This is a genomic window from Streptomyces sedi (assembly GCF_006335015.1).
Classification (GTDB): Bacteria; Actinomycetota; Actinomycetes; order Streptomycetales; family Streptomycetaceae; genus Streptomyces; species Streptomyces sedi.
Genome location: NZ_VDGT01000015.1, coordinates 113266 through 162998, shown reverse-complemented (window position 1 = coordinate 162998; position 49733 = coordinate 113266). Strand labels below are relative to the sequence as shown.

51 protein-coding genes and 1 pseudogene are annotated in these 49733 nt (G+C 73.5%); 15 read left to right on the top strand and 37 right to left on the bottom strand.

All coding sequences use genetic code 11. The features are described 5' to 3' along the window. Positions 1–97: pseudogene (locus FH715_RS19770) on the top strand (ABC transporter ATP-binding protein); the annotation flags it as partial. Then, positions 94–2646, top strand: a complete 2553-nt coding sequence (locus FH715_RS19765) for an ABC transporter permease (RefSeq protein ID WP_139647169.1) — start codon at positions 94–96, stop codon at positions 2644–2646. The pseudogene FH715_RS19770 and the gene FH715_RS19765, both read left to right, overlap by 4 nt. Before the next feature lie 364 nt (positions 2647–3010). Here FH715_RS19765 and proC read toward each other — a convergent pair whose 3' ends face one another. The 6 genes from proC to FH715_RS19740 form a co-directional block, all read right to left on the bottom strand. Next, positions 3011–3817 carry a pyrroline-5-carboxylate reductase gene (proC, locus tag FH715_RS19760; protein WP_139647166.1) on the bottom strand — a complete coding sequence of 269 codons (807 nt, stop codon included), beginning with the start codon at positions 3815–3817 and terminating at the stop codon, positions 3011–3013. A gap of 162 nt (positions 3818–3979) precedes the next feature. After that, entirely contained in the window at positions 3980–4756 is a 777-nt protein-coding gene (locus tag FH715_RS19755; protein ID WP_139647164.1) for a class I SAM-dependent methyltransferase, read from the bottom strand. A 5-nt stretch (positions 4757–4761) separates the two neighbouring features. Further along, entirely contained in the window at positions 4762–4914 is a 153-nt protein-coding gene (locus FH715_RS28320; RefSeq protein ID WP_170184773.1) for a hypothetical protein, read from the bottom strand. A 191-nt stretch (positions 4915–5105) separates the two neighbouring features. Further along, positions 5106–5396, bottom strand: coding sequence for a hypothetical protein (locus FH715_RS19750; protein WP_211367716.1), 291 nt, complete (start codon positions 5394–5396; stop codon positions 5106–5108). Next, complete coding sequence (locus tag FH715_RS19745) at positions 5393–5740, bottom strand: ArsR/SmtB family transcription factor (protein WP_139647162.1); 348 nt, start codon at positions 5738–5740, stop codon at positions 5393–5395. Before FH715_RS19745 ends, FH715_RS19750 begins: the two co-directional genes overlap by 4 nt. Before the next feature lie 224 nt (positions 5741–5964). After that, positions 5965–6492 (bottom strand): hypothetical protein, encoded by a 528-nt coding sequence (locus tag FH715_RS19740; RefSeq protein WP_139647159.1) that lies wholly within the window; start codon positions 6490–6492, stop codon positions 5965–5967. 130 nt (positions 6493–6622) lie between these two features. Here FH715_RS19740 and FH715_RS19735 point away from each other — a divergent pair, with 130 nt between their 5' ends. Then, positions 6623–8860: a protein kinase domain-containing protein gene (locus tag FH715_RS19735; protein ID WP_170184772.1), complete on the top strand. Its 2238-nt coding sequence runs from the start codon at positions 6623–6625 to the stop codon at positions 8858–8860. Positions 8861–9118: 258 nt separating this feature from the next. Here the strand turns inward: FH715_RS19735 and ilvD are convergent, their stop codons facing one another. Both ilvD and FH715_RS19725 read right to left on the bottom strand, forming a co-directional pair. Continuing rightward, positions 9119–10963: a dihydroxy-acid dehydratase gene (gene ilvD, locus FH715_RS19730; RefSeq protein ID WP_139647155.1), complete on the bottom strand. Its 1845-nt coding sequence runs from the start codon at positions 10961–10963 to the stop codon at positions 9119–9121. 178 nt (positions 10964–11141) lie between these two features. Next, positions 11142–12059: a DUF3109 family protein gene (locus FH715_RS19725; protein WP_425472753.1), complete on the bottom strand. Its 918-nt coding sequence runs from the start codon at positions 12057–12059 to the stop codon at positions 11142–11144. 37 nt (positions 12060–12096) lie between these two features. Here FH715_RS19725 and FH715_RS19720 point away from each other — a divergent pair, with 37 nt between their 5' ends. After that, positions 12097–13029, top strand: coding sequence for a Ppx/GppA phosphatase family protein (locus tag FH715_RS19720; RefSeq protein ID WP_139647153.1), 933 nt, complete (start codon positions 12097–12099; stop codon positions 13027–13029). Positions 13030–13200: 171 nt separating this feature from the next. Here FH715_RS19720 and FH715_RS19715 read toward each other — a convergent pair whose 3' ends face one another. Together FH715_RS19715 and FH715_RS19710 are read right to left on the bottom strand one after the other, a co-directional pair. Beyond that, positions 13201–13944: an ABC transporter permease gene (locus FH715_RS19715; protein ID WP_139647151.1), complete on the bottom strand. Its 744-nt coding sequence runs from the start codon at positions 13942–13944 to the stop codon at positions 13201–13203. Continuing rightward, positions 13941–14771, bottom strand: a complete 831-nt coding sequence (locus tag FH715_RS19710) for an ABC transporter ATP-binding protein (RefSeq protein WP_139647150.1) — start codon at positions 14769–14771, stop codon at positions 13941–13943. Before FH715_RS19710 ends, FH715_RS19715 begins: the two co-directional genes overlap by 4 nt. Positions 14772–14833: 62 nt before the next feature. Here FH715_RS19710 and FH715_RS19705 point away from each other — a divergent pair, with 62 nt between their 5' ends. Together FH715_RS19705 and FH715_RS19700 are read left to right on the top strand one after the other, a co-directional pair. Then, positions 14834–15691: a sugar phosphate isomerase/epimerase family protein gene (locus FH715_RS19705; protein ID WP_425472755.1), complete on the top strand. Its 858-nt coding sequence runs from the start codon at positions 14834–14836 to the stop codon at positions 15689–15691. Further along, on the top strand, positions 15688–16317 hold the full coding sequence (locus tag FH715_RS19700) for a TetR/AcrR family transcriptional regulator (protein WP_139647146.1): 630 nt from the start codon (positions 15688–15690) through the stop codon (positions 16315–16317). Before FH715_RS19705 ends, FH715_RS19700 begins: the two co-directional genes overlap by 4 nt. A 95-nt stretch (positions 16318–16412) precedes the next feature. Here FH715_RS19700 and FH715_RS19695 read toward each other — a convergent pair whose 3' ends face one another. Beyond that, positions 16413–18011 (bottom strand): BACON domain-containing protein, encoded by a 1599-nt coding sequence (locus FH715_RS19695; protein ID WP_139647145.1) that lies wholly within the window; start codon positions 18009–18011, stop codon positions 16413–16415. Between the two features lie 220 nt (positions 18012–18231). On the opposite strand from FH715_RS19695, the gene radA reads away from it, so the two are divergent. Together radA and disA are read left to right on the top strand one after the other, a co-directional pair. Further along, positions 18232–19629, top strand: coding sequence for a DNA repair protein RadA (gene radA / locus FH715_RS19690; protein WP_139647143.1), 1398 nt, complete (start codon positions 18232–18234; stop codon positions 19627–19629). Between the two features lie 42 nt (positions 19630–19671). Continuing rightward, positions 19672–20796, top strand: coding sequence for a DNA integrity scanning diadenylate cyclase DisA (gene disA / locus FH715_RS19685; RefSeq protein ID WP_139647141.1), 1125 nt, complete (start codon positions 19672–19674; stop codon positions 20794–20796). Between the two features lie 197 nt (positions 20797–20993). Here the strand turns inward: disA and FH715_RS19680 are convergent, their stop codons facing one another. After that, entirely contained in the window at positions 20994–21809 is an 816-nt protein-coding gene (locus FH715_RS19680) for a hypothetical protein (protein WP_139647139.1), read from the bottom strand. Between the two features lie 134 nt (positions 21810–21943). On the opposite strand from FH715_RS19680, the gene FH715_RS19675 reads away from it, so the two are divergent. After that, on the top strand, positions 21944–22876 hold the full coding sequence (locus tag FH715_RS19675) for an HhH-GPD family protein (RefSeq protein WP_139647137.1): 933 nt from the start codon (positions 21944–21946) through the stop codon (positions 22874–22876). Positions 22877–22947: 71 nt separating this feature from the next. On the opposite strand, the gene FH715_RS19670 is transcribed toward FH715_RS19675, so the two are convergent. From FH715_RS19670 to FH715_RS19595, 16 genes are all read right to left on the bottom strand, one after another. Next, positions 22948–23400 (bottom strand): GNAT family N-acetyltransferase, encoded by a 453-nt coding sequence (locus FH715_RS19670; RefSeq protein ID WP_139647135.1) that lies wholly within the window; start codon positions 23398–23400, stop codon positions 22948–22950. A 52-nt stretch (positions 23401–23452) separates the two neighbouring features. Continuing rightward, positions 23453–24037 carry a DNA-3-methyladenine glycosylase I gene (locus tag FH715_RS19665; RefSeq protein ID WP_139647133.1) on the bottom strand — a complete coding sequence of 195 codons (585 nt, stop codon included), beginning with the start codon at positions 24035–24037 and terminating at the stop codon, positions 23453–23455. A gap of 81 nt (positions 24038–24118) precedes the next feature. Continuing rightward, on the bottom strand, positions 24119–24358 hold the full coding sequence (locus FH715_RS19660; protein WP_139647131.1) for a hypothetical protein: 240 nt from the start codon (positions 24356–24358) through the stop codon (positions 24119–24121). Positions 24359–24560: 202 nt separating this feature from the next. Next, complete coding sequence (locus tag FH715_RS19655) at positions 24561–27083, bottom strand: ATP-dependent Clp protease ATP-binding subunit (protein WP_139647129.1); 2523 nt, start codon at positions 27081–27083, stop codon at positions 24561–24563. A 543-nt stretch (positions 27084–27626) separates the two neighbouring features. Further along, on the bottom strand, positions 27627–27977 hold the full coding sequence (locus FH715_RS19650) for a histone-like nucleoid-structuring protein Lsr2 (protein WP_097231575.1): 351 nt from the start codon (positions 27975–27977) through the stop codon (positions 27627–27629). Between the two features lie 159 nt (positions 27978–28136). After that, positions 28137–28655 (bottom strand): amino-acid N-acetyltransferase, encoded by a 519-nt coding sequence (locus tag FH715_RS19645; RefSeq protein ID WP_097231576.1) that lies wholly within the window; start codon positions 28653–28655, stop codon positions 28137–28139. Between the two features lie 10 nt (positions 28656–28665). Beyond that, on the bottom strand, positions 28666–29076 hold the full coding sequence (locus tag FH715_RS19640) for a BlaI/MecI/CopY family transcriptional regulator (protein ID WP_139647127.1): 411 nt from the start codon (positions 29074–29076) through the stop codon (positions 28666–28668). 70 nt (positions 29077–29146) lie between these two features. Next, positions 29147–29341 (bottom strand): hypothetical protein, encoded by a 195-nt coding sequence (locus FH715_RS19635; RefSeq protein ID WP_139647125.1) that lies wholly within the window; start codon positions 29339–29341, stop codon positions 29147–29149. Between the two features lie 67 nt (positions 29342–29408). Next, the gene (locus FH715_RS28620) at positions 29409–29633 is read right to left on the bottom strand and encodes a hypothetical protein (RefSeq protein ID WP_139647123.1); all 225 of its coding nucleotides are present in this window, start codon (positions 29631–29633) and stop codon (positions 29409–29411) included. Between the two features lie 126 nt (positions 29634–29759). After that, positions 29760–30557 carry a type III pantothenate kinase gene (locus FH715_RS19625; RefSeq protein WP_097231580.1) on the bottom strand — a complete coding sequence of 266 codons (798 nt, stop codon included), beginning with the start codon at positions 30555–30557 and terminating at the stop codon, positions 29760–29762. A gap of 2 nt (positions 30558–30559) precedes the next feature. After that, a complete protein-coding gene (gene nadC, locus FH715_RS19620) occupies positions 30560–31633 on the bottom strand; it encodes a carboxylating nicotinate-nucleotide diphosphorylase (RefSeq protein ID WP_425472751.1) in 1074 nt (357 codons plus the stop codon). 13 nt (positions 31634–31646) lie between these two features. Continuing rightward, positions 31647–33341 (bottom strand): L-aspartate oxidase, encoded by a 1695-nt coding sequence (locus FH715_RS19615; protein WP_170184771.1) that lies wholly within the window; start codon positions 33339–33341, stop codon positions 31647–31649. Then, the gene (gene panC, locus FH715_RS19610) at positions 33338–34201 is read right to left on the bottom strand and encodes a pantoate--beta-alanine ligase (RefSeq protein ID WP_139647121.1); all 864 of its coding nucleotides are present in this window, start codon (positions 34199–34201) and stop codon (positions 33338–33340) included. The genes FH715_RS19615 and panC overlap by 4 nt, the downstream gene beginning before the upstream one ends. After that, positions 34198–35157 (bottom strand): Rossmann-like and DUF2520 domain-containing protein, encoded by a 960-nt coding sequence (locus FH715_RS19605; RefSeq protein ID WP_139647119.1) that lies wholly within the window; start codon positions 35155–35157, stop codon positions 34198–34200. Before FH715_RS19605 ends, panC begins: the two co-directional genes overlap by 4 nt. 96 nt (positions 35158–35253) lie before the next feature. Next, the gene (locus tag FH715_RS19600) at positions 35254–35931 is read right to left on the bottom strand and encodes a response regulator (RefSeq protein ID WP_139647117.1); all 678 of its coding nucleotides are present in this window, start codon (positions 35929–35931) and stop codon (positions 35254–35256) included. A gap of 70 nt (positions 35932–36001) precedes the next feature. Then, positions 36002–37213: a sensor histidine kinase gene (locus tag FH715_RS19595; RefSeq protein ID WP_139647115.1), complete on the bottom strand. Its 1212-nt coding sequence runs from the start codon at positions 37211–37213 to the stop codon at positions 36002–36004. 97 nt (positions 37214–37310) lie between these two features. On the opposite strand from FH715_RS19595, the gene FH715_RS19590 reads away from it, so the two are divergent. Beyond that, positions 37311–38312, top strand: a complete 1002-nt coding sequence (locus tag FH715_RS19590) for an SAM-dependent methyltransferase (protein ID WP_139647113.1) — start codon at positions 37311–37313, stop codon at positions 38310–38312. Positions 38313–38324: 12 nt separating this feature from the next. On the opposite strand, the gene FH715_RS19585 is transcribed toward FH715_RS19590, so the two are convergent. Beyond that, on the bottom strand, positions 38325–39419 hold the full coding sequence (locus FH715_RS19585; protein ID WP_246108853.1) for an NADH-quinone oxidoreductase subunit D: 1095 nt from the start codon (positions 39417–39419) through the stop codon (positions 38325–38327). A 254-nt stretch (positions 39420–39673) separates the two neighbouring features. Between FH715_RS19585 and FH715_RS19580 the strand changes: the two genes are divergently transcribed. Together FH715_RS19580 and FH715_RS19575 are read left to right on the top strand one after the other, a co-directional pair. Continuing rightward, entirely contained in the window at positions 39674–40186 is a 513-nt protein-coding gene (locus FH715_RS19580) for a PH domain-containing protein (protein WP_139647109.1), read from the top strand. After that, the gene (locus FH715_RS19575) at positions 40183–41535 is read left to right on the top strand and encodes a PH domain-containing protein (protein WP_139647107.1); all 1353 of its coding nucleotides are present in this window, start codon (positions 40183–40185) and stop codon (positions 41533–41535) included. Before FH715_RS19580 ends, FH715_RS19575 begins: the two co-directional genes overlap by 4 nt. A gap of 24 nt (positions 41536–41559) precedes the next feature. On the opposite strand, the gene FH715_RS19570 is transcribed toward FH715_RS19575, so the two are convergent. The 8 genes from FH715_RS19570 to folP form a co-directional block, all read right to left on the bottom strand. Further along, complete coding sequence (locus FH715_RS19570) at positions 41560–41904, bottom strand: hypothetical protein (protein ID WP_139647105.1); 345 nt, start codon at positions 41902–41904, stop codon at positions 41560–41562. A gap of 16 nt (positions 41905–41920) precedes the next feature. After that, entirely contained in the window at positions 41921–42556 is a 636-nt protein-coding gene (locus tag FH715_RS19565; RefSeq protein ID WP_139647103.1) for a hypothetical protein, read from the bottom strand. Then, entirely contained in the window at positions 42553–43938 is a 1386-nt protein-coding gene (locus FH715_RS19560) for a hypothetical protein (RefSeq protein WP_139647100.1), read from the bottom strand. The genes FH715_RS19565 and FH715_RS19560 overlap by 4 nt, the downstream gene beginning before the upstream one ends. Further along, positions 43935–45458, bottom strand: coding sequence for an AAA family ATPase (locus FH715_RS28315; protein ID WP_170184770.1), 1524 nt, complete (start codon positions 45456–45458; stop codon positions 43935–43937). The genes FH715_RS19560 and FH715_RS28315 overlap by 4 nt, the downstream gene beginning before the upstream one ends. Beyond that, complete coding sequence (locus tag FH715_RS19550; RefSeq protein ID WP_139647099.1) at positions 45458–45745, bottom strand: type VII secretion target; 288 nt, start codon at positions 45743–45745, stop codon at positions 45458–45460. The genes FH715_RS28315 and FH715_RS19550 overlap by 1 nt, the downstream gene beginning before the upstream one ends. 33 nt (positions 45746–45778) lie before the next feature. Then, a complete protein-coding gene (locus tag FH715_RS19545) occupies positions 45779–46483 on the bottom strand; it encodes a hypothetical protein (protein WP_139647097.1) in 705 nt (234 codons plus the stop codon). 86 nt (positions 46484–46569) lie between these two features. Next, on the bottom strand, positions 46570–47076 hold the full coding sequence (locus FH715_RS19540) for a nuclear transport factor 2 family protein (RefSeq protein ID WP_139647095.1): 507 nt from the start codon (positions 47074–47076) through the stop codon (positions 46570–46572). Continuing rightward, positions 47073–47963, bottom strand: a complete 891-nt coding sequence (gene folP, locus FH715_RS19535) for a dihydropteroate synthase (RefSeq protein ID WP_211367715.1) — start codon at positions 47961–47963, stop codon at positions 47073–47075. Before folP ends, FH715_RS19540 begins: the two co-directional genes overlap by 4 nt. A 256-nt stretch (positions 47964–48219) precedes the next feature. Here folP and folB point away from each other — a divergent pair, with 256 nt between their 5' ends. Genes folB through FH715_RS19520 form a run of 3 tightly spaced genes read left to right on the top strand, consistent with a single transcriptional unit; the run spans position 48220 to position 49717 of the window. Beyond that, the gene (gene folB, locus FH715_RS19530) at positions 48220–48579 is read left to right on the top strand and encodes a dihydroneopterin aldolase (RefSeq protein WP_139647093.1); all 360 of its coding nucleotides are present in this window, start codon (positions 48220–48222) and stop codon (positions 48577–48579) included. Next, positions 48576–49187 (top strand): 2-amino-4-hydroxy-6-hydroxymethyldihydropteridine diphosphokinase, encoded by a 612-nt coding sequence (gene folK, locus FH715_RS19525; RefSeq protein WP_139647091.1) that lies wholly within the window; start codon positions 48576–48578, stop codon positions 49185–49187. Before folB ends, folK begins: the two co-directional genes overlap by 4 nt. 32 nt (positions 49188–49219) lie before the next feature. Next, entirely contained in the window at positions 49220–49717 is a 498-nt protein-coding gene (locus tag FH715_RS19520; protein WP_139647089.1) for a DUF3180 domain-containing protein, read from the top strand. Positions 49718–49733 lie beyond the last annotated feature (16 nt).

Sequence of the window (49733 nt, the reverse complement as noted above, 5' to 3'; positions counted from 1 at the left end):
CGCCGACGGCCAGATCGTCGACGAGATGCGCGACCCCACCGCCGACCGCGTCCTGGACCGGATGCGCGGCTTCGACGGACAGGGCCGCACCTCATGACCGTCCTCAAGACCTCACTGCGCAGCTTCTACGCCCACAAGGGCCGGATGCTGCTGTCGGCGGTCGCGATCGTGCTTTCGGTCGCGTTCGTCTGCGGAACGCTCGTCTTCAGCGACACGATGAGCAGCACTTTCGATCGTTTCTTCGGCAGGACAAGTTCGGATGTGACCGTCGCCGCCGAGGAGCGGGAGCACCGGCAGGAGACCGGCGTTCCCCGGACGCTCCCCGAGGACGTGGTGGAGCGGGTGGCCGCCGTCGAGGGGGTCGCCGAGGCGCACCCCACGGTGGAGTCCACCGACCTCACGGTGGTCGACGCGGCCAACGAGCGCCTGGACTCGGACAGCGGGGCGCCGACGATCGGCACCGACTGGGGCGCGGTGAACCAGCGGCTGATGGAGCTGGTCGAGGGCCGTGAACCGGCGGGCGCCGACGAGGTGCTGGTGGACGCCGACACCGCGGAACGGCGGGAGGTGGCGGTCGGCGACACGTTGACCGCGGTCACGGCCGCCGGCAGCCACCCGGTGACGGTGGTCGGGATGGCCGAGTTCGAGGGGAGCAACCCCGGGGTCACCTATCTGCTCTTCGAGTCGACGGCGGCGCGCGGCACGCTGCTCGGCGCCGCCGACCAGGTCAGCTCGGTCGCGGTGGACGCGGCGAGCGGGGTCTCTGACGCCGAGCTGAAGGCGCGGATCGCGGACGAGCTGGGCGGCGGCTTCGAGGTGAACACCCGGGAGGAGAACCGGAAGGAGGCCATGGAGGAGGTCGGCTTCCTCGACGTGCTGCGGTACGCGATGCTCGGCTTCGCCGGGATCGCGGTGCTGGTCGGGATCTTCCTGATCGTCAACACCTTCTCCATGCTGGTCGCCCAGCGCACCCGCGAGATCGGCCTGATGCGCGCCATCGGGACCAGCCGCCGCCAGATCAACCGCTCCGTCCTCATCGAGGCGCTGCTGCTCGGCGTCGTGGGCTCGGCGCTGGGGGTGGCCGCCGGGATCGGGTTGGCTGCGCTGATGCTCGGCGGGATGAGCGCGATGGGGATGAACGTCGAGGGCACCTCGTTGACGGTCGCCGCGACGACCCCCGCGATCGGGATGGCGGTCGGCGTGGTCTCGACGGTGCTGGCGGCCTGGCTGCCGGCGCGGCGGGCCAGCCGGGTCTCCCCGATGGCCGCGCTGCGCGAGGCCGGCACGCCGGGCGACGCGCGGGCCGGACGGGTGCGGGCGGCGTTCGGGCTGCTGCTGACCGGTGGCGGTGCCGCCGCCCTGGGGGTGGCGGCGGCCTCGGACGAGGCGTCGGACGGTTCGGCGTTCCTGGCGCTGGGCCTGCTGGGGACGCTGGTGGGCGCGGTCGTGGCCGCGCCGGTGCTCGCGTCGTGGGTCGTGCGGGTGCTGAACGCGCTGGTGCTGGGGGTGTTCGGCCCGGTAGGCCGGCTCGCCGGGCGGAACGCGCGGCGCAACCCCCGGCGCACGGGCGCGACGGCCAGCGCGTTGATGATCGGACTGGCGCTGGTGAGCGGGCTCGCGGTGGTGGGTTCCTCGGCGGTGGCCTCGGCCTCCGACCAGCTGGACCGCACGGTGGGCGCCGACTTCATCGTGGACAGCAGGGGCCAGTCGATCGTCGAGGAGGCCGCCGAAGTGGTGCGGGAGACCCCCGGTCTGACGCACGTCACGGACTACACCGGCGTGTGGGCCACGTTGACCACGCCGGACGGCGCGGAACGGGACGAGGAGCTGGTGGCGGCTTCCCCGACCTACGCCGGCGACCAGGCGTCCGAGACGGTCGAGGGCGAACTCGCCGACGCGTTCGCGCCGGGAGCGATGTCGGTGCCGGAGACCTTCGCTGAGGAGCGCGGGCTGTCGCTGGGCGACACGGTGCGCGTCGACTTCGTCGACGGCGGTTCGACGGAGCTGACGGTGGCGGCCGTGACCTCGGAAGACACGGTGATCGACCAGGGCGCCATGTATCTGGGCATCGACACGGCGCGCGAGCTGCTCGGCGCGGAGATGCCGAAGAACATCGCGATGTTCGCCAAGGCCGAGGACGGCCAGGAGGAAGCCGTCTACGCCGCACTCAAGGAGCGGATGGAGCGCTTCCCGCAGTACGACGTCGCCAACCAGGCCGACTACAAGCAGCAGTTGGAGGACGAGATCGGGTCGTTGCTGAACCTGGTCTACGCGCTGCTGGCGCTGGCGATCCTGGTGGCGGTCCTGGGCGTGGTCAACACGCTGGCGCTCTCGGTGATCGAACGGACCAGGGAGATCGGCCTGATGCGGGCCATCGGCCTCTCGCGGCGGCAGCTGCGGCGGATGGTGCGGCTGGAGTCGGTGGTGATCGCGCTGTTCGGCGCGGTGCTCGGACTGGGGCTGGGCATGGCGTGGGGGCTGACGTCGCAGCGGCTGCTGGAGCTGAGTGGGTTCCGGGTGCTGGAGATCCCGTGGTCGACGCTGGCCGTCGTCTTCGTCGGCTCGGCGGTGGTGGGTCTGCTGGCGGCCCTGATGCCCGCCTTCCGCGCCGGCCGGATGAACGTGCTGCGCGCCATCGCGGGGTGACTCCGTCGGTTTCGGGGAGCGACGACCCACCTGGCCGGTACCGCTCCGTTGTCGTCCTCGCGCCGACGACAACGGTGTCGCGCCGGCAGGTGGGTTGTCGGCGTAAGCCCGGTGTGGGTTAGCCGACTACGGAGCTTCACGGCCGGGTGGGTTGTCGGCTGCGGCCCGGTGTCCGGTTGCTCGCGCAGTTCCCCGCGCCCCTGGTGTGGGTGGGCGTGATCGGTCAGGTGCGGGCTCACGCGCGGTAGGTGACGGCCTGCTTGGGGGCGCGGGGAACTGCGCGAATGCTGGGTGGCGGGGGAAAGACGACAACGATGGCACGCCGGCAAGGCGGGTTGTCGCCCTCCCGCTCAAGCACCGCGGGTCAGCGCCCCGCGCCCAACTCCCGGCTGCGGTCCCGCGCCGCCTCCAGGGCGGCGATCAGCGCGGCGCGCACCCCGTGGTTCTCCAGCTCGCGGATCGCGTTGATCGTCGTGCCGCCGGGCGAGGTCACCGCCTCGCGGAGGGCGACGGGGTGCTCGCCGGTGTCCCTGAGCATCGCGGCGGCGCCCACCGCGGACTGGACGATCAGCTCGTGGGCCTTGTCCCTGGGCAGGCCGAGCAGGATGCCGGCGTCGATCATGGCCTCGACCAGGAAGTAGAAGTAGGCGGGCCCCGATCCGGAGAGCGCGGTGGCCGCGTCCTGCTGGGACTCGGGGAGCCGCAGGGTGCGGCCGACGCCGGCGAAGACCGCGTCCGCCGCGTCGAGATGGCGCTCCGAGGCGTGGGAGCCGCCGGAGATCACGGACATGCCCTGGTCGACGAGGGCGGGGGTGTTGGGCATGACCCGCACCACCGGGGTGCCGGGGGTGAGCCGGGACTCCACGAACGCGGTGGTGATGCCGGCGGCGGCGCTGATCACCAGCCGGTCGGCGGCGACGTGCGGCGCCAGTTCGTCCAGCAGCGCCGGCAGGTCCTGCGGTTTGACCGCGAGGATCAGCGTGTCGGCGAGCTTGGCGGCCTCCGCGTTCTCCACCACCCGCACGCCGTGCCGGGTGCGCAGCTCCGCCGCGCGGTCCTCGCGGCGCGCGGTGACCAGCACGTCGTCGGGGGCCCTGCCGGCGCCCAACAGGCCGACCAGCAGGGCCTCGCCGATCCTGCCCGTGCCGATGACGGCGATCTTCCCTGACATTCCGTGGCTCACCCGCTCCGCATCAACGTCCGTACGCGACGACGCACCGGACGAGCGTCGCCCCCGTTCACGCCGTCATCCTCGCACCGGGCGGGCGTCGGGCGTCGAAACGTCCGGGTGTCGGTCAGAACCGGGCAGCGAGCGCGCCGCGGCCGTGCGTTCTCAGTCGGTGGTGAGCGCGTTCGGTCGCGGGAGATAGGTCAGCCGCACGATGTAGGGCTCCTCCACCAGGCCGTCGGGGAAGAGTTCGCCGACGATGGCCTCCTCCTCGGCGAGCACCGGGCGGGTCTCGGCCTGGTCCAGCACGGCGAACTGGGAGTGGGTCGCGAGGTTGGCCAGATGGGTGGCGATCGGGACGGTGCGGCTCCAGGCGACCTCGCGGTAGAGGGGGCGGAGCGCGGGTTCGAGCGCGGCCAGATGGCGGCCGATGACGCGGGTCACGTCGTGCGCGCCGTGCTGCGGCAGGCGCCGCCGCAAGCGGGTTACCTGCTCGTCGATCCAGCCGACGGAGCGGTCGTTGGTGTTCCACCAGAGCGCCAGGCCGCCCTCGGGGCGCAGTACCCGCAGCGCCTCGGGCAGCGCGGCCTCGGGTCTGGTCCAGTGCCACGCCTGGGCGTAGGTGATCAGGTCGGCGCTGCCGTCGGCGAACGGGAGGGCGTCCCCCACCGCGCGCACCAGCGGCACGCCGGGGGAGGCGGTGGCGAGTTGGGCGGCCATGCCCTCGCCCGGCTCGACGGCGGTGACCCGGACGCCCCGCTCGCTGAGGCCGCGGGTGGCCTTGCCGGTGCCGGCGCCCACGTCCAGCGCGTGGGCGTCGGCCAACGGACGGCCGAAGCACTCCTCCAGCGCGTCGTAGAGGGCGGGCGGATAGTCGGGGCGGGCGGCGGCGTACTCGGCGGCGACGGCGTTGAACGAGGTGGCGAAGTCAGAGGTCCGCATGGACCTCAGCCTCCCTCAACGTCCCCTTCCGTACCAGGGTGCTTCGGGGTCGGGCGGTCCTCGGGGCGGTGGTGCTCCCGGGGGAAGCCGCGGTTGTCGTACTCGCCGTTGGGCTGGGCCGGCCGCACGATGCGGACCAGGCGGTGCAGGGCGCGCATGGGAACTCCTCCAGGGGAGGTGGGTCACGGAAACGGTCGGGAACCGTCGAAAACGGTCGGGAAGGCGGGTGTGAAGGTGAGCGGAAGAACGGGCGGCGGGTCGGTGTGCGACGGCGGGGTCCGTTCGTCCACCCCGGCCCGGCGCGGTCGAGGCGCGGTCGTCGCGCGGTCGTCACGCGGGGCGGCGGCGCTCAGTCCACCTCGCGCATCATCCGCTCGACGGAGCCGACGGAGGTGCGGACCTGCGCCAGTTCGTCGGTGTAGCGGCGGAGGATCTCCGTGTTGTCCTCCAGCAGTTCGGCGTACTTGGTGGCGAGCCTGCGGTACTCCTCCTCGCGGCCGGCCAGCATCCTGGCCCGCCAGGTGGCGGCGATCTGCCACACCACGACGATCATCAGGACGAAGACGCCTCCGGTGCCCAGGGCCGCCGCCCAGACGGCGGCGGGTTCGCTGGCCGCCTGGGAGGCCAGGGTGTCGTTCACCGCGTTTCCTCTCTCTGCCCGCTCCGGCTGAGTGTCTCGGTGGCCAGGGCGATGCTGTCGGGGGTGAGCTGGTACACGAACGGGGTGACTTCGTAGAAGCGCATGGCCTTGCCGTCGTCCGAGAGCTCCAGGGTGCTGGTGACCAGCCCGGCGGCCTCCAGACGTTGGAGGTGCATGTGCAGCAGCGGCCGGCTGATCCCGGTCTCCCTGGCCAGCCTGCTCACGTAGTTCCGGTCGTGGGTGAGCGCGGCGACGATCCGCAGCCGGTGCGGGTTGTTGAGCGCGCCCAGCACCTTCAGCAGGTGATCACCGTCGGACTCGGCGTCCGCGTCGTTCCGGGACACGCGACTCCTCTCCGGCCCCGATCGCCGCCGGACCGGCCCGGGGCGTCGAGCGCCCCGCGCGGCCGACGTGGTCGTGCCGTTCTTCTGTGACCAGCGTCCAGCGGCGAAGGGCACGCGTCAAGAAAAGCTGACACATGCCAGGGGCCGCTGAGGGTTCCCCCTGAAGCACCCCTGAGACGCGGCTCGGGGTTCCCCGAGGGGGCCGTCAACATCGCGTGGATCCGTCAACGCCGCTTGCGGCGCGCCGGGTTGCGGGAACGCTTCGCCACCAGCCGGCGGTGCCGCTCCAACGCCTCCTCGTGGCTGGCGCGCGCCAGCCGCTCCCCCGGCGCCTCGACCGCGCCACGCAGGGCGTAGGCGAGCAGCACCCCGACGAAGCCGACCACGTTGATGGAGCGGAACGCCGCCTCGTCCACCCCCGTGTCCGGCGCCGGCCTGGTGTACCGCAGCCACTGGCGGGTGAAGGCCAGCGCCGTGCAGATGGCGAACGCGAGCGCGACCAGCGCGCTCAGCCACCCCGGGGTCTCGGCCCCGCTCATCCCGCCGTATCCCACGGTCAGCAGCAGCGCGCCGGCGACGGTCCCCACCAGGGCGCCGGTGAAGAGGACGACGCGTCGCAGCCGGTAGCCGCCGGAGCGGTCCACCCAGCTGGTGCCGTAGAACCGGATCCGCTCCGGGCGCGGCTCGCTCAGGGGCTGGGCCGCGCTCTCCGACGCGGGCGAAGGGGCGGTGGGCCGCACAGACTTGGACATGTGGTCGATTATCTCCGTGGTGACCGCGCCGGGTCACGCCCCCCACGGAAGTACTCTGTCCCACGGCGCACCACGAGGGACCGAAACGCCCCGTGTGCGACCGGTACCGAGCCACTCCAGGGGGAGTCGCATGGCTGACGGCCGCGAGACCAGACCCGAACGCATCGGTGACTACGTCATCGAACGCCGGCTGGGCAGCGGCGGCATGGGCGTCGTCCACCTGGGCCGCACGGTCGCCGGCCGGCGGGTCGCGATCAAGGTGATCCGGCGCGAGTACGTGGAGAACCCGGGCTTCCGCGCCAGGTTCCGCCGCGAGGTGGCCGCCGCGCGGCGGGTCAGCGGCGCGTTCACCGCGCCGGTGGTGGACGCGGACCCGGACGGCGACCCGCCGTGGCTGGCCACCCTCTACGTTCCGGGCGGCTCGCTGACCGAACGGATAGACCGCGACGGCCCGTTGGCGCCCAGGGAGGCGGCCGGGGTCGGCGCGGAGCTGGCCGAGGCGCTGCTCGACATCCACCGCTGCGGGCTGGTCCACCGCGACCTGAAGCCGGGCAACGTGCTGCTCGCCGAGGACGGGGTGCGGGTCATCGACTTCGGCATCTCCCGCGCGTTGGACGACGGGCACCGGCTCACGGAGGACGGCGCGGTGCTCGGCTCGCCGCCGTTCATGGCGCCCGAGCAGCTGACCGGCGACGCCGAGGTGACGGCGGCGGCCGACGTGTTCGCGCTGGGCGCCGTGGTGGCCTACGCGGTGACGGGGCACAGCCCGTTCGACACGGACGGCACGGCGGGCGGCGACCCGCTGGCGGTGGCCTACCGGGTGGTGCACGAGGAGCCGGACCTGAGCGACGTGCCGGATTCGCTGCGGGACCTGGTCGGGTTGTGCCTGGTCAAGGACCCCGAACAGCGGCCGGGCGTCGCGGCGGTGCTGCGGATGGCGGCCTGGGCCGACACCCGCGCGCAGGCCGCCGGCGTCCGCGATTCGCCGGTCTGGCGCGGCGCGGGACCGGCGGAGCCGGGCACCGGCGCGAGGGAAACGGGCACCGGCACCGGAACGGGCACCGGGGGAACGGGCGCGGGCTCGCGGCGCGGCACACGCCCCGGCGTGAACGCCGGCGTGCGCGGCGGCAAGGGGCGCGGCGGGCGCGCGCGGCGCGGGGCGATAGCCGCGGTGGCGCTGGTGGCGGCGGGTGCGGCGGCCACCGCGCTCTGGCTGTTCCGGGCCTCGGACGACGGCGACCCCGGCGGCGGGGACCCGAGCGCGGCCCCTTCGGACCCGTCGGACACGTCGGACCCGTCAACGTGGGAGGGCCAGGCCCCGCCCGAGCCCTGGGAGGTCGACCTGCGGGACTGGGGCGTGCGCGACGCGCCCACCGAGGGCGTCGTCTGCGAACCGGCCACCGACGGCGGCGTGCTGTGCTCGGCGGCCGGCCAGTTCGCGTGGACGCTCGACGCGGACGGCGAGGAACGGTGGCGGTTCAACGGCCCGCGCGCCGGCGGCCCCTGGCCGAACGCGACGGCCGTCGGCGAGAACGTCCTCGCCGCGTCCGAGGGCGGCCTCGCGGCGCTCGACCCGGCCACCGGAGAGGTGCGTTGGCGGATCGACGCCCCCGAGCTGGGCGACACGCTGGCCGTCGGCGACGAGGCGATGGCGTTCCGCAACGGCGACAGCACGGTGCGCTTCTACTCCGCCGACGGGCCGGAACCGTTGGGGAGTTGGGAGGAGCCCGGCCGCTACCTCACCGACCTGCTCGGGCACGGCACGCGTTTCCTGGCCGCGAGCAGGGAGGACGAGAGCGGACAGGCCCCGCGGCTCGAACTGCTCTCGGAGAACGGGCGGTCGCTGTGGTCCACGCCGCTGGCACCGCCGGAGGAGGTTCCGGGGCTGCTCCACGGGATCGGAATGGACGACGAGGCCGCGTACTTCGAGGAGTGGGACGTGGACCTGCCGGTGATCAACGCGGTCTGGCGGCTCGACCTCGCCACCCGCGAGTGGACCAGGACGGAACTGCCGGAACCGACCGAGCCCCGCACGGTGTTGGCCGAGGGAACGCTCTACGTCTCCAGCATCGGTGGCCTGCTCACCGCCGTCGACCCGGCGGCCGGCGAGGTGCGCTGGCACCGGTCGACCGGCGTACAGATCGCGTCGCCGCCGACGCTGGCCGACGGGGTGCTCCATCTCTCCGACCGGGAGGGCGCGCTGCACCGGTTCTCGGCGGAGGACGGCGAACCGCTGGGCGCCGGCGAGCCGCACCCGGGAACGCCGGGCCCCGGCAGCGACGCGTCCCCGCCGCGGCCCGCGGTCGGCGACGAGGCGGTGTTCGTCCCCACGCTCGGCAACACGCTGTACGCGGTGCCCCGCGGGTAGCGGGACGACCGCCCACCGGCGTGGAAGGGGCGCGGGGAACTGCGCGAGCAACCGGCCGCCGGGGCGAGGACGACCACCCACCCAAGCCACGCACGTGAACAGTCGACCGCGGCCCGCCACGAATGCACCGCGCAGTTCCCCGCGCCCCCAACCAGGCCGTCACCGACCGCGCGTGGACCGGCACCCGACCGACCACGCCAACCCAATCCAGGGGCGCGCGGGACTACCCACCCGCACACCCGAGCCCGCCCGGCAGGGCTACCCCCGTTCCAGGGCGTCGAGGTCGCGGACCGCGCCGCGGTCCGCGCTGGTGGCCATCGCCGCGTAGGCGCGCAGCGCCAGCGAGACCTTCCGTTCGCGCGCGACCGGCGCGTACCGCCCGTCGAGCTCGGCCCGGCGCCGCGCCAACTCGTCGTCCGCGACCTTCAGTTCGAGCGCACGCCCGGGGATGTCGATGCGGATCGGGTCGCCGTCGCGCACCAGCGCGATCGTGCCGCCGGCCGCCGCCTCCGGCGAGACATGGCCGAGCGAGAGCCCCGACGTGCCGCCGGAGAACCGGCCGTCGGTGATCAGCGCGCACTTGGCGCCCAGGCCGCGTCCCTTGAGGTAGGAGGTCGGGTACAGCATCTCCTGCATCCCGGGGCCGCCCTTGGGGCCCTCGTAGCGGACGACGACCACGTCGCCCTCCTTGACCCGCTTGGTGAGGATCGCCTCCACGGCCTCCTCCTGGGATTCGACGACGACCGCCGGCCCCTCGAAGGTCCAGATCGACTCGTCGACGCCCGCGGTCTTCACCACGCAGCCGTCCTCGGCGAGGTTGCCGAAGAGCACCGCCAGCCCGCCCTCGGTCGAGTAGGCGTGCGCGACGTCCCTGATGCAGCCCTTCTCGGCGTCGCTGTCCAGGGTCTCCCACCGTTCGGACTGGGAGAACGCCTCGGCGGAACGGACACAGCCCGGCGCCGCGTGGAACAGCTCGACCGCCTCGGGCGACGGCGAACCGCCCCTGATGTCCCAGGTCTTGAGCCAGTCGGCGAGCGTCGCGCTGTGCACCGAGTGCACGTCCTCGTTGAGCAGCCCCGCCCGGTACAGCTCGCCGAGGATCGCGGGGATGCCGCCGGCGCGGTGCACGTCCTCCATGTAGTAGCTGCCGTTGGGCGCCACCTTGGAGAGGCAGGGCAGCTGACGCGAGAGCGCGTCGATGTGCTGGAGTCGGAAGTCCAGCTCCGCCTCCTCCGCCGCGGCGAGCAGGTGGAGGATGGTGTTGGTGGAGCCGCCCATGGCGATGTCCAGCGCCATCGCGTTCTCGAAGGCCGCGCGGGAGCCGACCGCGCGCGGCAGCACCGAGGCGTCGTCCTCCTCGTAGAAGCGGCGGGTGATCTCGACGACCGTGCGGCCGGCGTCCTCGTAGAGCGCGCGGCGCGCGGTGTGGGTGGCCAGCACCGAGCCGTTGCCGGGGAGGGAGAGGCCGATCGCCTCGGTGAGGCAGTTCATCGAGTTGGCGGTGAACATGCCGGAACAGGAGCCGCAGGTCGGACAGGCGTTCTCCTCGATCCTGGCCATGTCCTCGTCGGAGACGGAGTCGTTGACCGCCTCCGACATGGCGCTGACCAGGTCGAGCTTCCGGACGGTGCCGTCCACCAGCGTGGTGGTGCCGGACTCCATCGGGCCGCCGGAGACGAAGACCGTCGGGATGTTGAGCCGCATCGCGGCCATCAGCATCCCGGGCGTGATCTTGTCGCAGTTGGAGATGCAGATCAGGGCGTCGGCGCAGTGCGCCTCCACCATGTACTCGACGGAGTCGGCGATCAGGTCGCGGGACGGCAGGGAGTAGAGCATCCCGCCGTGGCCCATGGCGATGCCGTCGTCCACGGCGATCGTGTTGAACTCGCGGGGAACGCCGCCCGCTTCCTTGATCGCCTCCGAGACGATCCGGCCGACGGGCTGGAGGTGGGTGTGGCCGGGGACGAACTCGGTGAAGCTGTTGGCCACCGCGATGATCGGCTTCCCGAAGTCCTCCCTGGCTACCCCGGCGGCGCGGAGGAGGGCGCGGGCGCCCGCCATGTTGCGGCCGTGGGTGACGGTTCGGGACCTCAAGCTGCCCATGATGATGCCTCTCCTCGCGAGACGGTGCGGCTACCCTCACGAGGCTACGCCCGGCACCGCCGTTTCCGGACGGGGAGACCGGCATCCGGACAGGCCCGGCCCGCCGGCGTTCCCTCGAACGAGACCGCACGCCGGCGTTCCCTCGAACGAGACCACGCGCCGGCGGACGCGGCGCCCGTCAGCCGACGGGCGCGGGCGGGTCGGCCGGGTGCGGGGCCAGCAGCGGGAGGGGGCGGACGCCGGGCGGGGTGGCGCGCTGGGCGGCGAGCCTGGCCTCGCACAGCTCGACCAGCTGGTCGTAGCCGTCCTTGCCCATCAGCTCGACCAGCTCGGCGCGGTACCCGACGTACAGCGGCTCGGAGCCGCCGTGCGCCGCCGGGGCGCCCGTGCACCACCAGTGCAGGTCGTGGCCGCCGCCGCCCCAGCCCCTGCGGTCGTACTCGCCGATGGAGACGCACAGCAGCTGCTCGCCGTCGGGCTGCTCCACCCACTCGTAGGTGCGGCGCACCGGCAGCTGCCAGCAGACGTCCGGCTTGGTCTCCAACGGCTCGCGCCCCTCGGAGAGCGCCAGGATGTGCAGCGCGCAGCCCTGCCCGCCGGCGAACCCCGGCCGGTTGTTGAAGACGCAGGCGCCCAGGTGGCGGCGGGTGCGTCGCTCACCGTCCTCGTCCAGCTCGACCCAGCCCTCGCGTGCGGTGCCCTCCGCGTGGAACTGCCACTGCTCGGGCGTGAGTCGGGCGACGTGTCCCGCGACCCGCTCCTCGTCCTCCTCGTCGGAGAAGTGCGCGCCCAGGGTGCAGCAGCCGTCGCTGGCGCGGCCCGGCTGGATGCCCTGGCAGCCGCGGCCGAAGACGCAGCTCCAGCGGGAGGTCAGCCAGGTCAGGTCGCAGCGGAAGTACTGCTCGGGGTCGGCCGGGTCGGGGAACTCGACCCAGGCTCTCGGGTGGTCGAGCGCCACCTCGTCGCCGACGGCCCGGCGCCTCGCGCCGTCCCACGCGCCGTCGGATGCGCCATCGCCCGCGCGGTCGGGTGCGCGGTCGGCCTCGCGGTCGTCCGGGGCGTTTCTGTCCGGCTTCGCCCTCTTCGTCTTCGCCACAACGCCCAGGGTAGAGGGCCGGGTAGCGTTGTCGGGCATGAGACTCGGAGTTCTCGACGTGGGTTCCAACACGGTTCATCTACTGGTGGTTGACGCCCATCCCGGCGCCCGCCCGCTGCCGGCCTACTCCCGCAAGACGGAGTTGCGGCTGGCGGAGTTGCTCGACGAGCGGGGGGCGATCAGCCCGGCCGGCGTGGAGCGGCTGGTGGCCACCGTCCGGGAGGCGCTGGAGGTGGCGGAGGAGCACGGCGTCGCCGACCTGTTGCCGTTCGCCACGTCGGCGGTGCGGGAGGCGGGCAACGCGGAGCAGGTGCTGGCGCGGGTGGCGGCCGAGACGGGGGTGGCGCTCCAGGTGCTGTCCGGGGAGGACGAGGCGCGGCTGACCTTTCTCGCGGCGCGGCGCTGGCTGGGCTGGTCGTCGGGGCGGCTGCTGCTCTTCGACATCGGCGGCGGCTCCCTGGAGATCGCGTTCGGCCTCGACGAGGCGCCGGACGCGGCGGTCTCGCTGCCGCTGGGCGCGGGCCGGCTGACGGCGGCCCGGCTGCCGGGCGACCCGCCCTCGTCGGCGGACGTGCGGGCGCTGCGGCGCGACGTGCGCACCGAAGTGGCGGGCGTGGTCGGCCGGTTCAGCCGGCTGGGGGCGCCGGACCGGGTGGTGGCCACGTCGAAGACGTTCAAGCAGCTCGCCCGGATGGCGGGCGCGGCGCGCTCGGCAGAGGGGCAGTACGTCCGCCGGCAGCTGGGCAGGGCCGACCTGCGGGAGTGGAGCCAGAAGCTCGCCGAACTCCCGGTCGCCGAACGGCGGGAGCTGCCCGGGGTCTCCCCCGGCCGGGCCGGTCAGCTGCTGGCGGGGGCGCTGGTCGCGGAGGCGGCGATGGACCTCTTCGGCGTGGAGTCCCTGGACATCTGCCCCTGGGCGCTGCGCGAGGGCGTCATCCTCCGCCGTCTGGACCGGATGCGCGCCCCCTGACCGGGCGCACGCCCCCGCGCCCCGGACGGCGGGGGCGCGGGGAGCCACGCGAACACCCCCGCCGGGCCGCGCCCGGCGGACCACCGCGACCAGCCCGCCGCCGTCCGTCGCGTCCCCGACGCCGGTAGCGCGTTCCCGCCCCCGCCCGTCGCGTCCCCGACGCCGACGGAGTCACTCCGTGCGCCGCCGCAGCGTCGCCGCGCCCAGCGCGAGAACCAGCACCGCGGCGCCGCTGACCACCAGCGCGTCGCGCACGTAGTCGCCGGTGATGTCCGCGCTGTGCAGCACCTCGTTCATGCCGTCCACCGAGTACGACATCGGCAGCACGTCGGACACGTACTCCAGGACCGGCTGCATCGTGTCGCGCGGCGCGAAGAGCCCGCACAGCAGCAGCTGGGGAAAGATCAACGCCGGCAGGAACTGGACCGCCTGGAACTCCGAGGCGGCGAACGCCGAGACGAAGAGCCCGAGCGCGATGCCGAGCAGCGCGTTGAGCAGGGCCACCAGCAGCAGCAACCAGGGCGAGCCGGCGACGTCGAGCCCGAGCAGCCACAGCGCGACGCCGGTGGCGATCGCCGTCTGGGCGATGGCGAAGAGGCTGAACGCGAGGGCGTAGCCGACGATCAGGTCGGCCTTGCCCATCGGCATCACCAGCAGTCGTTCCATCGTGCCGGAGGTCCGCTCGCGCAGGGTGGCGATCGAGGTGACCAGAAACATGGTGATCATCGGAAAGATCCCCAGCAGCGAGGAGCCGATGAAGTCGAACGAGTCGGGGTTCGCGTCGAAGACATAGCGCAGCAGCACCAGCAGCAACACCGGGACCAGCAGCAACAGCGCGATGGTGCGCGGGTCGTGGCGCAGCTGGCCCAGGACCCGGCGGGTGGTGGCGAGCGTGCGGGCGAGACTCACGGTCATGCCTCCCGGTGGCGCGTGTCGTCGGCGGCGTTGTCGTTGTCGGCGCCCGCGTTGTCCTTCTCGTTGTCGGCATCGGCGGCCACCAGCGCGAGGAACGCCTCCTCCACGGTCGCGACCCCGCTGCGCGCGCGCAGCGCCGGCGGCGAGTCCTCGGCGAGCACCCGCCCCTCGCGCATCAGCACCAGCCGCTCGCAGCGGTCCGCCTCGTCCATCACATGGGACGAGATCAGCAACGTGGTGCCGCGCTCGTCGGCGAGCCGGTGGAAGAGGCCCCACAGCGCGTTGCGCAGCACCGGGTCCAGCCCGACCGTCGGCTCGTCGAGCACCAGCAGCTCGGGGGCGCCGAGCAGGGCGGCGGCCAGGGAGACCCGGGAGCGCTGGCCGCCGGAGAGGTTCCTGGTGAGGGCCGTCGCGCGGGCGGCGAGGTCGACCTCGTCCAGCACCCGCTCCACCTCGGCCGCCCGCGTGGAGCGCGCCAGGCCCAGGACGGCCGCGAAGTACTCCAGGTTCTGCCGGACGGTGAGGTCCGCGTAGACCGAGGGCGCCTGGGTGACATAGCCGAGGCGTGGGCGGAGCGCGGCGGAGCCGGCGGGCCGGCCCAGCACCTCCAGCGTGCCGGTGACGCCCTTCTGCGCGCCTACGACGGCCCGCATCAGCGTGGTCTTCCCGCAGCCGGAGGGCCCGAGCAGCCCCGTGACGCTGCCGGCGGGCACCGCGAAGTCCAGCCCGCGCAGCACCTCGCGGCCCCCGCGCCGCACCCTCAGGTCGTGGGCGCGCACGGCCGGTTGACCGGCGTCGGCGCCCCCGTCGCCGTTTTTATTAATCATGCGTTTAATTATTCTCCGGGCGGCGCCACGGCGTCAAGCCACCCGCCACGCCCGGGCGTAGGCTGGTCGCCGTGGCAGATCCAGAACCCGTCGACGAGGTGAGAGTCGGGCTGTCGACGGCCTCCGTCTACCCGGAGAACACGGCGGCGGCCTTCGAGATAGCCGGCAGGCTCGGCTACGACGGGGTCGAGGTCATGGTGTGGACCGACCCGGTGAGCCAGGACGTGGAGGCCCTGCGCCGGCTCTCCGACGAGCACGGGGTGCCGGTCCTCGCCGTGCACGCACCCTGCCTGCTGGTGACCCAACGGGTCTGGTCGACCGACCCCTGGCGCAAGCTGGTCACCGCCCGCGCCGCCGCCGAACGACTCGGCGCCGACACCGTGGTGGTCCACCCCCCGTTCCGCTGGCAACGCGCCTACGCGCGCGGCTTCGTCGAGGGGATCGCGCGGCTCGGCGCGGAGAGCGGCGTGCGCTTCGCCGTGGAGAACATGTACCCCTGGCGCTACCGCGACCGCGAGATGCAGGCGTACGCCCCCGGCTGGGACGTCACGGACGAGGAGTACCCGCACCTCACGCTCGACGTCTCGCACTGCGCGACCGCCAGGGGCGACGCCCTTGAGCTGGCCGGGCGGATGGGCGAGCGGCTGACCCATGTCCACATCGGGGACGGCTCGGGCTCGGGCAAGGACGAACACCTGGTGCCCGGGCGCGGCGCGCAGCCCTGCGCCGCCGTGCTGGAGCGGCTGGCCGCCACGGGGTACCGGGGCCATGTGATCGCCGAGATCAACACCCGCCGGGCGACCTCGGCCCGCGAACGCGAGGCGGACCTCGCCGAGGCGCTGGCCTTCACCCGGCTGCATCTGCGGCAGCCGGCGCCCGCGCCGCCGCCGGCCGAGAGGCGCGGGGAAGCCGGCCGATGAGCACCGCCTCGGGGCGGCGCCGGGGCCGGCCGTCGCGGGCCGAGAGCGAGAACGGCGCCCCCGGCGCGCGCGAACGCATCCTGGACTCCGCCCGCGCCGAGTTCGCCAGGCGCGGCTACGACCTGGCCTCCGTGCGCGCCATCGCGCGCGGCGCCGACGTCACGCCGGCGCTGGTGCACCACTACTTCGGCACCAAGGAACAGGTCTTCGCCGCCGCGGTCCACGCGGCGGTCGAGGTCGCCGCGCGCGCCTTCGCCGAGACGGAACCGGCCGGCCCCGACGGGTTCGGCGAGGTCTTCACCCGGATGTTCTTCGGCATCTGGGAGAACCCGACGACCCGCGGCCCGCTGCTGGCGCTCTTCCGTTCGGCGGCGCACAACGACACGGCGGCGGCGATCTTCCGTCTCGCCATCACCGACCAGCTGCTGAGCCGGGTGGCGGGCGCGCTGCCGGGGCCGGACGCCGAACTGCGCGCCGAGCTGGCCGCGATGCAGCTCGTCGGCGTCGTGCTCGGGCGCTATGTGCTGGGGCTCGAACCCCTGGCCAGCACCGAGGCGGAGGTGCTGATCCAACGGCTGGCACCCGTCGTCCAGCACCACTTCACCGGCCCGGCCACCACGTTCTGACGCCTCGCCGCTTCCTGATGGCCCTCACCGCCATTCGGGCCCTCGCCGCGCTCCGGGTCCCGGGCAGCGCGTCGGCCGCCCGGGAACGGCCCCGCTCAGACCGGACTGGGCTGCGGAACGGGATCGTCGCCCGGCGGGTCGGAAGGCTCGTCGGCGGGCGGGTCCGAGGGGTCGTCCGGCGGCTCCTCCGGGGCGTCCGGGCTCTCGCCCGCGCCCTCGACGGTGACCCGCGCGCCGGTGGGCTGGATGAACACGGACCCCTGCCAGGGCCCGGCCGGCTGCCGCGCCGTGTCGACCAGCACCTCGACCACCACCGTCTCGCCCGGCCACAGCGTCCCCGAGGAACGGCCGAGCAGCAGCCAGTCGGCATCCGTCGACGCCGACCAGTCGACGGGGGAACCGCCGGAGACCGTGAGGGTCAGCAGCGTGCCCGAACCCGTCGTCGCCACGTCGACGAACAGCTCCCCGGGCGCCGGCGTCGTCGGCTCCTCGGTCCCCGAGCCCGCGCCCTCACGGTCCTCGGGGGAGGCGTCGTCCGAGGGCTCCGGGTCGGGGCCGGACGACTCGTCCTCCTCCGTCGGCTCGTCGGGCGAGGCGGGGCGACGGCGCTCACGCTCGCCGTTCGGCTGGCGGCCGGGGCCACCGCCCTCCTCCACCACCTCGTCGGGAACGCTGGCCGACATCCCCTCCAGCTCCGCGGCCTCGCCCGTCACCGGGCCGCCCCGGTACGCCGCCCACAGCGCCAGCACCGGGGCCGCCAGGACCGTGGCCACCACCGTGCCGGTGACCGCCCGGCCGCGCAGCCGCTCGCGGCGCGCCGCGCGGTCCTTCTCCGGAAGCGGGAAGCCCCAGCGGTCCCACCGCGGCCCCTGCTGCGCGCGCGCCCGGCGCACGGCCAGGCGCGCGGCGTGCACGGCGGGCCTGGGGGCGCGCACCACCGCCAGCCGCGTCTGCCCCGCGGGGGCGGTGCCGGGCCAGCCGAGCCCGGCCATCGCACGCTGCGCCACCAGCCGGCAGGCCGGGCACTCGTCCACGTGGCGCACCAACTCCCGCCGCAGCGTGGGGCCGAGCAGCACCCGCCGGTCGTCGCCCGAGAGCATGGCCATCGAGGGGCAATGTGCCGAGTCGACCGCGGCGAGGGCGGCCGTGGTGCGCTCGACCTCGCAGTTCGCCGTGGTCAGCAGGGCGCGCGCCGCCTCGTCCGGCAGCCGCAGCACCCGGGCGATCTCGGCCGTGGTCAGCCGGTGCCTGACCGCCAACTCCAGCGCCTCGCGCTGCTCCTGGGTGGTGCCGGCCGCCTCGGCCCAGGCCAGCATCGCCAACTCCCTGCGCCGCTGCGCGTCCTCCCCCACGGCGCGCGGACCGGCGCTCACGCCCTGCTCGCGCTGGAGCGCGAGCCGGCGCAGACAGCACCAGCGCACCAGCGCGTACAGCCAGGAACGCGCCAGCGCGGGCGCCTCGGGGCGCCGCCCACGCTCCTGCTGGCGCTCCGCCAGCGCCAGCGCCTCACCCAACGCGGCGATGGCGGCGTCGTGCTCGCACATCACCGAGAGGCAGTAGGTGAAGAGTCCGTCCAGGTCGGCGTCGGCGTAGGCGGCCGGGCGCGCACCACGTCGGGCACGCGGCCGGGACGAGGCGGCGTGCTGTGGGCGTCGCCCGGTCAACGGTGAGGGCTGGGCGCGACAGCTGGTCATCACCTGGTGACGTTAGGCGCCCGACGGCCGACCGGCGGAGCCGGAAGCCCCAGGTTCCCCCCAACGGGTGATCCTCGGCGCCCCGAGGCGACGAGCTGGGGTGACGACCTGTGGTGACGCCTGGTCCGCCACCCCCGGGCGGGGCCGTCCCACCCGGCGCCGAACGGGCGTCGGCGGGTGGTTCGTTCGGCTGTCAGTGCGCGACGGTAGCGTTCCGCCCATGGCTCGAAAAAGTGACCGTCCGGCGTACCGCTGCACCGAGTGCGGCTGGTCCACGGGGAAGTGGCTGGGCCGCTGCCCCGAGTGCCACGCGTGGGGCACGGTGGAGGAGGTCGGCGGCACGCCCGCCGTACGCACCGTTCCCGCGGCGCGCGTCGCCTCGCCCGCGGTCCCCATCGGGCAGGTGGACGGCGCGGCGGTCACGGCCAGGAGCACGGGCGTGCCCGAGCTGGACCGGGTGCTCGGCGGCGGGCTGGTGCCCGGCGCCGTGGCGCTGCTGGCCGGCGAGCCGGGCGTGGGGAAGTCCACGCTGCTGCTGGACGTGGCGGCCAAGGCGGCCTCGCAGTCCCGCCCGACGCTCTACATCACCGGCGAGGAGTCCGCGGGCCAGGTGCGGATGCGGGCGGACCGCATCGGGGCGCTCGACGACCATCTCTATCTCGCCGCCGAGACGGACCTGGGCTCGGTGCTCGGCCAGTTGGACGCGGTCAGGCCGGGTCTGCTGGTGCTGGACTCGGTGCAGACCGTCGCCTCGGCCGAGGTGGACGGCGCGCCCGGCGGGGTGGCGCAGGTGCGGGAGGTCGCGGGGGCGCTGATCCGCGCCTCCAAGGAGCGCGGGATGTCCACGGTCCTGGTGGGCCATGTGACGAAGGACGGCGCCATCGCCGGCCCCCGGCTGCTGGAGCATCTGGTGGATGTCGTGCTCAACTTCGAGGGCGACCGGCACGCCAGGCTCCGCCTGGTGCGCGGGGTGAAGAACCGCTACGGGGCGACGGACGAGGTCGGCTGCTTCGAGCTGCACGACGAGGGCATCACCTCGCTCGCCGACCCCTCGGGCCTCTTCCTGACCCGCAGGGACGAACCGGTCCCCGGCACCTGCCTCACGGTCACCCTGGAGGGCCGCCGGCCGCTGGTCGCCGAGGTCCAGTCGCTGACGGTCGACAGCCAGATCCCCTCGCCCCGGCGCACCACCTCCGGCCTGGAGACCTCGCGGGTCTCGATGATGCTCGCCGTCCTGGAGCAGCGCGGCCAGATATCAGCCCTGGGTAAGAACGACATCTACACGGCCACGGTCGGCGGCGTGCGGCTCTCCGAGCCTGCGGCGGACCTCGCGGTCGCCCTCGCCCTGGCCAGCGCCGCCAGCGACACCCCGCTCCCGAAGAACCTGGTGGCCGTCGGCGAGGTCGGACTCGCCGGAGAGGTGCGCCGGGTCACCGGTGTGCAGCGACGGCTGGCCGAGGCTTCGAGACTGGGCTTCTCGCACGCTCTGGTGCCGGTCGACTCGGGCGAGGCGCCGCCCGGGATGCGGGTGCTTGAGGTCGCCGATATCGGGGAGGCGCTGGGTGTACTCCCGGCGTATCGGGCGGAGGCCGCCGGGCGACAGAGGGCACGCCGGTAGACTCGGCGGCTCAGATGGCGGTTTCGTCCCCCGGAGGAGTGCATGGCAGCCAGCGACCGGCCGGCGAGTCCCGGCAGGGCCGTGGGTGGCTCGGGAGCGGACAGCCTGCTGCGCGCCACGCTCAGCGCGGTCGCCCCCGGCACCCAGCTCCGGGACGGCCTGGAGCGCATTCTCCGGGGGAGCACGGGCGGCCTCATCGTGCTGGGAGTCGACCGCACGGTCGAGTCGCTGTGCACGGGCGGCTTCGTGCTGGACGTCGAGTTCACGGCGACCCGCCTGCGCGAGCTGTGCAAGCTCGACGGCGCGGTGATCGTGGACCGGGACATCTCGCGGATCGTGCGCGCCGGCGTGCAGCTGGTGCCCGACCCGAGCATCCCGACCGAGGAGACCGGCACCCGGCACCGCACCGCGCAGCGGATCTCCATCCAGACCGGTTTCCCCGTCGTCTCGGTGAGTCAGTCGATGCGGCTGGTCGCGCTCTACGTCGACGGCCAGCGGCGGGTGCTGGAGGACTCGGGAGCGATCCTCTCCCGGGCCAACCAGGCACTGGCCACGCTGGAGCGGTACAAGCTGCGACTCGACGAGGTCGCCGGCACGCTCTCCGCGCTGGAGATCGAGGACCTGGTGACCGTCAGGGACGTGGCGGCCGTGGCGCAGCGCCTGGAGATGGTGCGCAGGATCGCCGTGGAGATCGCCGAGTACGTGGTGGAGCTCGGCACCGACGGACGGCTGCTCTCGCTCCAGCTGGACGAGCTGATCGCCGGCGTCGAGCCCGAACGCCAGCTGATCGTCCGCGACTACCTCCCGGACGCCGCAGGCAAGCGCTCCCGCAAGGTCGGCACCGCGCTGTCCGAGCTGGACGGCCTCGGCCACGCCGAGCTACTCGAACTCGCCTTGGTCGCACGGGCGTTGGGCTACAGCGTGGCCCCCGACTCCCTGGACACGGCGGTCTCCCCGCGCGGCTTCCGGCTGCTGGCGAAGATCCCCCGGCTTCCCGGCCTCGTCATCGACCGGCTGGTCGACCACTTCGGCGGCCTCCAGAAGCTGCTGGCGGCCAGCGTCGACGACCTCCAGGCCGTGGACGGCGTCGGCGAGACCCGGGCCCGCTCCGTCCGCGAGGGCCTCTCCCGCCTGGCCGAGTCCTCGATCCTCGAACGCTACGTCTGACCCTCCGCCGAGCGGGAGCCCGTCCGGCACAGCCGAACAACGCGCGATCCCCGGAAGGACGTCTGGGGAGCCGGGTGACCCGACAACCGCGCCTCGGCGAGGCAAGTCCCCGCGGGCGCGGCAGACCCGCGGGCCGCTCAACGAAGCTCGCACCGCCGCGAAGGCGGGCCGCTCCCCCAAAGCCCGGCCGGCAGGCCCTAGTCCTCGGCGAGCCGGAAGGACGTCTGGGTGACCGGGTGACCCGACAACCGCGCCTCGGCGAGGTAGGTACCCGGGGAGGCGGCAGGGCCGGGAGCCGCGTCGCAGTCGGCCGACGAGAGCCGCAGGTCCCAGGTGACCGTGTGATCGGCGGTGCCGCCCGCGGAGACCGCGGTGGGCGAGGAGGCCGGCGTCTCGGGGCAGTCGGCGGAGGACCAGACCTCGTCGCCCCCGTCGTCGACGAGCGAGATCGTCAACGCGTCGTGGCCGAAGTCGACCCGGCAGGGTGCCGCGCCCGTGTTCTCAGCCGTGAACCGCAGTTCGGGTTCCTCGCCCGGGGAGTAGTCGTTGGCGTCGCTGCGCAGCGAGAGCGTCAGTTCGCTCTCCACACACCCGGGAAGCCCCCCGGCCCCGCCGCCGCCCTCGCCGCCGCTCTCGGAGCCGTCACCGCCCGCGCTGTCGCCGTTCCCGCCGTCGTCCTGCCCCTCGGAACCCCCCGAACCCTCCGAGTCGGCCGAACCGCCGTCGTCCTCCCCGCCGTCGCCCTCCTCTTCCCCGTCGCCGTCCGCGTCGTCCTCGCGGCCTCCGGGGCGTTCCTCGATCAGCGACTCCGAGGGCGTCGGCCCGGGGGTGATCGAGTCGGCCGGGCCCTTGCCGTCGTCCTGGCCCGAGGCGTTGGAGCTCCCACCGCCCGTCGAACGCACCGCCCAGAAGATGAGCAACAGCACCACGGCGAGCACGCACGCCATCACGGCCCTGCGGCGCCAGTAGATGGCGGAGGGCAACGGGCCGACCGGAGTTCGCAGTGATCCCACGCGGAAACCTTACGAGACTTCGGCCACACCCGAATGACCCACCCTCGGCTTGCCAGGACACCGTTCCGTATCAACACGCGCGGGGCGCGGGCCGCTTTGTGCCGTGGCCGGGCCGTGCCAGGATCGCCCTTGCCATGACTGCGACGACTGCGACTGACACAGCCCAGGGCGAGGCGTCCTCCGGGACCGACCCCGACGCCCTGCACGCGCCGGTGATCGAGTGGTTCCACCACAACGCCCGTGACCTGCCCTGGCGACGGCCCGAGGCCGGTGCGTGGGGCGTCATGGTGAGCGAGTTCATGCTCCAACAGACGCCGGTGAGCCGCGTGCTGCCGGTCTACGAGGAGTGGCTGCGCCGCTGGCCGCGCCCCGCCGACCTGGCGGCCGAGCCTTCGGGCGAGGCCGTCCGCGCCTGGGGCCGCCTCGGCTACCCGCGCCGCGCGCTGCGGCTGCACGGCGCGGCGGCGGCCATAGCGGAACGGCACGGCGGCGAGGTGCCCACCGACCACCACCAACTGCTGGCGCTGCCCGGCGTGGGCGAGTACACGGCGGCGGCCGTCGCCTCCTTCGCCTACGGCCAGCGGCACGCGGTGCTGGACACCAACGTGCGCCGGGTCTTCGCCCGCGCCGTCTCGGGCACCGAGTACCCGCCGAACGCCACGACCGCCGCCGAACGCAAGCTCGCCAGGCTGCTGCTGCCGGAGGAGCCCACGACGGCGGCCCGTTGGGCGGCGGCCACCATGGAGCTGGGCGCGCTGCTGTGCACGGCGCGCACGCCGGACTGCGGGCGCTGCCCGATCCTGGAGCAGTGCGCCTGGCGCCGCGCCGGATCACCGGCGCACCAGGGACCGCCGCGGCGCACCCAGACGTATGTGGGCACCGACCGCCAGGTGCGAGGCAAACTGCTCGCGGTCCTGCGCGAGCTGCCGGGGCCGGTGCCGCGCGCCGCGCTGGACCGGGTCTGGCACGACCCGGAGCAGCGCTCCCGCGCGTTGGGCGGGCTGCTCAGCGACGGGCTGATCGAACGGCTCCCCGACGGGCGTTACCGCCTCCCCGGCAGCTCCTGACGGGAAGGGCGTACGACGGTGGCGCCGTCGTACGCCGCCCCCTGTCCCGAGACCCCGAGACCCCGAGACCGCTAAGCCTCCGACGGCTCCGGCGGCGCGAAGTCCCAGACGGGCACCTGGCAGAGCTCCTCCGTCCGACCGCCGGCGGAGCGGTAGGTCGCCAGGGCCGCCTCGTTGTCCGCGTCGACCGGGACCCACATCCCGTAGCAGCCGTGGGCCCGCGCCAGCTGGCCCAGGGCGTCCACCAGGCCTCTGCCTATCCCCCGGCGGCGGTGCGACTCCGCGACTGCCAGCTCGTAGAGCATCATCTCGGTGCCCTTGTCCGGGTGCGTCATCTGGACGCCCGACACCATCCCCACCGGGCCCTCGGCGTCGGCGGCCAGCGCCAACAGCAGATGGTGGCCCGGCGAGGCGAGGAACCGCTCGGCCCACTCACGGCGGGCAGCCCCGTCGTAGAGGGCCTCGGCGCCCATCACCTCCTCGACCGTCTCGACCTCGACGATCCGCCAGTCATGCTCAGTCATGTGGCTCGGCTCCTCCCTCTCTTATCGACCGCATCCCCCGCCGGGCCTTTCGTCACTCTCCCCTGGCGTGGCACCCCCGCAGATGATCGTTGACCAGGCCGCACGCCTGCATCAGCGCGTACGCCGTGGTGGGCCCGACGAAGCGGATGCCGCGCCGCTTCAGCTCCTTGGCCAGGGCGACGGACTCCGGGGTCGTGGCCGGCACGTCGGCCAGGCTCGGCGGCGCCGGGCGGGCCGCGTGGTCGGGGGCGAACGACCAGACCAGCTCCGTCAGCTCCCCCTCCGACCAGCCGGCGAGGGCCCGTGCGTTCGCCAGCGTGGCGTCGATCTTCCGGCGGTTGCGGATGATGCCGGTGTCGGCGAGCAGCCGGTCGGCGTCCCGCTCCGTGAACCCGGCCACGGACGCGATCTCGAACCCTGCGAACGCGGTCCGGAACCCGGGCCGGCGCCGCAGGATGGTCAGCCAGGAGAGGCCGGACTGGAACGCCTCCAGGGAGATCCGCTCGAAGAGCGCGTCGTCCCCCCGGACCGGACGCCCCCACTCCTCGTCGTGATAGACGCGGTACTCCTCGGGCGTGGCCCCCCAGGGGCAGCGCGCCAGCCCGTCGGCTCCGGTGACGACCCGCTTCTCAGTCATGCGGGCAGTCTGCCGCACACCACTGACAATCCACCCGAACGGCCGCACACAGCCGCCGGGCGGACCCGCCGAACAGCTCGCCTAGGGCGACTCGCGCAGGTAGAGCGCCCCGCAGGTGTGGCAGAACGGTTCGGGGGTGCGCCCCCACTCCGCCTCGGAGAGCCCCCTGGCGTCGGGGCGCAGCACGCGGCCACACATCGCCTCGCGTTCGCCGGCCCGCACCATGTGCCAGGTCTTCACCGGCCAGGCTCCGGCGGGCCCGCCGTCCGCCTCTTCCGTCTCGTCGGTCTCGGCGTACTCGGCCCGCATCTCGTGCCGCATGGGCGTCGCTCCTCCCGGCGCTCGACGGTCGACCGGCTCGGTCGGACCCCGTACTCCCATCCTGGGCGGGATTCGCCCAACCGGCGAGCGCGGCCACCGGACCGAAGCGACCTCGCGACGGCCGGTACGCCCCCGAAACCACGGGTGCCCCGCGACCCGGAGGTCGCGGGGCACCCGTGGTTGCCAGGGCTGAGGGGGCGCCTCAGTCCTTGGAGAGCTTCGGCCCGCCCTTGGCGGCCTGCTCGACCGGCGGAGCGTCGGGCAGCGAGGACTTCTCCTCACCCCGGAAGGTGAAGGTGCGGTCCTTGCCCTCGCCCTCGGTGTCCACCACCACGATGTGGCCGGGGCGCAGCTCGCCGAAGAGGATCTTCTCCGAGAGCACGTCCTCGACGTCCCGCTGGATGGTGCGCCGCAGCGGCCGGGCGCCGAGCACCGGGTCGTAGCCGCGCTTGGCCAGCAGCTCCTTGGCGTCCGTGGACAGCTCGATCGCCATGTCGCGGTCCTTCAACCGCTCGTCCACCTGCGCGATCATCAGGTCGACGATCTTCATGATGTCTTCCTGGGTCAGCTGGTGGAACACCACGGTGTCGTCGACACGGTTCAGGAACTCCGGGCGGAAGTGCTGCTTCAGCTCGTCGTTGACCTTGGCCTTCATCCGCTCGTACCCGGTGTTGACGTCGCCCGCGACCGCGAAGCCGAGGTTGAAGCCCTTGGAGATGTCCCGGGTACCGAGGTTGGTCGTCATGATGATGACCGTGTTCTTGAAGTCCACGACCCGGCCCTGGGAGTCGGTCAGTCGACCGTCCTCCAGGATCTGCAACAGCGAGTTGAAGATGTCCGGGTGGGCCTTCTCGACCTCGTCGAAGAGGACCACGGAGAACGGCTTGCGCCGGACCTTCTCCGTCAGCTGGCCGCCCTCCTCGTACCCGACGTAGCCGGGCGGGGAGCCGAAGAGCCGCGAGACCGTGTGCTTCTCGCCGAACTCCGACATGTCGAGGGAGATCAGCGCGTCCTCGTCGCCGAAGAGGAACTCCGCCAGCGTCTTGGACAGCTCGGTCTTACCCACACCGGACGGGCCGGCGAAGATGAACGAGCCACCGGGGCGCTTCGGGTCCTTCAGGCCGGCCCTGGTGCGGCGGATGGCCTGGGAGAGCGCCTTGATCGCGTCCTGCTGGCCGATGACGCGCTTGTGCAGCTCGTCCTCCATGCGCAGCAGTCGCGAGGACTCCTCCTCGGTCAGCTTGAAGACCGGGATGCCCGTGGAGGCGGCCAGAACCTCGGCGATGAGGTCCTCGTCCACCTCGGCGACGACGTCCATGTCGCCGGACTTCCACTCCTTCTCCCGCTGGGCCTTCGCGGTGAGCAGCTGCTTCTCGTTGTCCCTGAGGGAGGCGGCCTTCTCGAAGTCCTGCGAGTCGATCGCGGACTCCTTCTCCCGGCGCACGTTCGCGATCTTCTCGTCGAACTCGCGCAGGTCCGGCGGGGCCGTCATCCGGCGGATGCGCATCCGCGAGCCGGCCTCGTCGATCAGGTCGATCGCCTTGTCGGGCAGGAAGCGGTCCGAGATGTAACGGTCCGCGAGCTGCGCGGCGGCGACCAGGGCCGAGTCCGTGATGGAGACCCGGTGGTGCGCCTCGTAGCGGTCCCGCAGGCCCTTGAGGATCTCGATGGTGTGCGGCAGCGACGGCTCCGCGACCTGGATGGGCTGGAAGCGGCGCTCAAGCGCGGCGTCCTTCTCCAGGTACTTGCGGTACTCGTCCAGCGTCGTGGCACCGATGGTCTGCAGCTCGCCGCGGGCCAGCATCGGCTTGAGGATGCTGGCGGCGTCGATCGCGCCCTCGGCGGCGCCGGCGCCGACCAGGGTGTGCAGCTCGTCGATGAACAGGATGATGTCGCCGCGGGTGCGGATCTCCTTGAGGACCTTCTTCAGGCGCTCCTCGAAGTCACCGCGGTACCGGGAGCCGGCGACCAGCGCGCCGAGGTCCAGGGTGTAGAGGTGCTTGTCCTTGAGCGTCTCCGGCACCTCGCCCTTGACGATCGCCTGGGCCAGGCCCTCGACGACGGCCGTCTTGCCGACGCCGGGCTCGCCGATCAGCACCGGGTTGTTCTTGGTGCGGCGGGACAGCACCTGCATGACCCGCTCGATCTCCTTCTCGCGCCCGATGACCGGGTCGAGCTTGGTCTCACGGGCGGCCTGGGTCAGGTTCCTGCCGAACTGGTCGAGCACCAGGGAGGTGGAGGGCGTGCCCTCGGCGGGGGCGCCGGCGGTGGCCGCCTCCTTGCCGCCCGAGTAGCCGGAGAGCAGCTGGATGACCTGCTGGCGCACCCGGTTCAGGTCGGCGCCGAGCTTCACCAGGACCTGGGCGGCGACGCCCTCGCCCTCGCGGATCAGGCCGAGCAGGATGTGCTCGGTGCCGATGTAGTTGTGGCCGAGCTGGAGTGCCTCCCGGAGCGACAGCTCCAGGACCTTCTTGGCCCGGGGGGTGAAGGGGATGTGGCCGGACGGCGCCTGCTGGCCCTGCCCGATGATCTCCTCCACCTGCTGGCGGACTGCCTCAAGCGAGATCCCGAGGCTCTCCAGGGCCTTAGCGGCGACACCCTCACCCTCGTGGATCAGGCCCAGAAGGATGTGCTCGGTGCCGATGTAGTTGTGGTTGAGCATCCGGGCTTCTTCCTGAGCCAGGACGACAACCCGCCGCGCGCGGTCGGTGAACCTCTCGAACATCGATAATCGCTCCTCAGAGCGGTCAGGCAGTAAAGGGGTCGGTCCCCTCCCTGTCCTTCCGCAGCTTAGTCCCGCAACGGGGGACCGCTCATTCCGACTGTGTGGCTCCTGTCCCCGGCTCCGTGCCCCGAACAGGCGACAACAGCTCCAACCCGATAGTGCGAGACGATGTTCCCGCAGGCCACGACTGAGCGCCGAAGACGGCTACGCCGTCGGCGAACGCACCCCGGATAGCCGGTCGTGACCCACAATCCACCGCCCCCCTCATCCATTAGGGACTTCCTACCCCCCAAGGCTGACACTCCATGCGGCCCGGTACCCCGACATCCGCTACAGGCGAACGCGAACACCCTGAGCGGCGGTACGCGGGCGCAGTGTCACCGGGTCGTCCGGGGTCGGAATCCGCCCCCGGACATGCCTCGGGGGGCCGCACGAGGCGGCCCCCCGTTCACGGGACCCGGTCTCCCCCGCCACGCGCCGGCCCGGGGGCCGGTGCGGGAGCGCGGAGACCGTCTGACGTCGGCAGGTCGACGAGGGAAGCCCTCAGACGCCGGCCTTCTCGTAGGCCTCGCGGATGTTCGCGGGAACGCGACCCCGGTCATTGACCTCGAATCCGTTCTCCTTCGCCCACGCACGGATTTTCGCGGTGTCCTGGGTGGCGCCCCCGGCGGTCGCACCCGTCGCCGCTCCCCGGCCACGCCCACGCGCGGCGCGTCCGCTGCCGGCCCGCCGACCCGCCTTGACATAGGGGTCAAGGGCGTCGCGAAGCTTCTCGGCGTTTTCCGAGTTGAGGTCGATCTCGTAAGTCTTGCCGTCGAGGGCGAACGTAACTGTCTCGTCCGCCTCGCCCCCGCTGAGGTCATCGAGGAGAAGGACCTGAACCTTCTGTGCCACCGGGCTACTCCTCTTTCATAGTTCGGAATACCATTAGGACTGCGGATGTAATCAAACCGCCATTGCCGGAAAAACACAAACCCCGGGCCCTGATTAGCCGGTGGCGCATATGACACGGCGGGACGATTCGGACATAACACTCGCCGCTCGTCACATGAATCAGAGTTGCAGCAGCATCCGGCTGTTACCCAATGTGTTGGGCTTCACCCGTTCCAGTCCCAGGAACTCGGCGACGCCCTCGTCATAGGAACGCAGCAGCTCGCTGTAGACATCGCCGTCGACCGGGGCGTCGCCGATCTCGACGAAGCCGTGCCGGGCGAAGAACTCCACTTCGAAGGTGAGGCAGAAAATTCGACGAACGCCGAGCCACCTGGCCGTGCCCAGCAGCTTCTCCAGCACCCGGCGGCCGACGCCGCGCCCGCGCACGGCCGGGTCGACGGCGAGGGTGCGCACCTCGGCCAGGTCCTCCCACATGACGTGCAGCGCGCCACAGGCCACGACGGCCGCGTCCTCGTCGCGCTCGGCCACCCAGAACTCCTGAATGTCCTCATAAAGGGTCACCGTCGCCTTGTCCAGCAGGATGCCGCGCCGGGCGTACGCGTCGATGAGCCGGCGCACCTCGGCGACATCCGTAGTCCTGGCGCGGCGCACAGTGACTTCCGTTGGGTTTTCCGACACAGCGGCGAGGTTATCGCCGCGGCTGGTCGCCGTCCTCTTCGGGGGAGGCCACCCGAACTCCGGCCACGTCGACCACCCGCAGGGCGCCGCGCAATGCCGCGACCTGCTCGGGGGACATCATGCCGAAGAAAGCGACGAGAGCCGCGGCCGGGTTGTCGCTCTCGGACCACGCGTCATTCATCAATGCCGCCGAGTAGGCGGCCCGCGTCGAGACCGCCTCATAGCGATAGGCCCGGCCCTCCTGCTCGCGGCGGACCCAGCCCTTCTGATGCAGGTTGTCCAGAACCGTCATCACAGTCGTATAGGCGATCGAACGGTCCTGGCGCAGATCTTCGAGTACTTCTCGCACAGTGACCAGGCGGTTCCACTCCCACACGCGGGTCATCACCGCGTCTTCCAACTCTCCCAATGGCCGAGGCACAGGAAGCACAATAGTGCCGCCGGGATAAAACGGGCGGCCCCGCGCCCCCGCCGTGCGGGGGTGACTCGGCTCAGTCGGCGGAACGCGCGGTCCCGCCGCGCTCGGGCTCGGCCTGCCGGGGGGCGGCCGTGGCGAGCGCGGCGTCGACGGCGGCGTCCTCCTTGTACTTGTTGGCGCCGCCCTGACTGCGGACGATGGTGACGATCAGATAGGTGAAGGCGACGGCCATCACCGTGGGGGCGAAGAGCGCGGCGACGTAGTCCACGGGAAGCGACCTCCTTGGGGGCTGCTCGGGTGAGTCAGCCTACCGACCGCCTTGTGCCGGCTTCGCCTCACTCCTCCCCTTCGGCACGCTCCCCCGCGCCCGGCTCCTCGCGGTCCCCCTCCCCGCCCCCCTGGGGCGGCGGTGGCGGCGGCGCCGGGCGTCTCCGGCGCGGCGGGAAGACGTCCGCCGGCGTGGGCACCGGGCGACGGGCCGCCGGGCGCCGTGACTGCCGCTCACCGTTGTCGTCCCCGTCGCCGCCCGGGGTGGGGGAGGAAGCCTGAGACATAGCCATAAACCGACTTTAAGTACTAAACAGACAATCCACCGTCATTGGGGCGGCGTGTTCCCGCGGAAGCGGCACCGGCGATCGGGAGACGGCGGCGAAGCCCGGAGACGGTGAAGTCGGAGACGGCGAAGCTCAGAGACGGGAGGCGTTCCGTTCGTAGACCATCCGCAGGCCGATCAGGGTCAGCCAGGGCTCGTGCGCGTCGATCACCGTGGACTCCCGCAGGACCATCGGGGCGACGCCGCCCGTGGCGATGACGGTGACGTCGTCCGGGTCGTCGGCCAGCTCGCGCGACATGCGCTCCACCATGCCGTCGACCTGGCCGGCGAAGCCGTAGAGGATGCCGGACTGCATGGACTCGACCGTGTTCTTGCCGATGACGTGGCGCGGCCTGGCCAGCTCCACCTTGTGCAGCTGGGCGCCGCGCAGGCCCAGGGCCTCGACGGAGATCTCGATCCCCGGAGCGATCGCGCCGCCCGCGTACTCCCCGCGCGCGGAGACCGCGTCGTAGGTGGTGGCGGTGCCGAAGTCGACCACGATGCAGGGGCCGCCGTACAGCTCGACCGCGGCGACCGCGTTGATGATCCGGTCGGCGCCGACCTCCTTCGGGTTGTCCGTGAGGATCGGCACCCCCGTCTTCACGCCCGGCTCGACCAGGACGGCCGGGATGTCGCCGTAGTACCGCCTGGTCACCTCGCGCAGCTCGTGCAGCACGGAGGGGACCGTCGAGCAGATGGCGATCCCGTCGATGCCGTCGCCCAGCTCCTCGCCGAGCAGCGGGTGCATTCCCATCAGGCCCTGGAGCAGCACGGCCAGCTCGTCCGCGGTGCGGCGGGCGTCGGTGGAGATCCGCCAGTGCTCGACGATCTCCTCACCGTCGAAGAGGCCGAGGACGGTGTGGGTGTTGCCGACGTCGATGGTGAGCAGCACGGTCAGTCGCTCCCCTCGGCGGTGTCGGCCTCGCGCAGGTCCAGGCCGATGTCCAGGATCGGGGCCGAGTGGGTGAGCGCCCCGACGGCCAGGTAGTCGACGCCGGTGGCCGCGTAGGCCGGCGCGTCGGCGAGGGTCAGCCGCCCGGAGGACTCCAGCTCGGCCCGGCCGGCGACCAGCCGGACGGCCTCGGCGGCCTGCTCGGGGCTGAAGTTGTCCAGCAGCAGCAGGTCGGCGCCCTCGGCGAGGACCGGCTCGATCTGGTCCAGCCGGTCGACCTCGACCTCGACCGGGACGCCGGGGAACTCGGTGCGCACCCTGCGGAACGCCTCGGCGACGCCGCCGGCCGCCACCACGTGGTTGTCCTTGATCAGCGCGGCGTCCGAGAGCGACATCCGGTGGTTGACCCCGCCGCCGCAGCGCACCGCGTACTTCTCCAGGGCGCGCAGCCCCGGGGTGGTCTTCCTGGTGTCCCGCACGCTGGTGCCGGTGTCGCCGAGGGCGTCGGCCCAGGCGCGGGTCGCGGTGGCGACGCCGGAGAGCCGGCAGAGCAGGTTGAGCGCGGAGCGTTCCCCCGTGAGCAGGTCCCGGGTGCGGCCGGTGACGGAGAGCAGCACCTGGCCGGGCTCGACGCGGTCGCCGTCGGCGACGTGCCGCTCCACCTCGAACTCGTCGGTGCAGACCACCGAGAGCACCGCCTCAGCGACGTGCAGCCCGGCCACCGTGCCGGCCTGCCGCGCGGTGAAGTCGCCGGTGGAGACGGCCTCCTCGGGAACGGTGGCCACGGTGGTCAGGTCGACGCCGTTGTCCAGGTCCTCCTCGACCGCGAGGTGCGCGATGTCCTCCACCTGCACCGGGTCCAGGCCGCCGGCCGCCAGCAGCGCGGCGAGGTCGGGGTCGAGTCCGCACTCCAACGGGTCGAGCTCGGCCCCCTCGTCGTGCCCGTCGCCGCAGCCGCAGCCCGAGCCGCAGCCGCCGCCAACCGGCTCGTCCACCGGGCGGCTGCCCAACGGCAGCAGCGTCAACTCGACCGGCCGCGCCGGCGGTGTGCCTGGGGTTCGGGGACTGCTGGTCACGGCGAAGGCTCTCCTAGGGGACGACCGGGCCGTCGGGGAACGCGGTCGATTCGGTGGGGTGGACGGCGAGGTGGTGCCCCGCCGCTGAGGTGCGGAGGGCGGCCACCAGATGGTGCCGCCCGGCGTCGTTCCGCTCGGGGTGGTCCTCGCGCCAGTGGCAGCCCCGCGTCTCCGCACGGGCCTGGGCCGCGGCGACCAGCACCCGGGCGACCAGACGCAGGTTAGCCGTCTCCCAGCTGTCGGTGCCCGGCTCGGCCGGCTTGCGGTCCTCGGCCGGCGCGTCCAGGGCAGCCGCGGCCTCGGCGAGGCTGGCGCCGGAACGCAGCACGCCGGCGCCGGCCGTCATCAGCCGCTGGAGGGCGGCGCGCGCCTCGGGCGGCGGCAGCCCCGGCCCTTCGGGGCCGGGCGGCGGGGCGACGGGCGGGCCGGCGACGGGGGCGTCCTCCCGCACGGCGGTCGCGATCCGCTCGGCGAAGACCAGGCCCTCCAGCAGGGAGTTGGACGCCAGCCTGTTGGCGCCGTGCACCCCCGTGCAGGCCGTCTCGCCGCAGGCGTAGAGGCCGGGAACGGTGGTGCGGCCGGCGAGGTCGGTGCGGACGCCGCCGGAGGCGTAGTGGGCGGCGGGCGCGACGGGGACGGGCGCGGTCACCGGGTCGATGCCGTGGGCGCGGCAGGCGGCGAGGATGGTGGGGAACCTGCGCTCCCACATCGCGGCGCCGAAGTGCCTGGCGTCCAGATACATGTGGTCGGTGCCCCGCTCCCGCATCCGGCGGGTGATGCCCTTGGCCACGATGTCGCGGGGCGCCAGCTCGGCCAGCTCGTGGCGGCCCAGCATGAAGCGGACGCCGTCCGCGTCCACCAGGTGGGCGCCCTCGCCGCGCACCGCCTCGGAGATCAGCGGCTGCTGGCCCTCGGCCTCGGGGCCGAGGAAGAGCACGGTGGGGTGGAACTGGACGAACTCCAGGTCGGAGACCTCGGCGCCGGCGCGCAGCGCCAGGGCGACGCCGTCGCCCGTCGAGACCGAGGGGTTGGTGGTGGCCGAGTAGACCTGGCCCATCCCGCCGGTGGCCAGCACCACGGCGGGGGCGCGCACCGCGCCGACCCCGTCGTGGCGCCCCTCGCCCATCACGTGCAGGGTGACGCCGGCCGCGCGGCCTTCGGCGTCCTTCAACAGGTCGAGGACCAGCGCGTTCTGCACGGTCTCGATGCCGGCGGCGCGCACGGCGGCCAGCAGTGCCCGGGAGATCTCGGCGCCGGTGGCGTCGCCGCCGGCGTGCGCGATGCGGCGCCGGTGGTGGCCGCCCTCCCGGGTCAGGGACAGCGCGCCGTCGGGGCCGGTGTCGAACGTGGCGCCCAGCGCGATGAGTCTCCGCACCGCCGCGGGGCCCTCGGAGACCAGGGCCCGCACCGCGCGTTCGTCGCACAGGCCGGCGCCGGCGACGAGGGTGTCCTCCAGGTGCCGCTCGGGGGTGTCGCCCTCGCCGAGGGCGGCGGCTATGCCGCCCTGCGCCCAGCGGGTCGAGCCGTCGTCGAGCCTGGCCTTGGTGACGATCACGGCGCGCGCGCCGGCGGCGGCGCAGCGCAGCGCGGCCGTCAGCCCGGCGACGCCGGAGCCGACGACGACGACGTCCGCCTCGATCGCCCAGCCGGGCGGCGGGGCCGGCAGCGGCCCCGCCAGGCCGGCGGGCAGCGGCGTCCGCGCGCTCACGCGGGGCCGCGCAGGGTCAGCCGGCGGTTGTCGATCAGCCGGGTGGTGCCGACCCCGGCGGCCACGGCGAGGAGCGCCTCACCGGCGAAGTCGTCGGGGGCGTCCGTGAGTTCGGCCGGGTCGAGCAGCGCGAGGTAGTCGAGCGCGAGCGGCGGGTCGGCCTCGGCGGCGGCGGCCAGCTCGGCCGCGGCGGCGGCCCTGGCGCCGGCGGCGTCCGGGCGCTCGGCGGCGGCGGCCAGGGCGCGGGAGAGCGCGAGCGCCGTGGTGCGCTCGGCGGGCGAGAGGTAGCGGTTGCGGCTGGAGAGGGCCAGCCCGTCCGGCTCGCGGACGGTCGGCACCGGCAGGATCTCCACCGGGAAGTCCAGGTCGGCGACCATCCGCCGCACCAGCGCCAGCTGCTGGGCGTCCTTCTCGCCGAACGTCGCCACGTCGGCGCGCGTGAGGTGGAGCAGCTTGGCGACGACGGTCAGCATCCCGTCGAAGTGCCCCGGCCGGGAGGCGCCCTCAAGGCGGTCGCCCAGCGGGCCGGCCGACAGCGTCACCAGCGGGCGCCCCGACGGGTACATCTCGGCGTCGGAGGGCGCGAAGACCAGGTCGGCGCCCGCCTCCCCGGCGAGCCGCAGGTCGGCCTCCAGGGTGCGCGGGTAGCGCGTGAAGTCCTCGCCCTCGCCGAACTGGAGCGGGTTCACATAGACCGTGACCACGACCTGCCCCGCGGGTCCGACCCGCTCCCTCGCGGCGCGGATGTTGGTGGCGTGGCCCTCGTGGAGCGCGCCCAGCGTCATGACGACCGCGCGGCGCGCGCCCTCGGTGTAATGGGAGTGCAGCAGCTCGGCCGTGTGCGCCACGGTCACCGTCATCGTTCCGCTCCGTCCGGTCCCTGGCCGGCTCCCCGGCCGCCCTCGGCGTCGCCCGCCAGCACGTCGAGCAGCGCCTCCGCCGACTCGGGCCGCAGCAGCCCGTGGTCGAGGGCGCGGTCGGCGGTGGTGCGGGCCAGCGCCAGATAGCCGGCGAGGGCGTCGGGGGCGTGCTCCCGCAGCTCGGCGACGTGCGCGGCGACGGTGCCCGCGTCCCCGCGCGCCACGGGCCCGGTCAGCGCCGCGTCGCCGGAGCGCAGCGCGTTGTCCAACGCGGCGCCCAGCAGGGGGGCGAGCATCCGGTCGGGGGCGGCGACGCCGAGGCCGCGCAGCACGTCGAGCGACTGGGCGACGAGCGTGACCAGGTGGTTGGCGCCCATCGCGAGCGCCGCGTGGTAGAGCGGGCGGTCCCGCTCCTCGATCCACTCGGGCTCGCCGCCCATCTCGATGACCAGCGCCTCGGCGGCCATCCGCAGCTCCTCGGGGGCGGTGACCCCGAACGAGCAGCCGGCCAGCCGCTGCACGTCGACCGAGGTGCCGCTGAACGTCATCACCGGGTGCAGCGCCAGCGGCAACCCGCCGGCCCGCAGCGCCGGCCGCAGCACCTCGACGCCGTGCCGGCCCGAGGTGTGGGCGAGCAGCTGGCCCGGCCGGATCGCGCCGGTCTCGGCGAGGCCGGCGACCAGCGAGGGCAGGGCGTCGTCGGGCACGGTCAGCAGCACCAGGTCGGCCATGGCCAGCACCTCCTCGGGCGTGACCAGCGGCACGCCGGGAAGCAGCGCGTCGGCGCGGCGGCGGGAGGCGTCGGAGACGCCGGAGACGGCCACCGGCCGGTGCCCGGCCAGCCGCAGCGCGGCGGCCAGCACGGGGCCGACGCGGCCGGCGCCGACCACACCGACGCGCAGCCGCGCCGGGCGGTCGTGCGCCTCGGTGGTGCGGGGCGCTGAGGCGGCGTTCACGTGGGTTCTCTTCCTGGTCGAGCGTTCCGGTCCTTCCCCTCGGTACCGGACGTCCCCCACATGCTACGGCGCCCGGCCGGCGCGCGGGCCGTCCGGCTACTGGCCGCCGGCCCGCACCAGGCCCGCCTCGTAGGCGAGGACGACGGCCTGGACGCGGTCGCGGAGATGGAGCTTGTTGAGCACGCGCCCGACGTGGGTCTTCACGGTCGCCTCCGAGACGACGAGCCGGGCCGCGATCTCCGCGTTGGACAGGCCCTGCGCGATCAGCAGCAGCACCTCGCGCTCGCGGTCGGTCAGCAGGTCCAGCTCCGGGGTGCGGCGCTCCCGGGGGTCGGGGAGGAGGGTGACGAAGCGGTTGAGCAGCCGGCGGGTGGTGGTGGGCGCGACGACCGCGTCGCCGCTGTGGACGGCGCGGATCGCGCCGAGCAGCTCGTCGGGCGGCACGTCCTTCAGCAGGAAGCCGGAGGCGCCGGCCTGGAGCCCGGAGAACGCGTACTCGTCGAGGTCGAAGGTGGTCAGGATCAGCACCCGGGGCGATCCGGGCCCGCCCTCGCGGCCCTGGCAGATCCGGCGGGTCGTCTCGACGCCGTCCAGCCTCGGCATCCGCACGTCCATCAGCACCACGTCGACGGCGGTGTCCCGCAGCCGTTCCAGCGCCTCGACGCCGTCGCCCGCCTCGGCGACGACGGCGATGTCGGGCTGGGCGCTGAGCACCATGCGGAAGCCGGTGCGCAGCAGGGCCTGGTCGTCGACGAGCATCACGCGGATCGGCATCGGGCAGTCCTTCGCTGGGTGGCGCGGGTGGGAACGCGGGGGCGCGGGTCGGGGTGGGCGGTGCCGGCGCTCACTGTCCGCCGTTGAGCGGCAGGGTGGCGCTGATGCGGAAGCCGCCGCCGGGGCGGGGGCCGGCGACGAGCAGGCCGTTGACCATTCCGACGCGTTCCCGCATCCCGATCAGTCCATGCCCCTGGCCGTCGGCCCCGCGCCCCTCGTACAGCTCCTGCTGCGCGCCGCGCCCGTCGTCCTCGGCGAGCACGGTCAGCGCGTCGCCCCCGTACTCCAGGGCGACGGTGGCGCCGGCGTCGGGGCCGCCGTGCTTGCGGGTGTTGGTCAGCGCCTCCTGCACGATGCGGTAGGCGGTCAGCTCGACGCCGCTGGGCAGCGGCCTCGGCGTGCCGGAGACGCGGAAGTCGACGGGCAGGCCGGTGTCCCTGACCTGGTCGACCAGCTCGGTCAGCTGCTCGACGCCGGGCTGCGGCACGTAGTCCTGCGCGCCGACGGAGCTGTCCTCGGTGCGCAGCACGCCGAGCAGCCGGCGCATCTCGGCGAGCGCCTGGCGGCCGGTGCCGGAGATGGTGCGCAGCGCGTTGAGGGTCTGCTCGGGGGCGCTGTCCAGCACGTAGGCGGCGCCGTCGGCCTGGACGACCATGACGGAGACGTTGTGCGCGACGACGTCGTGCAGCTCCCTGGCGATGCGGGCGCGTTCGGCGGCGACCGCCATCCTGGCCTGCGTCTCGCGCTCCAGCTCCAGGCGGGCGGCGCGCTGCTCCAGCTCGGCGTAGTAGGCGCGGCGGGTGCGCAGCGAGTCGCCCAGCACCCAGGCGAGGCAGAAGGCGACGGTCAGGAAGGCGCAGGAGATGATCATCCCGGCGAGCGTCTGCTCCTCGGGCTCGGGCCAGCGCACGGTGGAGAGCACGGGGGCGGCGACGGAGGTCAGCAGCCCGAGGCGGGAGGCCCAGCGCTCGGGGCGGGCCGCCACGGTGAAGATGATCATCAGCAGGGCGAAGTTCGCCGGCAGCGGCGGCACGTCGACCGCCAGCTGGAAGAGGCCGAGCACGATGGCGAGGCCGAGCATCTGGCCGGGCCAGCGGCGGCGGAGCATCACCACCGCGCCCAGGCCCGCCAGCGTCACCACGGCGCCGGCCTCGGACCCGTCGTACTCTCCTCCCTCGAAGGGCAGGGCCATCACGAAGAAGGAGGTGAACACGAGCACGAACGCCCAGCAGCCGTCGACCCAGGTCGGGTGACGGCGGAGAAAGTCATAGAGCCGGTTCACTTCACCCAGCGTATGCACTGGGAACGGCCGGGGAGTCAGCCCGGCGACCGATACAGGAAGCGTTCAACTACTCCTCAAGGTGGACGGAGACCCTCACATGCCCGGCCCCGTGTCCGACCGGACGGCCGTCGAGGGGTGGCGTGCGGCGATGGAACGCGCCCTCTACGGGCCGCGTGGCTTCTACCGCGAGCAGCCGCCCTCGGCGCACTTCAGGACCTCGGTGCACGCCTCGCCGCGCTTCGCCGGCGCCGTGCTCGAACTGCTGCGCAGGGTGGACGCCGCCCTGGGACGGCCCCCCGAACTGGCGTTGGTCGACCTCGGCGCGGGCCGGGGCGAGCTGCTCGCCGGGGTGCTCGCCCAGGCGCCGCCCGAACTGGCGTCGCGGCTGCGGCCGTTCGCCGTCGAGAAGGCGGACCGGCCGGCGGGGCTCGATCCGCGGGTGGTCTGGTGCGCGGAGCCGCCGGAGGGAAGCGTCGGGCTGCTCTTCGCCAACGAGTGGCTGGACAACGTGCCGCTTGAGGTCGCCGAGACGGACGCGGCCGGCGTGGTCAGGCGGGTGCTGGTCGCCGGGGACGGGACGGAACGGGCCGGGCCCGAGCCGGACCCGGCGGAGGCGACGTGGCTGCGCCGCTGGTGGCCGCCGTCGGGGCGGCCGGGCGAACGGTTCGAGATCGGGCTGGCCAGGGACGCGGCCTGGGCGGGCGCGGTGGCCACGCTGGCGCGCGGGCTGGCCGTCGCGGTCGACTACGGGCACACGGCGGACGACCGGCCCTACGGCGGCACGTTGACCGGTTACCGCGGCGGGCGGGCGGTGGCGCCCGTGCCGGACGGGCGGTGCGACCTGACCGCCCATGTGGCGCTGGACTCCTGCGCCTCCGTGCGCCCCGGCGGGCGGTTGCTCGTGCAGCGCGAGGCGTTGCGCGCGCTGGGCGTGCGCGGGGCGCGTCCGCCGTTGGCGCTGGCGAGCGGCGATCCGGTCGGCTATCTGCGGGCGTTGAACGAGGCGGGTGAGGCCGCCGAGCTGACCGACCCGGCGGGGCTGGGCGGCTTCCGCTGGCTGCTGCACCCGGTGGGCGTGGCGGCGGACGGCCTGTTCTGAGGGGGCGCTCCGCTACTTGTCGATGTCGCCGACCACGAAGAAGAACGAGCCGAGGATCGCCACCATGTCGGCGACCAGCGTGCCGGGCAGCAGCTCGCGCAGCGCCTGGATGTTGTTGAACGAGGCGGAGCGCAGCTTCAACCGGTGGGGGGTCTTCTCCCCCTTGGAGACGAGGTAGTAGCCGTTGACGCCCAGCGGGTTCTCCGTCCAGGCATAGGTGGCGCCCTCGGGGGCCTTGAGCACCTTCGGCAGCCGCTGGTTGACCGGCCCGGGCGGCAGCTCGGCGAGGCGGTCGAGGCAGGCGTCGGCGAGGTTGAGCGCGTTCGCCGTCTGGTCCAGCAGCACCTCGAAGCGGGCCAGGCAGTCGCCCTCCGTCCTGGTCACCACGCGCAGCGTGTCGGCCAGTTCGCCGTAGGCGAGGTAGGGCTCGTCGCGGCGCAGGTCGAAGTCGACGCCGCTGGCGCGGGCGATCGGCCCGCTCACGCCGTAGGCGCGCGCCGTCTCGGGGCGCAGCACGCCGACGCCCCGGGTGCGGGCCTGGAACACCTCGTTGCCCAGCACCAGTTCCGACAGGCGCGGCAGCCCGGCGCGTGCCTCGGCGACGGCGGCCCTGGCCCGCCCGGTCCAGCCGGCCGGCAGGTCCTCCTTGAGGCCGCCGACGCGGTTGAACATGTAGTGCATCCGGCCGCCCGAGACCTCCTCCAACACCCTCTGGAGGCCCTCGCGTTCGGTGAAGGCATAGAAGATGGGCGTCAGCCCGCCCAGTTCGAGCGGGTAGGAGCCGAGGAACATCAGGTGGTTGAGCACCCGGTTCAACTCGGCGAGCAGCGTGCGCAGCCAGACCGCGCGTTCGGGCACCTCCATGCCGAGCATCCGCTCGACGGCGAGCACCACGCCCAGCTCGTTGGCGAAGGCGGAGAGCCAGTCGTGCCGGTTGGCGAGCACCACGATCTGCCGGTAGTCCCGCACCTCGAAGAGCTTCTCGGCACCTCGGTGCATGTAGCCGACGACCGGCTCGGCCTGCGAGATCCGCTCCCCGTCGAGCACCAGCCGCAGCCGCAACACCCCGTGGGTCGACGGGTGTTGGGGACCGATGTTGAGCACCATGTCGGTGCTCTCGGCCGCGCCGCCGACGCCGACCGTGGTGTGGGTGGCCGTGCCGGCCCCCGCCGCCGTGCCGAACGTGCCCGCCGTCTCCGTGTCCGCGCTGCCGGTCTCCGCCATGCCGGTCAGTCTGTCACCAGGTCGCCCCCGACGTCTGCGGCGTCGCGCGCGCCGCCGGCCCCGGCGGGCCGCCCCGACGGCCGGCGCCCGGGCGCGAACGGCCGGGGGATCCGCCGGGAACGACCTAAGCTTCCGACATGGACACGGTTGCGCGGGGGCCAGGCGGCGACGGCGGCCCCGGGCCGGCGGACGAGGGCTGGCGGCCGATCGAGGCGGGGGTGCTGCGGCTGCGCCGGCTGCTGCTGGCGTGCTGGCTGGGGCCGTTGGCGCTCGCCGCCGCCGTGCTGCCCCCGCTGCTCGGCGCGCCCCTGTGGGCGCTGCTGGTGCTGCCGGTGCTGGCGGGCGGCGGCTGGGGCTGGTGGGCGCTGGCGCGCAACTGGCTGTCCTGGGGCTATCTGGAACGCGACGACGACCTGCTGATCAACCGCGGGGTGCTCTGGCGCCAGCTGACCGTGGTGCCCTACGGCCGAATGCAGTTGGTCGAGGTCACCTCGGGGCCGTTGGAGCGCCGCTTCGGGCTGGCCAGGCTCCAGCTCCACACGGCCGCCGCCGCGACCGACGCCACCATCCCCGGGCTGGCACCCGCCGAGGCGGAACGGCTGCGGGACCGCCTGACCGAGCTGGGCGAGGCCCGATCGGCCGGCCTGTGAACCCGCCGGACGAGGCCCCGGGCGAAAGGGCCGCCGTCGAGATCCCCAGCGGCCAGGGCAAGCGGCTGCACCCGCTCACCCCGTGGCGCCGCGCCTGGGCGCCGCTGGCCGGCCTCTTCGCGGTCGCGCTCCAGAACGCCGGGGAGGTCCGCGACCAGGCGGAGGGCGCCGGGCTCGGCTGGCTGCTGCTCGGCGTCGCCGTGCTGGTCCTGGGCGCCACCGCCTACGGCTATCTCTCCTGGCGCGTCACCCGCTATCTGGTCACCGACACCGAACTGCGCATCCGCACCGGGCTGTTGTTCCGTCGCACCGCGCATCTGCGGCTGGACCGCATCCAGGCGATCGACATCTCGCGCCCGCTGCTGGCCAGGGCGTTCGGCGTGGCCAAGCTCAAGATGGACGTGGTCGGCTCGGGCTCCCACGACGAGCTGGCGTTCCTCGCCGAGCGCGAGGCGACCGAGCTGCGCGCCGAACTCCTCGCCCGCGCCGCCGGGATCGCGCCCGAGGCCGCGTCCAGCGCGGGCGAGGCGCCGGCGCGGGAGCTGCACCAGGTGGACTCGCGGATGCTGGGCTGGTCGCTGGCGCTGCTCGGCAGCGCCTGGGGTTCGCTGCTCGCCGCCGCGGTGGCCACGCCGTTGATCTGGCTGGCGACCGGCAGCGTGCTGCCGGCGCTCGCGGTGCTGCTGCCGCTGCTGGCCGCGATCTGGCGCGGCAGCCTGGGCGCGTTCCTGACGCAGTACGGCTGGACGGTCAGCGAGTCGCCCGACGGGCTGCGGCTGGACCACGGGCTGCTGCAACGCGACCACGCCACGGTGCCGCCGGGGCGGGTGCAGGCCGTGCGGATCGTGGAACCGGTGCTGTGGCGCCGGCGCGGCTGGCTGCGCGTGGAGTTGGCGGTCGCCGGCGAGGGCAACGAGGGCGGCATGCTGCTGCCCGTCGGCACCCGCGAGACCGCCCGCGCGCTGCTGGGCCGCATCCTGCCGGACGTCGACCTGGACGAGACGCTGGCGACGGTCGACGCGGCGCCCACCCGCGCGCGTTGGGCGGTGCCGGTGTGGCGCGTCGGCTACGGGTACGGCGCGACCGAGGCGGTCTTCGTCGCCCGCCACGGCCGCCTGCGCCGCACCCACACGCTGGTGCCGCACGCCAAGGTGCAGAGCGTGCGGCTGGCGCAGGGGCCCTGGGAACGGCGGCTGGACCTGGCCTCGATCCATGTGGACCAGGGCGCCAACGGGACGGCGACGGCGCGGCTGCTGGACGCGACCCGCGCCTCCGACGAGGTGGCCCGCCAGGCCGACCGCTCCCGCCTGGGCCGCCGCACGGCGACCCCGGACCGCTGGCTGACGTAGGCCCCGTCGACCTGGGCAGCCGCGTCAGCCGACCTGTCCCCCGCCGGTGGCGACGAGGTGGAGGAGGGCCTCGGCCGCCGACTTCACGTGGGCCGAGTCGCCCGGCAGGACGAACACGCCGCGGGCGCCCCAGCCGGGCGCCGCGTTGTACTTGGTCCCGTTGACCGTGAGCGAGACGCTCTTGCCGCCGGTGAACCGGATCTTCTTGGCGACGACCTGGTGCAACGGGCCGCTGTCGATGGGCTGCCGCTCGGAGTCGAGCAGGGTCAACGTGCCCCGGTCGACGACGAGAAAGCCGTGCTGCGCGAGGGGCCGCAGCCCCTTGCCGATCTGGACCTGCTCGAAGACGAACTCGGGATCGGTCGTCATGGGGGGTTCTCCGGCTTCACTGAGGGCTGATGGTCAGCGTCTGGGCGATGTCGTCGGCCGTCTCCGCCATCGTTTCCCCGAGGGTGGGGCTCGGCCAGGTGACGGTCAGTTCCACGAAACCCCGGTCGTACCCCGGGGGCACCACGTAGTAGGAGACGTACTCGATCATCGAACGTCGCCCGTCCTCCGCCGGTTCCTCCAGGATCAGCTCGTGCACCCGGCACGTCGGCCCCGCCGGCAGCTCCACGACGCTGACCAGCGGGTCCCGGAACCGGTACGGCTGCGGCTGGGCCGCCAGTCGGGCCATCGCCTCCACGGTGCGGACCTCCGGCGGCGTGGGCACCGGCGCGCAGAACGCGGTGACCGGCACCAACGGCCGGGACTGCAACGGCTCCGGGGGCACGTACACGGCGACGGGCGACGCCTCGCGCGCCCTCGCGCCCTCCCAGATCGCCCGCAACTCCGGGTAGACGGCCTCCGCGTAGTCCTGGCTGTACTCGCCACCCCGGTCGGCGACGGCCTGCGCGACCCGTTCGGCCGCGTCGTCCTCCGCCATCTCCAGCGGGTGCCAGAACTCCTCCGGGTGCTCGAAGGAGGCCACCCAACGGGTCGCCCCCGCCTTCGTCACCGCTATGCCGGCCGCGTCGGTCACGACCTCTCCTCTCCGTGCTTGTCGAGGCGCGCGCCGTGAGCGCCCCCCGTGGCGCCCACCCCCTCCGGCGGCACCAGAATGTTGAGCTTCCACTTGCGGTAGGCGCCCCGCACCGCGTAGGCGGGGACGGCGATCAGGAACGCGCCGGCCAGCACGGGGTAGAAGGGGGCCCACGCGAGATCCCACACGAACAGGCCGTAGACGAGCGAGAAGATCCCGAAGGTCATCGCCCCGGGGGTCTCGGCGGAGTAGGCGACGAGGCGCTCCTGCCGCGCGTAGTGCTTCGCACGCCAGACGCCGGCCGTCCTGTCCTCCCGCTGCCTGCCGGGGAACGCCCTCAACTGCTTCTTCCGGATGCCGAGTCCGGCCTGCCGGCAGAAGTCGCCGAGCGCGACGAGCCGCGGATCTCCGGCGAACCAGGTGTCCCAGTGCAGGAACGCGTGCACCGTCTCCCTGTCGTCCACCAACGCCACGCCCCAGGGCTGCCCTTTGTCCTCCAGCACCACGGCCTCCCGCAGCCCGAGCACCGGGTCAGCCGGCGGCGGCATGAGCCGCATCATCCGCTGCGCGGTGCGCAGTTCGACGGCCTCGGCGGTGAGCCGCAGCGCGCTGCGGTCCAGGAACGACCGGGTGACGGGGACGCCGGGCCTGGGCCTCAGCTCCGCCGTGGCGACGGTGCGCCCGGCACGCGTCCCGGCCAGGCCCAGCACGGCCGCGGGAACGACGGTGACGAGGGCGATGAGCAGGAAGGGCACCGAGGCCATGGCGTTGCGCCACTCCGCGCCGGGAGGGGCCCAGGAGAAGAAGAACAACAGCAGCGAGGCGAAGGCCGGAGCGGCCCCCGCCGTCCTCGCCAACTCCGGCCCCGGCCGCAGCGGGCCCGCGAACCCCGCCGCCCGGGGCGGCTCCTCCTCGTCCTCCGCCGCCACGTGGACGGGGATGCCGTGATGGCGCAGGAAGGGGGCGAAGCCGGAGCGCTCCAGAAACCCGGCGCTGTCGATCCCGGGCGACGGGGAGTCGACCGAGTACGCCCGGGTGTTGGCGTCGGGCGCCTCAAGGGTGAGCGGCCAGCCCCCGGCCGGCAGCCAGTCGCTGACCGCGAGGCAGGCGAGCGCCCGCCCCGAGCCGTCCAACAGATGGAGGCAGCCACCGGCAGGGTTGATCTTGCCCTTCCGACGCACCCGGAACGCGGAGGGACAGAGCCTCCCCGTCAGATGCGTCGCCGAGGCGACCCCCTCCGGGCCCAACGGCCAGGAGCGGGAACGCCGGCGCTGCCGCACCACCAGCCGGTCGCCCTCGACCGTGATCCGGGCCCGGCGCAGCACCCCCCAACGAACCAGGGGGCGTTGCGCCGGGAAGACGGCCGGCTCCACCGGGTTCATCGGGCCATGGCCTCGCTCTCGTCGTAGGTGAGGTCACCGGTGTCGGTGAAGTCGCCGACCAGCGGGTGGTCGCCGTCACCGAGCCCCGGCCAGTTCCAGAGGGAGTCGACTCCGGTGACCGCGAAGAGTCCGATGTTGCCAGAGATGGCACCCGCGCCGGCGGCGCCTGCGCCCAGCCCGCTGGAGACGCCGAGCCCACCGACGGCGGCTCCCTCCCCGGCCGCCCGGCCCAGCGCCAGCGCGTCCCCGGCGGCGTCCGCCTGGCCGAAGAACTGGTGCGCCCCCGCCTGGAGTCCGCGCCCGAGGCCGGCCTCGGCGAAGGTGCTCGGGATGTTCCGCAGGCCGGCCAGGCCCTGCGAGAAGCCCTGGCCCCAGTTGGAGCCGCTGCCCAGCACCCGCAGGTTGCCGGCCATGTCGGCGCCGAGTCCGCCGAAGGCGGAGCGGCCCCAGCCGAGCAGCCCGGAAGGACGGGTGAACGTGGTGCCTGCGCGGCCGGCCAGCGTCGCGCCGTCGCCGACGATACCGGCCGCGTAAGCGTTGCGGGCCGCCCGGTTGGCACCGGGAGCCCCCTGCATGACGCTGCGGAACGCGCCGAAGCGGGCAGTGCCGCCGGCGGCGCGCAGCATCGGGGTCACCGCGCGGCCGATGCCGAAGGTGACGATGCCGACCACGTCGAGGGCGAAGCCGACCCAGTTGCCCGAGAGGGCGTTGCCGACCAAGGAGAAGACGGTGGCCACCAGCGCGATGGCGCCCAGGATGCCGGCCAGCGCCTGGCCGACGACGGGTATCCAACTCACCAGCAGCGCGAGGACCCCGCAGATGGCGGCGATTCTCCCCGCCCACTCGCCGATCATGATCAGGAAGTCCTTGAGCCCGTCGAAGAACGCGCCCACGTGGTCCCAGAAGCCGTCCTTGAGGCCGTCGCCGCCGATGAAGTCGCCGATGGCGTCCGCGGCCCGCTGGGCGGCCTGGTCCTTGGCCTCGACGATCCCCGCGAGCTGAGTGCGCAGCTGGGTCAACCGGCCCTGCTGGTAGTCGAGTTGGCCCTGGAGGTTCTCGACCTCGCGGTTCGCCTCCTCCTCGCGGTCCTCGGCGTCGTCGGCGTCCGAGTCGCCGGCCCGTTCCGCGTCGGCCTCGGCGCCGTCGATGCGCCCGCCGAGGCTGTCGATCTCGGCCTGGACCTCCTGGGCCTCCGTGCGCAGCCGCAGGCTCTCGGACTGCGCGTCCTCCAGCTCGGGCCAGTAGCCGGCCAGCGCCTCGGCGGCGGCGTCGTAGCGGCCGTACGCCTTCCACACGTCGTCGGAGACCTCGGTGGACTTCTCGCGGAACGCGGTGCCGGCGTCGGACTGCCAGCCGTCCTCGCTGTCGGTGACGTCCTCCAGCAGCTCCTTGGCGCGCCGGATCGCGTCGGCCGTGCGCCGGTAGCGGGCCGCAGCCTCCTGGACCATCTCCCAGTCACCGGGGACCGGGTCGCGGCCGTCCTCGGTCAGCGGCTGCCAGTCGGCGGGACGCGTGCCCATCAGTTACCACCCTGCAGTGCCTCGGCCAGCTCGGACTCGATGCCGTCGTACCCCTCGGCGGCCTTGATGGCCTTCTCCGCGAGTGTGCGCAGGCCGTCCATGAGCTTGTCGCGGTGCACTCCCCAGTTCTCCGCGAATTCTTCAAGTTCGTGTGCGAGACCGCTGTGACTCACCTGCTCGGCGTAGTCGGACGCGGCGTCCTCGGCGTTCTCGAACTCGGTGGCTATCAGGCGCAGTTTCTCCCCGAGTTCCTGGACTTCGCTGACTGTGATATCGAGGTCGGACATTCCCCCTCCTTCTGCTGCGGGCCCGGCAGATCGTTACTCGGACCACCGGAAAGAAGCCGCGATGGCATCGAACATCTGGACCTGCGCATCCGCCAACTCCTTCAGCGGTGCACTGAAAGTGAGGACCAGCCACGCGGTGGAGTGGGGAACCGGCAGGAAGAACTCCAGCAAGGTGTTGGGACGTTCCTTGTCCTGTCCCAGTTCCACCGAATCCTCGCTGAGTTCCTCCCGGCGGCTGCGCACCGCCTCGCCGGCGGGAAGGGTCACGACGGAGACCGAGGCGGCGTCGCCGTACCGGTCCCGGATGCCGTCGGCCAGCAGCGACACCGGCATCTGCCGCGGCAGCGACGGGTTCTCCGGCTCCGCGGTCACCATGAGGCTGGCGGGGATGGGAATGCCCATCACGGCCTCGGTCGCGAGATATATCTCAATCGCCTCGCGCTGCGAGGCGTTCTGGGTGACCTCCGTCAGCAGCTCCCGCAACTCGTGACGCTTCACAGCGAACTCGTCACGATTCGGATAGGCCATGTCGACCAGGATCTGGACGGCCCGCGTCCGCTTTTTCTCCGAACGGAGCGGAATGCGGAACCAGTCCGTCGGAGTGATCATGCGGTAACGCTTCGGAGGGCCATCCTGGCCCTTTTCGCCCTCCGTTGGGGAGATTTTCGCCGACTGTTCAGGCGTCGCAGCGCCGCCGCCCCCGTTGTCGAACGCCACGCGTTCTTCCGCCCGTGCCACGCGGAACTCTCCCGTCAGATGAAACTCTCGCTTACCACTCTTCGCATCCAATCAGCCGGACGCGAGGAAGGGAAGCGCGGTTCCCCTCAGCCGATCTCGGTCAACCCGCCGCCCTCGTCGCGGTCGTCGGAGCCGCCGCCCTCTCCCTCCCCGTCGGAGTCCTCGTCCTCCCGGTCGATCAGGACGGGCGAGCCGTGGTGCGCCCAGACGCGCCACTCGCCGTCCTCCGCCCTGCGGAAGACGTTGGTGGCCACCACCAACCCGCCGACCAGCGGCCCCACTTCGCCCTCCTCCTCAGAGGGCCCGCCGCTGAGGATGTTCTCCGTGCAGGTCACCAGCGCCGTGTCGCCCAGCACCGAGACCTCGACATCCGTGAGGAAGAACTGGATGTAGTCGGTGTTGGCCATGATCAGCGCGTAGGAGCGCAGCACCTCGGCCCGCCCGCTGATCACCGGCCAGCCGGGGTGCACCACGCTGATGTCGTCGGTCAGCCAACACTCCGTCAGTGCGTCCAGGTCGCCGTGCTCGATCGCGTCGTAGAGCGCCGTGTTGGCCGCCGCGACCGCCTCGATGTCGGTGCTCGCTCCGGTCATGCCGCTCCCTCCCCGCCGTCGCCCACCCGGCGGTCCGCCTCGTCGATGGCCCGGGCCACCCGGACCGCGTCCGCACTGGCCCGTGCCTCGTGTACCCGCACAGCCCACGCGCCAGCCGCGGCGGCGAGCGCGGAGACGGCCGCGGTCGCCGCGTCGCGCTCCCGCGCGGGCGGCGGGGCGCCGTCGGGGCCGGCGAGCACCCGGCCGAGGAACCGCTTCCGCGAGGCCGCGACCAGCAGCGGAAACGGCAGGTCGGCGCGGATTCTGCCGAGCGCCGCGAGCAGCGCCAGGTCGTGCTCGGCGCGCTTGGCGAAGCCCAACCCCGGGTCGACCACCAGCAGCTCGGGCGCGATCCCGCCGGCCACCGCGCCGGCCAGGCTCTCCCTCAGCTCGCCGACCACCTCGCCGACCACGTCGGCGTAGACCGCCCGGTCGTTCATGTCCACGCTCTGCCCGCGCCAGTGCATCACCACGAACGGCACGGCGCGTTCGGCCACCAGCGGCACCATCGCGGGGTCGGCCCTGCCGCCGCTCACGTCGTTCACCATCCGCGCGCCGGCGTCCAGCGCGCGCCCGGCCACCGAGGCGCGGGTGGTGTCCACGCTGACCAGCACCCCCCGGTCGACCAGCTCCCGCACCACGGGCAGCACCCGGCGCAGTTCCTCCGCCTCGTCCACCCGGGTGGCCCCCGGGCGGGTCGACTCGCCACCGACGTCCACCAGGTCCGCGCCCTCGGCCACCAGATCGAGCCCCCGTTTGACCGCGGACTCCGGGTCGAACCAACGCCCGCCGTCGGAAAAGGAGTCGGGTGTGACATTGACCACCCCCATCACCGCACAGCGGTCCCAGCGGGGCAGACCTGTCACCTGACCATGCGCGATGCTCATGGCCCCAGGGTAGGCGCAGGTGATCGACGTCCGACCGACCCTTCACCGGGCCCGCGCCCCGCGTTCTCCACCCCTTCGCGGGGAACAGGTCCGCCGGGACCGGCGCTGTTCCCCATGCCCCGGCGGAGCCTCCGGCGGGCGCGGGTAGATTCGAACCCCCGGGCGGTGAGCACCCGAACGGGACCGGCGGCGCACGGGGCACCGGAGCGCGCGCACCGGTCGGACAAGACCAGAGACGGACGAGGGAGTGAACGCCGTGGACCGCATCACGCTGCGCGGAGTACGCGCACAGGGCTTTCACGGGGTCCTCCCCCGCGAACGCGCCGAGGGCCAGCCCTTCGTGGTGGACGTGGACCTCGGCGTGGACACCAGGCCGGCCGCCGAGGCCGACGCGTTGGAACTGACCGTCGACTACGGGGTCCTCGCCGAGCAGATCGCCGCCGTCGTCGCCGGCGAACCCTGCGACCTGCTGGAGACGTTGGCCCAGCGGCTCGCCGACCAGTGCCTGACCCACCCGGCGGTGCGCGAGGTCACCGTGACCGTGCACAAGCCGCACGCCCCGATCACCGTGCCCTTCGAGGACGTGACCATCAGCATCGAACGGAGCCGAGCATGACCCCCAGCAACGCCGCCTCCTCCCCCGACCCCACCGTGCAGCCGGTACCGGCCTCCGTGGTGCGGCAGGTCGACGCGGCCGACTCGACCCTCCACAACCCGATGCGCGCCGTGATCTCCCTCGGCGCCAACATGGGCAACCGGCTGGAGAACCTCCAGGGCGCCGTCGACGCGCTGGAGGACACCCCGGGCGTCCGGGTCAAAGCGGTCTCCCGCGTCTACGAGACCAGCCCCTTCGGAGTCACCGAGGGCGAGCAGTCCGACTACTTCAACGCGGTCGTCCTGGTGAAGACGACCCTCCCGCCCTCCTCGCTGCTGGAGCGCGCCCAGGCCATCGAGGAGGCGTTCGAACGGGTCCGCGACGAGCGTTGGGGCCCCCGCACCCTGGACGTGGACATCGTCTCCTACCAGGGTGTCCTCTCCACCGACCCGAACCTCACGCTGCCCCATCCCCGGGCCCACGAGCGGGCGTTCGTGCTGGTGCCGTGGCACGATGTCGACCCGGGCGCCGAGGTACCCGGCCGCGGGCCGCTGCGCGAGCTGCTGCCCTCGGTCGACGGCCAGGGCGTCGTGCTGCGGGAGGACCTGTCGCTGGTGCTGCCCGACTGAACGAACGAGACGGACGAGGGGCGCGCGGAGCGGTGAACCAACTGCGGATCGGCACGCTGGCCGGGCTGTTCGCGGCAGCGTTCGGCCTGTGCTGGGCGGGGGCCGGACTCTGGGACTCGATGGGCAACACGCTGCCCGCGGTTCCCCTCCTCGCGCCGGTCGTGCTGGCGCTGATCGCCGCGGTGCTGCTGGGCACCGCGCTGTCGCTGCGCGCGCGGCTGCGGGCGCAGCGCGAACGGCGCCCGGACGCGAGGCCGGTGGACCGGATGAGCGCGGCGCGCGCGGTGGTCTTCGGCCAGGCGAGCGCGCTGGTCTCGGCGTTGGTGGCCGGGGCGTACGGCGGCTTCGGGCTCTTCCTGCTGCTGGAGCGGATGGAGGTGCCCAACCGCAGGGACCAGGCCCTGTACGCCGGACTCGCCGTCGCGGCGGGCATCGCGGTGGTGGCGGCGGCGCTGTATCTGGAACGGGTGTGCCGCCTCCCCGAAGGCGACGAGGACAACCCCACCGGCCCCATGGGCTCCCGCGCATAGCCCCCCGCGGCGGCGG

Bases quoted from the DNA above. Each gene is read 5' to 3' on its own strand.
- FH715_RS19765 (WP_139647169.1), top strand. From the start codon at position 94: ATGACCGTCCTCAAGACCTCACTGCGCAGCTTCTACGCCCACAAGGGC.
- proC (WP_139647166.1), bottom strand. From the start codon at position 3,817: ATGTCAGGGAAGATCGCCGTCATCGGCACGGGCAGGATCGGCGAGGCC.
- FH715_RS19755 (WP_139647164.1), bottom strand. From the start codon at position 4,756: ATGCGGACCTCTGACTTCGCCACCTCGTTCAACGCCGTCGCCGCCGAG.
- FH715_RS28320 (WP_170184773.1), bottom strand. From the start codon at position 4,914: ATGCGCGCCCTGCACCGCCTGGTCCGCATCGTGCGGCCGGCCCAGCCC.
- FH715_RS19740 (WP_139647159.1), bottom strand. From the start codon at position 6,492: ATGTCCAAGTCTGTGCGGCCCACCGCCCCTTCGCCCGCGTCGGAGAGC.
- FH715_RS19735 (WP_170184772.1), top strand. From the start codon at position 6,623: ATGGCTGACGGCCGCGAGACCAGACCCGAACGCATCGGTGACTACGTC.
- ilvD (WP_139647155.1), bottom strand. From the start codon at position 10,963: ATGGGCAGCTTGAGGTCCCGAACCGTCACCCACGGCCGCAACATGGCG.
- FH715_RS19720 (WP_139647153.1), top strand. From the start codon at position 12,097: ATGAGACTCGGAGTTCTCGACGTGGGTTCCAACACGGTTCATCTACTG.
- FH715_RS19715 (WP_139647151.1), bottom strand. From the start codon at position 13,944: ATGACCGTGAGTCTCGCCCGCACGCTCGCCACCACCCGCCGGGTCCTG.
- FH715_RS19710 (WP_139647150.1), bottom strand. From the start codon at position 14,771: ATGATTAATAAAAACGGCGACGGGGGCGCCGACGCCGGTCAACCGGCC.
- FH715_RS19700 (WP_139647146.1), top strand. From the start codon at position 15,688: ATGAGCACCGCCTCGGGGCGGCGCCGGGGCCGGCCGTCGCGGGCCGAG.
- FH715_RS19695 (WP_139647145.1), bottom strand. From the start codon at position 18,011: ATGACCAGCTGTCGCGCCCAGCCCTCACCGTTGACCGGGCGACGCCCA.
- radA (WP_139647143.1), top strand. From the start codon at position 18,232: ATGGCTCGAAAAAGTGACCGTCCGGCGTACCGCTGCACCGAGTGCGGC.
- disA (WP_139647141.1), top strand. From the start codon at position 19,672: ATGGCAGCCAGCGACCGGCCGGCGAGTCCCGGCAGGGCCGTGGGTGGC.
- FH715_RS19675 (WP_139647137.1), top strand. From the start codon at position 21,944: ATGACTGCGACGACTGCGACTGACACAGCCCAGGGCGAGGCGTCCTCC.
- FH715_RS19670 (WP_139647135.1), bottom strand. From the start codon at position 23,400: ATGACTGAGCATGACTGGCGGATCGTCGAGGTCGAGACGGTCGAGGAG.
- FH715_RS19665 (WP_139647133.1), bottom strand. From the start codon at position 24,037: ATGACTGAGAAGCGGGTCGTCACCGGAGCCGACGGGCTGGCGCGCTGC.
- FH715_RS19660 (WP_139647131.1), bottom strand. From the start codon at position 24,358: ATGCGGCACGAGATGCGGGCCGAGTACGCCGAGACCGACGAGACGGAA.
- FH715_RS19655 (WP_139647129.1), bottom strand. From the start codon at position 27,083: ATGTTCGAGAGGTTCACCGACCGCGCGCGGCGGGTTGTCGTCCTGGCT.
- FH715_RS28620 (WP_139647123.1), bottom strand. From the start codon at position 29,633: ATGGCTATGTCTCAGGCTTCCTCCCCCACCCCGGGCGGCGACGGGGAC.
- panC (WP_139647121.1), bottom strand. From the start codon at position 34,201: ATGACGGTGACCGTGGCGCACACGGCCGAGCTGCTGCACTCCCATTAC.
- FH715_RS19600 (WP_139647117.1), bottom strand. From the start codon at position 35,931: ATGCCGATCCGCGTGATGCTCGTCGACGACCAGGCCCTGCTGCGCACC.
- FH715_RS19590 (WP_139647113.1), top strand. From the start codon at position 37,311: ATGCCCGGCCCCGTGTCCGACCGGACGGCCGTCGAGGGGTGGCGTGCG.
- FH715_RS19585 (WP_246108853.1), bottom strand. From the start codon at position 39,419: ATGGTGCTCAACATCGGTCCCCAACACCCGTCGACCCACGGGGTGTTG.
- FH715_RS19580 (WP_139647109.1), top strand. From the start codon at position 39,674: ATGGACACGGTTGCGCGGGGGCCAGGCGGCGACGGCGGCCCCGGGCCG.
- FH715_RS19570 (WP_139647105.1), bottom strand. From the start codon at position 41,904: ATGACGACCGATCCCGAGTTCGTCTTCGAGCAGGTCCAGATCGGCAAG.
- FH715_RS19560 (WP_139647100.1), bottom strand. From the start codon at position 43,938: ATGAACCCGGTGGAGCCGGCCGTCTTCCCGGCGCAACGCCCCCTGGTT.
- FH715_RS28315 (WP_170184770.1), bottom strand. From the start codon at position 45,458: ATGGGCACGCGTCCCGCCGACTGGCAGCCGCTGACCGAGGACGGCCGC.
- FH715_RS19550 (WP_139647099.1), bottom strand. From the start codon at position 45,745: ATGTCCGACCTCGATATCACAGTCAGCGAAGTCCAGGAACTCGGGGAG.
- FH715_RS19540 (WP_139647095.1), bottom strand. From the start codon at position 47,076: ATGACCGGAGCGAGCACCGACATCGAGGCGGTCGCGGCGGCCAACACG.
- folP (WP_211367715.1), bottom strand. From the start codon at position 47,963: ATGAGCATCGCGCATGGTCAGGTGACAGGTCTGCCCCGCTGGGACCGC.
- folK (WP_139647091.1), top strand. From the start codon at position 48,576: ATGACCCCCAGCAACGCCGCCTCCTCCCCCGACCCCACCGTGCAGCCG.